This window comes from Pseudomonas sp. AMR01, assembly GCF_041946035.1.
GTDB lineage: Bacteria > Pseudomonadota > Gammaproteobacteria > Pseudomonadales > Pseudomonadaceae > Aquipseudomonas > Aquipseudomonas antarctica_B.
The window spans coordinates 1-56,492 of record NZ_JAUTYR010000017.1; the positions used below are offsets into that span (position 1 = coordinate 1).

Consider the following 56,492-nt stretch of genomic DNA (forward strand, 5'->3'; position numbering starts at 1 on the left):
CTACCAACTCCTTCTGGGCTTCGATGAACTGAAGCAACTCGCTGTCGAATCTCGCATAACTCTTTGTTTACCAAGGAATTTTCCGTTTCGACTGCGCCGGAAGTGGGGCGAATTATAGACTTCCAGAATCTGCCGTCAACTTCTTTTTTCACATTTCTGTCATATCGATCAAAAACACCCCAAAAACGCAAAAGCCGGCCCCAAGGGGCCGGCTTTCAGCTCGCCTTACGACAAGCTGGGGAAAGCAAACTGCGACGCTTCATGGCTGGCACGCTGCGGCCAACGCTGGGTAATCGCCTTGCGACGGGTATAAAAACGCACCCCATCCGGCCCATAGGCATGCAAGTCGCCAAACAGCGACCGCTTCCAGCCACCAAAGCTGTGATACGCCACCGGCACCGGCAGCGGAACGTTAACCCCCACCATGCCCACTTCGATCTCGTCACAGAACAGGCGCGCCGCCTCACCGTCACGGGTAAAGATGCACGTACCGTTGCCGTACTCGTGATCGTTGATCAGTTGCATCGCCGCTTCCAGGCTGTCCACCCGCACCACGCACAGCACCGGTCCAAAGATCTCTTCCTTATAGATACGCATCTCAGGCGTCACGCGATCAAACAGGCTGCCACCCAGGAAGAAACCCTCTTCATGGCCGGCCACGCTCAACCCTCGACCGTCCACTACCAGCTCGGCGCCGGAAGACACACCGTCTTCTATATAGCCACTGACTTTATCCCGCGCCTGCCCAGTGACCAACGGCCCCATGTCCAGACCGCAGGAGGTGCCCGCACCAATCTTCAATGCCTTGATCTGTGGCACCAGCTTGGCGATCAACGCATCAGCCACCTGGTCACCTACGCACACCGCCACCGAAATCGCCATGCAACGCTCACCGCAGGAACCGTACGCCGCGCCCATCAAGGCACTTACCGCGTTATCCAGGTCGGCATCCGGCATCAGCACCGCGTGGTTCTTCGCCCCACCCAGCGCCTGCACACGTTTGCCGCGCTTGGTCGCTTCGGAATAGATGTACTCGGCAATCGGCGTCGAGCCCACAAAGCTCAAGGCTTTCACCTCTGGCGCTTCGATCAAGGCATCCACAGCACCTTTATCGCCATGCACCACGCTCAGCACGCCTTTGGGCAGACCGGCTTCCTGCAGCAATTGCGCAATCAGCAGCGTCGAGCTCGGGTCACGTTCCGAAGGTTTCAGGATGAAACAGTTACCGCAGACAATCGCCAGCGGGTACATCCACAACGGCACCATCGCCGGGAAGTTGAACGGTGTAATACCCGCCACCACGCCCAATGGCTGGAAGTCCGACCACGCATCAATGTTCGGCCCAACGTTGCGGCTGTACTCGCCCTTGAGGATTTCCGGCGCCGAGCACGCATATTCCACGTTCTCGATCCCGCGCTTCAACTCACCCGCGGCGTCTTCAAGGGTCTTGCCATGCTCTTCGCTGATCAACTGCGAGATGCGGGCTTCGTTCTGTTCCAGCAATTGCTTGAAACGAAACATCACTTGGGCACGCTTGGCTGGCGGGGTATTGCGCCAAGCAGGAAAAGCCGCCTTCGCCGCGTCGATTGCGCTTTGAATGGTTTCACGGCTGGCCAGCGGCACCTGGTGAATCACCTTGCCGGTGGATGGGTTGTACACATCGGCACTACGGCCGGTATCGCTGACCATCTGGCCATTGATCAAATGCTGGATGAGGCTCATGCAGGGCTCCTGAAAAATTGTTCTATATAGAAGGCGTCATCAGTCGATCTTGTTCAGCACTTCGCCGACCGCGTCGAACAAACGATCCAAGTCTTGCGGCTTGCTGTTGAAGGTTGGCCCGAACTGCAGAGTGTCACCGCCAAAGCGCACATAGAAACCGGCTTTCCACAGCGCCATGCCGGCCTCGAATGGACGCACGATCGCATCACCGTCACGCGGGGTGATCTGGATCGCACCCGCCAGGCCGTAGTTACGAATGTCGATCACGTTTTTGCTGCCCTTCAAGCCATGCAGCGCATTCTCAAAGTGCGGCGCGACTTCGGCCACGCTCTGCACCAGGTTTTCCTTCTGCAGCAGGTCCAGTGCGGCCAGGCCTGCCGCGCAAGCCACCGGGTGCGCCGAGTAGGTGTAGCCGTGGGGGAATTCCACCGCGTATTCAGGCGTCGCCTGGTTCATGAAGGTTTGATAGATCTCACTGCTGGCAATCACAGCGCCCATCGGAATCGCGCCGTTGGTCACTTGCTTGGCGATGCACATCAGGTCCGGGGTCACGCCGAAGCTGTCGGCACCGAACATCGAACCCGTACGGCCGAAACCGGTGATCACTTCGTCGAACACCAGCAAGATGTTGTACTGGTCGCAGATTTCGCGCAGACGTTTCAGGTAACCCTGCGGTGGCACCAGCACACCCGCAGAACCGGCCATCGGCTCAACGAATACCGCCGCGATATTCGAAGCGTCGTGCAGTTCGACCAGCTTGAGCAGCTCATCGGCCAGCGCGATACCCCCCAACTCCGGCATACCACGGGAGAACGCGTTACTCGCCAGCAAGGTGTGCGGCAGATGGTCAACGTCCATCAAGCCTTGACCAAACAGCTTACGGTTACCGTTCACGCCACCCAGGCTGGTACCGGCAATGTTCACGCCGTGATAGCCCCGGGCGCGGCCGATCATCTTGGTCTTGGTGGCTTGGCCCTTAAGGCGCCAGTACGCACGCACCATCTTCACCGCGGTGTCGGCGCACTCGGAGCCGGAGTCGGTGAAAAACACGTGGTTCAGGTTGCCCGGGGTCAGGTCAGTGATCTTTTCCGCCAGTTGGAACGACAACGGATGACCGTATTGAAAGCCCGGAGAGTAGTCCAACGTGCCCAGTTGCCTGGAGACCGCTTCCTGGATTTCCTTGCGCGTATGCCCGGCGCCGCAGGTCCACAGGCCCGACAACGAGTCATACACCTTGCGCCCCTTGTCATCGGTCAACCAGCTCCCCTCGGCGGCCACGATCAGGCGCGGGTCACGCTGGAAGTTACGGTTGGCGGTGTAAGGCATCCAGTGGGCGTCCAACTTCAGTTGGCTGGCCAGGGACGCAGGGGCGTTTTCGGGCATGTTCATCAGCAAAACCTCGCAGAGCAAAAGGCCGCGTCGGGATTGAAACGCGTTGTTGCAGCTAAATTGCCACGGCGATAAAGTCGGTGAAATTCAACTCTTCTAACCTTCAGTCAGGTCTTCACTAAACTATGAGCAGCCGTCGACCCGATTCCCTCGCCCAAGTCAGCGACTTCGATATTCGCCTGCTGCGCATCTTTCGCAGCGTGGTGGAATGCGGCGGTTTCTCGGCAGCAGAGACGGTGCTCGGCATCGGCCGTTCGGCAATCAGCCAGCAGATGAGCGACCTTGAGCAGCGCCTTGGGTTAAGGCTGTGCCAACGCGGCCGCGCCGGGTTTTCCCTGACCGAAGAAGGCCGCGAGGTTTATCAATCGGCGCTGCAGCTATTAAGTGCGCTGGAAAGCTTTCGCACCGAGGTCAACGGCCTGCACCAGCATTTGCGCGGCGAACTGATCATTGGCCTCACCGACAACCTCGTCACCCTGCCCCACATGCGCATCACCCATGCCCTCGCACAATTGAAGGAACGTGGTCCGGACGTGCAAATCCAGATCCGCATGATCGCCCCCAACGAAGTCGAACAAGGCGTACTCGACGGCCGCCTGCACGTCGGCGTGGTGCCTCAAGCCAGCGCCTTGTCAGGCCTGGAATATCAACCGCTCTACAGCGAACGCTCGCTGCTCTATTGCGCGGTCGGTCACCCGCTGTTTTACGCCGACGACAAACAACTGGACGACCCGCGCATCGACAGCCAGGACGCCATCGCCCCGACCTTCCGCCTGCCCGGCGACATCCAGGCGCATTACCAGGCACTCAACTGCACCGCCAGCGCCTCGGACCGCGAAGGCATGGCGTTTCTGATCCTCACCGGCCGCTATATCGGCTACCTGCCCGATCACTACGCCAGCCTGTGGGTGCAACAAGGCCGACTGCGCGCGCTGAAACCGGCTACACGTTTTTACGACTTAAGCCTCGCATCGGTCACGCGCAAGGGCCGTCGCCCTCATTTGGTGCTGGAGAGTTTTCTGGAAAGTCTGGCCGCAACGCGCTAGCACTGGCCCTCACTAAAACTTGAGCACGTGGACAGCTTTTTGCAAGGAGGCTACCCACCTTGAACTGTCCGCCTCGAGTTTGCCCGCCATGCCACCAGAATCGTCCAGCCCCAGCGAACTGATATACGGCCTCAACGACCGTCCGAAACCCCTGCCCGCTACACTCGCCGCCCTGCAACATGTGCTGGCCGCGTTTGTCGGCATCATCACGCCACCGCTGATCATCGGCTCCACCTTGGGCCTGAACGCCCACCTGCCGTACCTGATCAGCATGGCATTGATGGTTTCCGGTGTAGGCACCTTCATCCAGGCGCGTAGGCCATTCGGCATAGGCGCCGGAATGATCTGCCTGCAAGGCACCAGCTTTGCGTTTCTCGGCGCGGTGCTGTCGGCGGGTTTTCTGGTCAAGCAACGCGGCGGCAGCCCGGAAGACATCATGGCGATGATCTTTGGCGTGTGCTTTTTCGGCGCGGCAGTGCAGATCGTACTGAGCCGGTTTATCGGGCAACTGCGCCGGGTGATCACGCCCCTGGTCACCGGCATTGTGATTACGCTGATCGGCATCAGCCTGATCAAGGTTGGCATCACTGACCTCGGCGGCGGCTTCAACGCGCCCGACTTCGGCGCGCCGATCAACCTGGGGCTGGGTGTATTCGTGGTGCTGACCATCATCCTGCTTAACCGCTCGAACACCCCGTGGGTACGCCTCTCGGCAATCATCATTGGCCTGGCCCTTGGCAGCCTCGCGGCGTGGCTCAGCGGCAAACTGGTGCCCCAAGCCCTGCCCGACTTGCCGTTGATCAGCCTGCCAGTCCCGTTTCGCTTCGGTTTCAACTTCGACTGGAGCGCCTTCCTGCCCATCGCGCTGATTTATCTGATCAGCAGCATCGAAACCGTCGGCGACCTCACCGCCAACTGCATGATCGCCCGCCAACCCATCAGCGGCCCTTCTTATATAAGCCGGCTCAAGGGCGGCGTACTCGGCGATGGCGTGAGTTGCATGATCGCCGCCACCTTCAGCGCCTTCCCCAACACCACCTTTGCGCAGAACAACGGCGTGATCCAGTTAACCGGCGTGGCCAGCCGTTACGTCGGCTTATATATAGGCGTGCTGCTGTTTTTCCTCGGTTTGTTTCCGTTGATTGGCGCGGTGCTGCAGCAAATCCCCAAACCGGTGCTGGGCGGCGCCACATTGGTGATGTTCGGCAGCGTTGCCGCAGCGGGCGTACGCATTCTCGCCCAGGCGCCGCTGGACCGGCGCAGCATGCTGATCATCGCCACCTCATTCGGCGTCGGCCTGGGCATCGCCGCCCAACCCGATTTGCTGCACTTGATGCCAAGTCTGGTGAAAAACCTATTCGATTCAGCCATCACCAGCGGCGGCCTGACCGCCATTGTGTTGTGCCTGTTGTTGCCGGAAGCCAAAGCGCCCCACGTTGCCGCAAACAGCGTGTCGGAAAGCGACACACTGGAACCGCTTTAACGGTTTTATTGCATCAGGACTTGTCTGAGGCTTGAGGGTGGGTTATCTGTGCACACGTCGTCTTTATCGATCAGCACGGAAACCTCCATGAGCCTCGAAGTTCCTGCCCACAGCAACCACGCCGGTAAACCCGCCAGCCGCATTCGGCAAAAGAACGAACAAGCGATTCTCCAGGCTGCTGAAGATGAGTTCGCGCGCCATGGCTACAAAGGCACCAGCATGAACACCATTGCGTCGAGTGCCGGGCTGCCCAAGGCGAATCTGCATTACTACTTCACCAACAAGCTGGGCCTGTATATCGCGGTGCTCAGCAACATCCTCGAACTGTGGGACAGCACCTTCAACGCACTGACCGCCGAGGACGACCCGGCCGTGGCCCTCGCCCGCTACATCCGCACCAAGATGGAATTCTCGCGGCGCCACCCGCAGGCCTCGCGAATCTTCGCCATGGAGATCATCAGCGGCGGCGAATGCCTCACCGAATATTTCAGCCAGGATTACCGTGCCTGGTTCAGCGGCCGGGCGGCCGTATTCCAGGCCTGGATCGACGCTGGCAAGATGGACCCCATCGATCCCGTGCACCTGATTTTCCTGCTGTGGGGCAGCACCCAGCACTACGCCGACTTCGCCACCCAAATCTGCCGCGTCACCGGTCGCACCAGGCTGACCAAGCAAGACATGGAAGACGCCGGCACCAACCTGATCAACATCATCCTCAAAGGCTGTGGCATCAAGCCCGCCTTATAAACGAAGCGACTTATGCCTTTTACGCTTACCGGCCTTTGCGAATTTCGTGAAGAAATACGCAAAAGCCGCTTCATCACCCTCGCCGCGCCCATTACCAGCGCGCAGGACGCCCAGGCGTTTTTCGAGCAACACAGCGACCTGAATGCCACGCACAACTGCTGGGCCTGGAAGCTGGCCGACCAGTACCGCAGCAATGACGATGGCGAACCCGGCGGCACCGCCGGGCGGCCGATTCTGGCGGCGATTGAAGCCCAAGGCTTTGATCAGGTCGCGGTGCTGGTGATCCGCTGGTACGGCGGCATCCAGTTGGGCACCGGCGGCCTGGCCCGAGCTTATGGCGGGGGCGCGAATAAATGCCTGCAAAGCGCTGAACGCATCGAGCTGATCAGCCGCGTGCCGCTGAGTTGCGCCTGTGGGTTTTCCGAACTGAACCTGGTGAAACTGCGCGTTGCCGAACTCAGCGGGCTGGTGGTGGAAGAAGTCTTCACCGCCAACGGCGTGGAGCTGCAACTCGCACTCGGCGAAGCCCACATCGACACCCTGCAAACCCAACTGGCCGACCTCAGCCGTGGGCGCATCCTGCTGCAACGCTGAAACTGTTACTGTTGTTTACTGCACTCCCTGAACCGCGACTCTAAAGGAAGCTATTCATGCCTACGCCAAAAACCGCACTGATCATCGGCGCCTCGCGCGGGCTGGGCCTTGGCCTGGTCAAACAATTGCTCAAGGACGGCTGGGACGTGACCGCCACCGTGCGCGACCCGAACAAGGCTGATGCACTGAAAGCCGTCGGCCCGGTACAGATAGAGAAACTGGACATGGACGATCAGCAAGCCGTGATCGCCCTGAGCCAGCGCCTCAAGGACCGCACCTTCGACCTGCTGTTCGTTAACGCCGGCGTCAAAGGCCCGGCCAACCAGGAACCGGGCCACGCCACCCTGGCGGAAGTCGGCCAGCTGTTTTTCACCAACGCCGTGGCGCCGATCAATCTGGCGCAGCGTTTTGCCGGGCAGATCCGCAAAGACAGCGGCGTGTTGGCGTTCATGAGTTCGGTGCTGGGCAGCGTAACCATCCCGGACGGTTCGGACCTGGCGCTGTACAAGGCCAGCAAGGCCGCGCTCAATTCCATGACCAACAGTTTCATCACCCAACTTGGCGACCACAAACTGACCGTGCTGTCGCTGCACCCGGGCTGGGTAAAGACCGACATGGGCGGTGAAAACGCGCACATCGACGTCGACACCAGCGTGCGCGGCCTTATCGATCAGGTGAATGCCTACACCGGCAAAGGCGGCCACCACTTCATCGACTACAAGGGCGACACCATCGCCTGGTAAACCCTCGGTCCACTGTGAGAGCGGGCTTGCCCGCGATGATCTCAAGAGCACCTCACTCCCACAGCTAGACCCGCCCCCTAACTGCACGTAATCTACCCCCTCGCCCTCACCGGCGACCCTGGATCAGCAGACAGGGCAACACTGAGCTGGCAAACCTGAACCCATCATTCAGAGGAGCCGGCCAATGCCTGCGACCCGTATCTGGTTAAAAAACCCCCTCGCGATTTTCACTGCCAACGGCGCCGATGCCCGTGGCGGTCTGGTGCTGCAAGACGGTGTGATCACCGAACTGCTGGGTTGGGGACGCGAGCCCGCCGTGCCTTGCGGGCAAGTGTTCGACGCCCGCGAACATGTGATCCTTCCCGGCTTGATCAATACCCACCACCACTTCTACCAAACCCTGACCCGCGCCTGGGCGCCGGTGGTCAACCAGCCGTTATTCCCGTGGCTGAAAACCCTGTACCCGGTGTGGGCGCGGCTGACCCCGGAAAAACTCGCGCTGGCCTCCAAAGTTGCCCTGGCCGAATTGCTGCTCTCGGGCTGCACCACAGCAGCAGATCACCACTACCTGTTCCCCGACGGTCTGGAAAACGCCATCGACGTGCAAGTCGAAAGCGTGCGTGAGCTGGGCATGCGCGCCATGCTCACGCGCGGTTCCATGAGCCTGGGCGAAGCAGACGGCGGCCTGCCGCCCCAGCAAACCGTGCAACAGGGCCACGTAATCCTCGAAGACAGCCAGCGCCTGATCCGCGAGTACCACCAACGCGGCGACGGTGCGCAGATCCAGATCGCCCTCGCCCCGTGCTCGCCGTTTTCGGTCACCCCGGAAATCATGGAAGCCAGCGCCGAGCTGGCCAACAGCCTCGACGTGCGCCTGCACACCCATTTGGCAGAAACCCTCGACGAAGAAGACTTCTGCCTGCAGCGCTTCGGCTTGCGCACCGTGGACTATCTCGACAGCGTCGGCTGGCTCGGCCCGCGCACCTGGCTGGCCCATGGCATTCATTTCAACCCGGATGAAATCGCGCGCCTGGGCGCCGCGGGCACCGGTATCTGCCATTGCCCGAGTTCGAATATGCGTTTGGCTTCGGGCATCTGCCCGACACTGGATTTGCTCGCTGCCGGCGCACCTGTTGGCTTGGGCGTGGACGGCTCTGCCTCCAATGACGCGTCGAACATGATCCTCGAAGCGCGCCAGGCGCTCTACATTCAGCGCCTGCGGTACGGCGCGGAAAAGATCACCCCCGAAGGCGTGCTGGGTTGGGCAACCAAGGGGTCGGCGCAGTTACTGGGGCGCACGGACATTGGTGAATTGGCCGTAGGCAAACAGGCCGACCTGGCGCTGTTCAAGCTGGATGAGCTGCGCTTTTCCGGCAGCCATGACCCGATTTCGGCGCTTTTGTTGTGCGGCGCTGATCGTGCGGATCGGGTGATGATTGCAGGCAAATGGCGCGTCATCGACGGCCAGGTGGAAGGTCTGGACCTCAAAGGCCTGATCGCCGATCACACCCAGGCCGCCCGCCAGCTGATCGCCGGAACCTAAGCCAGGCATAGATCCAAATGTGGGAGCGGGCTTGCTCGCGAAGACGGTGTGTCAGTCAGCACATGTATTGACTGATTCACCGCCTTCGCGAGCAAGCCCGCTCCCACACTAGTCTGCGGCGCTCATGAAATCCGGTTACAACCCCAACAGGGACAACATGATAAACGTCGCAAACAACACAAAATGCGTCATCCCTTCAATGGCATTGGTTTCACCATCATTGAGGTTGATCGCACTCACAATCAGCGTGATAAACACCATCACCGTCTGCACTGGCGTCATCGCCATCTGAAAAGGCTGGCCGGTATAAAGCGCCATGGCTTCCATCACCGGCACCGTCAAAATCACCGTCGACAACGACGCGCCCAAGGCAATATTCACCACCGATTGCATGCGGTTAGCTAATGCCGCGCGCAACGCAGTCAGAATTTCCGGCGCCGCCGAAATGGCCGCCACCACAATCGCCGTGATCACCGGCGGCGCGCCCGTGCCTTCCAGGCCCAGGTCCAGGGTTTTCGACATCACCTCGGCCAGCGCACCAATCACCACCACCCCAAACACCAGGGTGCCGATCGAGAACGCCAGGTTGACCGCAGGTTCCTGCGCTTCTTCAGGCTGTTTCTTGCGACGTTTTTCCGGGTAGCTGTAACTGAAGAAATAACTGTGCGGCCCCACCTGCATGCGCAGGAACAGGGTATAGAGCACCACCATCGCGCCAATGGTGAAGGCAGAGTAAATTTTCCAGTCGGCCTCGGGGATAAATTCCGGCACCACCATCGATACGCCCATCGCCGTGAGGATCATCACGCTGTAGGTACGCGCCGAGTCGTCGTTGTAGGACTGTTCGCCGTGCTTGATGCCGCCCATCAGCGCGGCCAGGCCGAGGATGCCGTTGATATCGAGCATCACCGCCGAATAAATCGTGTCGCGCACCAGGGTCGGCGATGGTTCGTTGCTCATCATGATCGCCAGGATCACCACTTCCACCAACACGGCGGCGAGGGTCAGGATCATGGTGCCGTAGGGGTCACCGACTTTTTCCGCGAGTTGCTCGGCGTGGTGCGCCACGCGCATCGAGGCGATGACGATAAAACCAATCAGTGCGACGCCAGCCAGCAGCGCCACCATTTGCCCGCTGTGCAGCATCCAGTGCTCCAACGGATAGGCGGCGATGGCGGCAATCAGCGCCAGCAGCATGAATTTTTCTTGCTTGAGGGATGTGAGCATTACGGGCCTTTTTGTGCAGCAAATCAGTCATTGATGGGGTACAGACTGCACAGCGCCGCTAACGTTTCGTTACACCTTAGTTCACGCCGCCCTTGCGTGAATAAATCGAATACTCTCCTGCTGGTCAGGTTTTGCCGATTATTTCAGCCATGGCCTGTAGAATGCCGCCATTGCACCTGATGAGAATTTAGAAATGTACGATTGGCTCAACGCCCTGCCCAAGGCTGAATTGCACCTGCACCTGGAAGGCTCGCTGGAGCCTGAGCTGCTGTTCGCGCTGGCTGAACGCAACAAAATTGCACTGCCGTGGAACGACGTCGAAACCCTGCGCAAGGCCTACGCCTTCAACAACCTGCAAGAGTTTCTCGACCTGTATTACAAAGGCGCCGACGTGCTGCGCACCTCCCAGGATTTCTACGACCTGACCTGGGCCTACCTGCTGCGCTGCAAAGCACAGAACGTGATTCACACCGAACCGTTCTTCGACCCGCAAACCCACACCGACCGTGGCGTGCCGTTTGAAGTGGTGCTTAACGGCATCGCCGCCGCGCTCAAAGATGGCGAGCAGCAACTGGGCATCACCAGCGGTTTGATCCTGAGCTTCCTGCGCCACCTGAGCGAAGCCGAAGCCGAAAAAACCCTCGACCAGGCGCTGCCGTTTCGTGACGCGTTTGTGGCCGTGGGTCTGGACAGTTCGGAAATGGGTCACCCGCCGAGCAAGTTCCAGCGCGTGTTCGACCGTGCCCGTCACGAAGGCTTCCTCACCGTGGCCCACGCCGGCGAAGAAGGCCCACCGGAATACATCTGGGAAGCCATCGACCTGCTGAAAATCCAGCGCATCGACCATGGCGTGCGCGCCATCGAAGACGAGCGTTTGATGCAGCGCATCATCGACGAGCAAATCCCGTTGACCGTGTGCCCGCTGTCCAACACCAAACTGTGCGTGTTCGACGACATGGCCCAGCACAACATCCTCGACATGTTGGAGCGCGGCGTGAAGGTGACAGTCAACTCGGACGACCCGGCGTACTTTGGCGGTTATGTAACCGAGAACTTCCACGCGCTCTACACCAGCCTGGGCATGACCCAGGACCAGGCCAAACGCCTGGCGCAGAACAGCCTGGATGCGCGGCTTGTAAAACCATAACCCGCACTCACTAAATGAATGCAGTCTGTCAGTTGATGAATATGTGACTGACAGACCGCATTCGCGAGCAAGCCCGCTCCCACACAAGCCAGCTCCCACACTGGTTTGTATTGGCCGTTAAATGTCGGTGAGTTCTTCCAGGGTCTTGCCCTTCGTCTCCATCCCGAACACCCACACCACCACCGCCGCCACGGCAAAACACAGCGCCCCCAGCGCAAACACCCCGCCCTGCCCCGTCATCGGAAACACCAGCCCGGTCACCAGCGGCCCCAGCAACGAGCCAACCCGGCCAATTGCCGATGCGAACCCGGAACCGGTCGCCCGCGCCGAAGTGGGATACAGCTCCGGCGTGTAGGTGTACAGCACCGCCCACATGCCAAACAAAAAGAACTGCATCAGCAAGCCAGACGTAATCAGCAACCCCACGTTGCCGCCAAACACCGCACTTTGCCCATACAAAAACGCCATCACGCCGCCGCCGAGCAAGGTCACGACGCACACCGGTTTACGCCCCCAGCGCTCCACCAGCCACGCCGCCATCAGGAAGCCGGGAATGCCGCCCAGGGAAATAATCACCGTGTAATACACCGACTGGGTCACGGCAAATCCCGACTGTTGCAACAGCGCGCTCAGCCACGACGTCAGCCCGTAGAACCCGAGCAGCGCGAAAAACCACACGCTCCAGATCATCATCGTGCGCTGGCGATACTGCGGCGACCACAGCTGATGAAACGCCGAAAAAAAAGTCCCCGGCGTGCTCTCCACCCGTGGCAAACCGATCGGCTCCGGCAACTCAGTACGCCCCAACGAGTCGCGCACCTTCTGCTCAATCCCCAGCAATACCTTGTCGGCCGCGTCATGCCGCCCGGCCTGTTCCAGCCAGCGCGGCGACTCCGGGATAAAAAATCGGATCGCCAGCACAAACACCGCTGGCACTGCCAACACCAGGAAGATGTCGCGCCAGCCGATCACCGGCAGCAGAAAATACGACAGCACACCGGCCGCCACGAAGCCCAACGGCCAGAAGCCGTCCATCAAGGCGATATAACGCCCGCGCCCTTTCGCCGGGATCAGCTCCGACAACATCGATTGCGCGATGGGAAACTCCATGCCCATGCCGATGCCCAGCAGGATGCGAAACAGCGTCAGCATCTCCACCGTCTGCGCGGTGGAGCACAGGTAGCTGGCGATGCCCCACAACACGATGCTCCACTGAAACACCGGCTTGCGCCCGAAGCGGTCCGCGAGCATCCCCGACAATGAGGCACCCACCACCATGCCGAAAAAACTCGAACTGGCGAGCAAACCGGCCTGGGCCGTGCTCAGGCCGAATTCGGTTTTTATCGAGCCCAACAGGAAGGTCATCATCGCCAGGTCCATGGAGTCGAAAAAAAACGCCAGGGCGATGATGATGAAAATGATTCGGTGGTAGCCGCTGATGGGCAACCGTTCCAGCCGTTCCGCTGCGCTATAGCCTGTCGTACCCATGCCGCATCCCCCTGAGTGAAAAATCCCCAAAGCGAGTGTGCGGCATCGTTTTGCCCTGTAATTGCTGGATGCGACCTGACCGAAACTATGAACGACTCAAAGGGCAGTGATCAGGCGCGGCGAGCCGATTGATTTCCCATAGACCGAGGTCTGTCACCGATAAGGCGCGGGACTCGTTTGTGGCGCTGACCCAGTTCGATTGTAAAAACAGCTGCAACAGCCCGGCGCCCAACGCGCCCCCCAGATGCGGTTGCTGCTGGCTCCAATCGAAACAATCGCAGACCAAAGGCGAGGTCAGTGCCTGGGTAAAAATACCCAGGCCCGCCAGTTTCTGCGCGCCCCTGACGCTGACATCGGTGCGCAGTTCATGACGCTCGATCCATCCCGCCGCCAGCATTCGCTGGTACAGCCCCGCTGCCAGCTCACCGCCCAGGTGCCCCTGGCACAACCGGGCGTGACGCAACGGCTGCGGTGCGATCAAGGCGGGCGGTGCAGCCTGGGGTGTGCGCCGTATTGCACTGGCCACTGTGGTAATGGCCAACGCGTCAATCGCGGCGCTGACATCGGCAGCCGCCACACGAAACAGCCGCTTGCCGCGCCGCGCCTCGGTGCGCAACAAACCGCCACCGGTGAGCCGCGCCAAATGTGCATTGGCCGACGCTGAGGACAACCCGGCGACCGTCGCCAACTCCTCTGAGGACTTTGCCGAACCGTCCATCAAGGCCCAGAGCATGGCGGTGCGCTTGGGCTCGGCGAGCAAGCTGGCGATCTGACTGATGCATGGTGCTGCTTCCATGGTTTCACTCCCTGTTAATCATTGGTCTGTGCGGTCTGCGCCAGAGTATAGGGGCGCAATTCGCCAGTTCCGCGCGGTCTTACAGCGTGGATAGGGACAGGAGCTGAGTGAAATTTCCGGCTTTGGTGGAGGCTATTGCGGCGTGTTCAATCGTTCCGGCCAGAGCGCAGTCAACGTCGCACAACGGGACACGAGCATTTCCCGCAACAGGTTGATGGGTTTGCTTAATTGCGCACGGTGGGCGCAGAGCAAATTCAGCGGCGTACGCTCGCCCCGCAACTCCGGCAGAATGACCCGCAAGCGCCCCGCCAGCACGTCGGCACTCACGTCCAGCCACGACTTGTAGGCAATGCCCACACCCGCCACTGCCCAGCGGCGCACCACGTCCGCGTCATCACTGAACCGGTCGCCGGTCACCGTCAGGCTGACGTCGCGCTTGCCGTCGTGAAACCCCCAATGGTCATGCACGCGGCTGCCGAGCATATACAGCAGGCAATTGTGTTGGGCCAGTTGCTCCAGGTGGCGGGGCTCGCCATGGCAGGCGAGGTAGCTGGGGGCCGCGCACAGCACGCGAACATTCTCCGGGGCGATGGGCAGCGCGATCAGGCTGGAGTCTTCGGGCTCGCCATAGCGCAGGGCGATGTCCACCGGCTGGCGGAAAAGGTCGGCAATGCGGTCGCCCAGCAACAAGCGCACGCTCAGTTGCGGGTGCTCCCGCTGGAACTCATCCAGCCACGGCAACAACTGGTTGCGGCCGAAGTCTGAGGGTGCCGACAGTTGCAGCACGCCGCTGACATTGTCCTGACCGCTGGCCAATAAGCGCCGCCCTTCATCCAGCGAACTCAGGGCGGCGCGGGCATATTCGAGGAACCCCTCGCCTTCGGCAGTCAAGCGCAGGCTGCGGGTGGAACGCGCCAGTAAACGCGCGCCCAATTGCTGTTCGATTCGCTTGAGCGCCGCGCTGGCAACCGCAGGCGACAAGTCCATCACTCGCGCGGCCGCCGACAAACTGCCCAAATCCGCCGCGCGCACAAACAACTGTAAATCGTCAAAACGCAGCACTCTGCACACCCATTATCAAAATTTCATTGAAACAGACCTCTGTTTTAGCCGCTTTTATCTCCACGGGAAATAGCCAATCATCTGCCCATCCCGTTCATCACCTGTCTGGAGTTGAAAATGTCCTCTGCCTTTAACGTCATCGCCACGCTGATCGCCAAACCTGGCCAACAGGCCACCCTGGAAACCCTGCTGCGCGGTCTGCTGGAACCCACTCGCCTTGAAGCCGGTTGCGAACAGTACGACCTGCACCAGGACCTGCAACACCCCGAGACCTTCTACATGCTTGAGCGCTGGAGCGACGACGCGGCGCTGGCCGACCACGACGCAAGCGCACATATCCAGAGCTTCCGCGCCAAAGCCGCCGACGTCCTCGAACACTTCGAACTCAAGCGCCTGCAGTTTCTCGCCTGATCACCGCCTTTTCCGGAGCCCCCATGAAAGCCATTGCTTACTACGCGTCACTGCCGATCAACGATCCAGAATCCCTGCAAGACATTCAACTGCCAGAACCGGTCGCCGGCCCACGCGACCTGCTGGTGGAGGTCAAAGCCATCTCGGTCAACCCGGTCGACACCAAAGTGCGCCAGAACGCCGCCCCGGAAAATGGCGCCGCCAAGGTGTTGGGTTGGGACGTGGCCGGTGTGGTCAAGGCCGTCGGCAGCGAAGTGACGCTGTTCAAGGCCGGTGACAAGGTGTTCTACGCCGGTTCCCTGACTCGCCCTGGCGGCAACAGCGAGCTGCACACCGTGGACGAGCGCATCGTCGGCCACATGCCCAAAAGCCTGGGGTTTGCTGAAGCGGCCGCCTTGCCGCTGACCGCGATCACCGCCTGGGAACTGCTGTTCGAACGCCTGCAAGTGCGTGAGGGCAAGGAAGATCAAGGCCAAAGCCTGCTGATCGTTGGTGCTGCCGGTGGCGTGGGTTCGATCCTGACCCAACTCGCCAGCCAGCTCACCGCGCTGAAAGTCATCGGCACCGCTTCGCGCCCGGAAACCCAGGAATGGACCAAGGCCTTGGGCGCCGACCTGGTGATCGACCACAGCCAGCCGCTGAGCGAAGCGCTGAAAGCCGCCGGCCATGGGCAAGTGACCCACGTCGCCAGCCTGACCCAGACCGACCAGCACCTGGACCAATTGGTCGAAGCCCTGCAGCCGCAAGGCAAGCTGGCGCTGATCGACGACCCCAAGGTGCTGGACGTGAGCAAGCTCAAGCGCAAGAGCCTGTCGCTGCATTGGGAGTTCATGTACACCCGCTCGATGTTCGAAACCCCGGACATGATCGAGCAGCACAACCTGCTCAACCGCGTCGCCGAACTGATCGACGCCGGCACCTTGAAAACCACGGTAGGCGAGCACTTTGGTGTGATCAACGCAGAGAACCTGCGCCGCGCCCACGCCCTGCTCGAAAGTGGCAAGGCCAAGGGCAAGATCGTACTGGAAGGTTTCTAGCGGCCTTGTTGTGGCGAGCGGGCTTGCCCCGCGTTGGGCTGCGCAGCAGCCCCAAAAAGATGACTGCGGTGATTCAGGTACTCCTGAGGGGCCAGTTTTAGGGCTGCTACGCAGCCCAACGCGGGGCAAGCCCGCTCGCCACAACAAGCCCGGTAGCCATAACAAGCCCGCTAGACACAGCAAGCCTGCTAGCCACAGATACCGGGCTCCTCCGTCTGCTGCCATTAGTCAGAGAGTTGATCTTTGTCATATTTGCGAGCGCATTCGGGTTTATATTGGCCGCCTTTGCCACGATTCTTTTACGTGAGGAAGTCAGCAATGAAGATCCTGATAAAAGCGTTAGCAAAATCCCCAGGCCACAAATGGCAGGTCAGCCTCGACGGCGACGCCTTCACCTTTCGCACTGAAGCCGAGGCCCGCGCCTTTGCCGATACCCTGCAAGCGCGCATCCGGGCGCCCCACCGTATCCCCCTGAGCCAGCAACGTTACGCCGCTGGCTAACCCGCCCTTCAGACCTGCGCCTGCGCGGCCCTTGCCCGTTGCAGGCGCTGGGTCAACACTGCCACCGTCACCGCCAGCACACCGCACAAGCTGATGACCATCGCCATCGGCATCGCCGTGCCGTCGTGCAACACGCCGACCAGTGACGCCGCCCCCGCCGCCACACCGAACTGAATGCAACCGAGCAATGCCGATGCACTGCCCGCCCGAGCCCCCTGCCCGGCCATGGCACAGGCCGAGGTGTTCGGCAAAATGCAGCCCAGGCTGGCGATGCAGATAAACAGCGGCACCAGCAATGGCCACAAGGCGTCGGTGCGCAACGCCGTAATACCCAACAGCGTCAGCGCGGCCAGCATGTACAGCCACACCGTGCGCGAGAGCAAAAACGCCGGCCCGCGCTTGGACAGCAACCGCGCATTCACTTGCGCCACCAGAATAAAGCCGGCCGCGTTGGAGCCGAATACCCATCCGTAATGCTCAGGCGGCACGCCATAGAGTTTGATAAAGACGAACGGTGAACCGGCAATGTAGGCAAACATCCCGGCTATCGAGATGCCGCCGGTGAGGGCGTAACCGAGGTAAACCCGGTCCGACAACAGGCTGGCGTATCGACGCAGCGACCCAGATAAAGGTTGACGAGGCTTGTCGGCGGGAAAGGTTTCCGGCAACCCGACGGCTACAGCAATGGCCGCCATCACGCTGAACACCGACAAGACCAGAAAAATCGACTGCCAGCCCCATATCCCGACCATTACGCCGCCTGCCAGCGGCGCAAGAATCGGCGCCAGACCAGTCACCAGCATCAGTTGCGAATAGACCTTGGCCGAGCCGACGGCATCACATTTGTCGCTGACCACCGCGCGGGAAATCACCATGCCCGCGCAGCCGCCGAGGGCCTGCACAAAGCGCGCGCCGATCAGCCATTCCAGGGAGGGCGCATAGGCGCAGGCGAAGGACGCCAGGGTAAACAGGGTTACGCCACTGAGCAGTGGGCCGCGCCGACCGAAGCGGTCTGCCAGCGGGCCATAGATCAATTGGCCGATGGCCAGGCCGCCGAAGTACACCGCCAGGGTCAGCTGGATATGTTTTTCGTCTGTGGCAAAAGCGGTGGCCATTGCCGGAAAGCCCGGCAGGTAAAAGTCGATCGCCAACGGCGCGAAGGCGCTTAGCGCGCCCAGAATCAGGATTATGCGGAGGTTCATCAGGCACCCAAGTGAGTCGGCAGCCCGACAGTCTAGCCGCGCTTGGGGGCCATGAACATAAAGATAGCTCGCTAACTATCAGAAATTTACGCGAGCCTGGCGTTGTAGCCTTCTTCGGTGATCAAGCCGATAACTTGCTCGGCAGACAGCTGGCTTTCCACGCTGACTTCTTTCGCTGCCAGGTTGACCTCCACGCTGGCCGCCGGGTCCTGGCTCTTTACTGCCTGGGTGACTGCCCGGACGCAATGGCCGCAGGTCATCCCTTCAACGCTGAATACTTGCATGACATGACTCCTTTAATGAGGGTGGACGCAGTGTCGACCTTGCCATCGTGGCAAGGTCAAGTTCTGAAAACATCAGCCGGGCTGGTATTCGGCCGCGCCGTCGGCCAAGCTTCACTTAACTTTGATGGGAACCACGGAGCATTCGCCATGCGCTGGTCGTTTTTTGGCCTTATCGGCCTGATGAGCTTGTCTGCCGTTGCCCCCCAGGCCAGCGCCGATCAAGATTACGCGGTGCTGATTATTTCCCGGGAACGCCTGGAAGTGCCGACCAACTGTGAGATCGGCCTGTATATCCAGGACCAGTTGGCCGGGCGCCTGTTCCAGGAACAAGCCACCTCGTTCAACCTGCCAGCGGGCAATGTGTCGCTGCGCCTCAAGCTGCTGCCGGGTCAGGCACCAGGCTGCCTGCCGGGCCTGCTGGCGCCACCGGCGCAGAACATCAGGTTGAACGCCGGAGACATACGCAAACTGCGTATCGCCCAAGGCCCGAATGGCATGTACCTGAAACCGGCGGCCCTGGAATATTGATCCCGAACGATCGCGCTTGACCTTCCCCACAGGTCAAGGTTGATGCTGGGGGCATTGTCTTCTGGAGGACTGCCCCATGAATGGATCAACCACCTTTGACCTGCCCATCAGCGGCATGACCTGCGCCAGCTGTGCTGGCCGCGTCGAGCGCGCGCTCGGCAAAGTGCCGGGGGTGCGCAGCGTCAGCGTCAACCTGGCCAACGAACGCGCGCATGTCGAAGTGTTGGGCCAGATCGACCCCGCCGTGCTGATCGCAGCGGTCGACAAAGCCGGCTACAGCGCCAGCCTGGCGCAAAGCGAAACCGTCACCGATGCCAACCAAGCCCAGCGCCTGCACCGCGAGCGTTGGTCGCTGCTGCTGGCGATTGCTCTGGCCTTGCCGCTGGTGCTGCCGATGCTGGTAGCCCCCTTCGGCCTGCACTGGATGCTCCCGGCCTGGGTGCAGTTCGCCCTGGCCACGCCGGTGCAATTCATCTTGGGCGCGCGTTTCTATAGTGCAGCGTGGAAAGCCGTGCGGGCGGGCGCGGGCAATATGGATTTGCTGGTGGCGATCGGCACCAGCGCCGGGTACGGCTTGAGCCTGTATGAATGGCTGACCGCACCGGCTGGCACCATGCCCCATCTGTACTTCGAAGCCTCGGCGGTGGTGATCGCGCTGGTGCTGCTGGGCAAATACCTGGAAAGCCGCGCCAAACGCCAGACCGCCAGCGCCATCCGCGCCCTCGAAGCGCTGCGTCCGGAGCGGGCGATTCGGGTGGTTGAGGGCCGCGAAGAAGACGTCGCCATCAATGCGCTGAAACTCAATGACCTGGTACTGGTTAAACCCGGCGAGCGTTTCCCGGTGGACGGTGAAGTGGTGGAAGGCCAAAGCCATGCCGACGAAGCCTTGATCAGCGGCGAAAGCCTGCCGGTGCCGAAACAGCCTGGGGATATCGTCACTGGCGGCGCCATCAATGGCGAGGGCCGTTTGTTGGTGCGCACTCTGGCCCTCGGCGCCGAAAGCGTGCTGGCGCGGATTATCCGCTTGGTTGAAGACGCTCAAGCAGCCAAGGCACCGATCCAGAAACTGGTGGATAAAGTCAGCCAGGTGTTCGTCCCGACTGTGCTGGTGGTGGCGTTGATCACGCTGGTGGGCTGGTGGTTGTACGGCGCACCACTGGAAACCGCGATCATCAATGCGGTGGCGGTGCTGGTGATTGCCTGCCCCTGCGCACTGGGCCTGGCCACGCCGACCGCAATCATGGCGGGCACCGGTGTCGCGGCCCGCTACGGCATTCTGATCAAGGACGCCGAAGCCCTGGAGCGCGCCCATGAGGTCAGCGCCGTGGTCTTCGACAAGACCGGCACGCTCACCTCCGGCTCGCCGAAAATTGCGCACCTGGTAGCGGTGGACGGCAATGAAGCCCTGCTCCTACAGCAGGCCGGCGCACTGCAACGTGGCAGCGAACACCCGTTGGCCAAGGCCGTGCTGGACGCGTGCAGCGAACGTGGCTTGACCGTGGCCGACGTGAGCGCCAGCCAATCCCTGACCGGGCGCGGCATTGCCGGCACGCTCGACGGCCGGCAACTGGCCTTGGGCAATCGTCGCATGCTGGAAGAAAGCGGTTTGAGCGCGGGTGATCTGGCAACTTGCGCCAGGGACTGGGAGGCCGAAGGCCGCACGCTGTCGTGGCTGATCGAAACAGGCGCGCAACCGCGCGTGCTGGGGCTGTTCGCTTTTGGCGACACCCTCAAGCCCGGCGCATTGCAAGCGGTGGAGAAACTCAAGGCGCAGCACATCAGCACCCACCTGCTGACGGGCGATAACCGTGGCAGCGCCCGGGTAGTCGCCCAAGCGTTGGGCATCGACGACGTGCACGCCGAAGTGCTGCCCGCCGACAAAGCCGCCACCGTCGCCGAGCTGAAAAAGACCGGCGTAGTGGCCATGGTTGGCGACGGCATCAACGACGCTCCGGCGCTGGCGGCAGCGGACATCGGCATTGCCATGGGCGGCGGCACCGACGTGGCGATGCACGCCGCGGGTATCACGTTAATGCGTGGCGACCCGCGCCTGGTGCCGGCCGCGCTGGAGATCAGCCGCAAGACCTACGCAAAGATCCGCCAGAACCTGTTCTGGGCCTTTGTGTATAACTTGATCGGCATTCCCCTGGCCGCGTTCGGCCTGCTCAACCCGGTACTGGCCGGTGCAGCAATGGCGCTGTCCAGCGTCAGCGTGGTGAGCAATGCGTTACTGTTGAAAACCTGGAAACCAGAGGACTTGGAGGATCAACGCCCATGAACATCGGCCAAGCGGCTCGCGAGAGCGGGCTGAGCGCGAAGATGATTCGCTACTACGAATCCATCGGCCTGCTGAAAGCGGCGCACCGTACCGACAGTGGCTATCGCGTGTATGGCGCTGACGATTTGCACACACTGGCGTTTATCAAGCGCTCGCGGGATTTGGGGTTTTCACTGGAGGAAGTCGGCAAGTTGCTGACGTTGTGGCAAGACCGGCAACGGGCCAGTGCCGATGTGAAAGCGCTGGCGCGCCAACATATCGAGGCGCTGAACCAGAAGATTCGCGAATTGGGGCAGTTGCGGGACACGTTGCAGGATCTGGTGGAACACTGCCAGGGCGATCATCGGCCTGATTGCCCGATTCTCAAGGAATTGGCCTCAGGCAGTTGCTGCGCCTGACAAGACCAACACCAAACAACTGTGGGAGCTGGCTTGCCTGCGATGCAGACACCTCGGTGAGTCAGCCTGACCGGGGTGATGCTATCGCAGGCAAGCCAGCTCCCACAGGGGACCGCACCCGCTTCGCGCTAACGAATCATTGCATCCAGGGCGGCGGCGGTGGCTCGTCCGGCACTTTGCTTTGTGGCGCATCATCCGCCGCGCGAACCGCTTGCCGGCGCTCTTCATCCAGCCGCGCCGCTTCGATTTCGCGGATCACACCGCCCACGTCCGCCAGCTCTTCCGGCTCGTCAAACTCGCCGGTCAACAGACTGGCCGGGTGCAAGGTGCCAGCTTCGTACAGCGCCCACATTTCCTTGGCGTACTTGGTCTTTTTCAACTCCGGGGCAAAGCGCCCGAAGTAGGAAGCCATGTTGCCGACGTCACGCTCCAGCATGCTGAATGCGTGGTTGTTGCCCGCCGCATCCACCGCCTGAGGCAGGTCGATGATCACCGGGCCAGTCGGGGTCAACAGTACGTTGAACTCGGACAAGTCACCGTGCACCAGCCCAGTGCACAGCATCAGGACGATCTGGGAAATCAGGAAGGCGTGGTATTCGCGCGCCTGGTCCGGTTCCAGCGTCACGTCGTTCAGACGCGGCGCGGCATCGCCATACTCATCGGCCACCAGCTCCATCAACAGTACGCCTTCAAGGAAGTCGTACGGCTTGGGCACACGAACGCCCGCACCGGCCAGGCGGAACAACGCCGCCACTTCAGCGTTCTGCCAGGCATCTTCGGTTTCTTTCTTGCCGAACTTGGAGCCTTTAGCCATGGCGCGGGCCTGGCGGCTGTTACGAACTTTGCGGCCTTCCTGGTATTCGGACGCCTGACGAAAACTTCGTTTATTTGCCTCCTTGTAAACCTTGGCGCAACGCAATTCATTGCCGCAGCGCACCACATAAACAGCTGCTTCTTTACCACTCATGAGTGGGCGCAGCACTTCGTCGACCAGACCGTCTTCGATCAGGGGTTCAATGCGTTTAGGAGTCTTCATCAGCTTTTATTGTGGGTCCTGTATTACCAAACACGCGTGTGGCACTCGTTATACGTTAATCGGCTCGCCGGTGGGAGAGGCTACCGACCTCTGACCACCCAAGAATGCATTAGATAGGCCAGTTTGATGCTTAATCAGCGCTCAATGATCGCAGTCACACCTTGCCCGCCAGCGGCACAGATCGAAATAAGCCCTCGGCCCTTGCCCGCCGCATCGAGCAATTTGGCCAGGTTGGCGACGATGCGACCGCCGGTGGCCGCAAACGGATGCCCGGCCGCCAGCGAGCTGCCTTTTACATTCAGCCGGCTGCGGTCTATGGAACCCAGCGGCGCATCCAGCCCGAGGCGGGTCTTGCAGTAGTCGGCGTCTTCCCAGGCCTTGAGGGTGCACAACACCTGGGCGGCAAAGGCTTCATGAATTTCGTAGTAATCAAAATCCTGCAGCGTCAGGCCATTTCTTGCCAGCAAACGCGGCACGGCATACACCGGGGCCATCAACAGGCCTTCGGCACTGTTGACGAAATCTACAGCGGCCGCTTCGCCGTCGCGCAAATAGGCGAGGATCGGCAAGCCGCGCTCCCGCGCCCATTCTTCACTGCCCAGCAGCACCAGCGACGCACCATCGGTGAGCGGCGTGGAGTTGCCGGCGGTGAGCGTGCCCTTTTCGCTGCGTTCGAACGCGGGCTTGAGGCTGGCAAGTTTTTCCAGGGACAGGTCGGGGCGCAGGTTGTTGTCGCGGGTCAGGCCAAGGAACGGCGTGAGCAAATCGTTATGCCAGCCTTCAGCGTAGGCCGCGGCCATTTTCTGATGGCTTTCAAGGGCCAGTTGGTCTTGCTCGGCGCGAGGAATCTGCCAGGTTTGCGCCATCAGCTCGCAATGCTGGCCCATGGACAAACCGGTTCGCGGCTCGCCGTTGCGCGGCAGTTCGGGCTTGAGGTGATGGGGACGAAGTTGTAACAAGACTTTTAATTTGTCCGCCATGGACTTGCTGCGGTTGGCTTGCAACAAAATCTTGCGCAGCCCTTCATTGACCCCGATCGGCGCATCGGACGTGGTGTCGACCCCGCCAGCAATGCCACAGTCGATCTGGCCAAGCGCAATTTTGTTGGCCACCAGCAATGCCGCCTCAAGCCCGGTGCCGCACGCCTGCTGAATGTCATAGGCCGGGGTTTGCGGCGACAAGCGCGAGCCCAGCACGCATTCGCGGGTCAGGTTGAAGTCGCGGGAGTGCTTAAGCACCGCGCCAGCGGCCACTTCACCCAAGCGCAGGCCGTGCAGGTTGTAGCGTTCGATCAAGCCCTCCAGGGCAGCGCTCAGCATGTCCTGGTTGCTCGCCGTGGCGTAAGGGCCATTGGAGCGGGCGAAAGGAATGCGGTTACCGCCAATGATCGCTACACGGCGCAATTGAGTCATGGAAAGCTCCCTGTCGGTTGTGGGGTGAGTCTCTCAGACTAGCCTAGGCTGATCGAACGACTACCGCCCCGGGGTGGTCAACCCTTTGAACCCCAGCCTTCGGAGACCGTTCCATGTCTGACCGTTATATCGACTTCGCCAACTCAAGCCTCGGCCATCGCTTGGTCGCCGCCATTGGCCTGCCGTCACCGGTACGCCTGGAACGCTGGCAAGCCGGGCGCCTGCGCCCGGTCGAAGGTGCATTGCTGCTCGGCGGCGGTGCGCTGGCCGCCAAGGTGCAGCTGTTTGCGCCCAAACTCACCGATGCGATTTATACCTACGGCAGTGAAGCGTCGACGTGGATTCCCGGCCACGGCCCCAAGCTCAAGGCGGTGGTGTTCGATGCCAGTGACTTGCAGCACACCGACCAGCTCAAGCAATTGCGCGAGTTCTTTCAGCCTCTGCTCAAGAACCTCGATAACAGCGCGCACCTGGTGATTCTCGGCCGCGCGCCGGAAACCCTCGGCGACCCGTTCGCCGCCAGCGCGCAGCGTGCGTTGGAAGGTTTCAGCCGCTCGCTGGCCAAAGAACTGCGCAATGGCGGCGTGTTGCAGTTGCTCTACGTCGGCGACGGTGCCGAAGACCAACTGGAAGGCGCGCTGCGGTTTTTCCTGTCGCCAAAAAGTGCCTATATCTCCGGCCAGGTGATTCGCCTTGAGGCCTGCGCCACGCCGGTAGAGGACTGGACTCGCCCACTGGCCGGGCGCAAGGCACTGGTCACCGGCGCTGCGCGGGGCATTGGTGCATCCATCGCCGAAACCCTGGCACGTGACGGTGCCGAAGTGATTTTGCTCGACGTGCCCCAAGCCAAGGCCGACCTCGAAGCCCTCGCCGCGCGCCTGGGTGCACGCACCGTGGTGCTGGATATCTGCGCCGAAGACGCCGCCACGCAGTTGGTCGAACACCTGCCGGACGGCCTCGACATTCTGGTGCACAACGCCGGTATCACGCGCGACAAGACCTTGGCCAACATGACCCCGGAATACTGGGACGCGGTGCTGGCGGTCAACCTCAATGCGCCGCAAGTGCTGACCAAAACCCTGCTCGACAACGGCACCCTGCACGACAATGCCCGCGTGGTGTTGCTGGCCTCCATCAGCGGCATCGCCGGCAACCGCGGGCAAACCAACTATGCCGCCAGCAAAGCCGGCTTGATCGGCCTGGCCCAGGCATGGGCGCCGCTGTTGAAAGAGCGCGGTATCAGCATCAATGCTGTGGCCCCCGGTTTTATCGAAACCCAGATGACCGCGCATATCCCGTTTGCCCTGCGTGAAGCCGGGCGGCGCATGAGCTCACTGGGCCAGGGCGGTTTGCCGCAGGACGTCGCCGAAGCGGTGGCGTGGCTGGGCCAACCGGGCTCCGGCGCCGTCAGCGGCCAAGCGTTGCGTGTGTGTGGGCAAAGTCTATTGGGAGCGTAAGCATGGAATGGCAGACGTTAGGCGCTACGCCGTTTTTACCGCCGCTGTACTGGCGCGCAGCGGTCAAGCGCAAAATCACCGGTAACACCTTACCCGAGCAGGGGCTGCGCTGCCGAGTGAGCGTGAACCCCAAGCAGGTGGCGGCCTACCGCAAGGTATGCGGTTTTGCCGACAGCCCGATCCTGCCGGCGACGTATCCACACATCCTGGCGTTCGGCTTACAGATGCAGTTGCTCACCGCGAACAATTTTCCATTCCCGCTGCTGGGGCTGATTCACCTGAGCAACCGTATTCGCATCCACCGCCCACTGGGCGCCGTGAACGACCTGACAGTGGCGGTGCACACACATAACCTGAGGCCCCACGCCAAAGGCGCAACCTTTGACGTGGTGACCACCGTCGAAGATTCCCTCGGCGTGCTGTGGGAGGCCGAGAGCCAAATGCTGTGCCGGGGCGTAAAACTCGAAGGCGAGCCTGCGGACGACAGAGCGCCCAGCCCCGCCCAGGTCAGTGAACTGACACGCTGGAAGGCGCCCGCCGATATCGGCCGCCGCTACGCCCGAGTATCCGGCGATTACAACCCGATCCACCTGAGCGCACTCACGGCCAAACTCTTCGGCTTCCCACAGGCCATCGCCCACGGATTGTGGAACAAGGCGCACACCCTCGCCGCGCTGGGCGAACACCTGCCTGCCGCAAATATTGAAATCATCGTCGAATTTAAAAAACCGGTACGCCTGCCAAGTGAAGTCATCCTATTGGCCAGCGCTCCCGGCTCCAGCGGCGAGTTGCTGTTAAAGGGCGCGGATAACATTGAACACATGATAGGCAAGTGGCGACCTATTGCCTGAGGACCGAGGTCGGCGCGCCGCCTGTGGGTGGAAGTATTGAAGCCTTACTCGGTCGGAAATGTGGGAGCGGGCTTGCTCGCGAAGGCGGTGAGTCAGTTGATGAATTTGGTGGCTGATACACAGCATTCGCGAGCAAGCCCGCTCCCACAGTTGGATCTCCATTTGGTCCGGAGAATCGCGATCTGCTTCAAAAAAAACAGAGCCGTTGATTCAACCACTCAAGCCGTTACCGCAGCAACGGATCTACACCCACCCTAAACCTGCGAATTGGGCAGCGGAAAAAGACTGTTAAGCGTATTAATCAACCGCACCAAATAAATCGGCTTGCGAAACAGATCCAACACCTGCAGCCGCAGCATGTCACTCACATCCTCCATATCCGCATGCCCCGACATCACAATCACTGGCAAATGCTGGCGATCCGTATGCTCACGCAACCGCTTGATCAAAGAAATGCCACTCTCCTCAGGCATCCGCAGATCAGTAATCACCAACGCAATGTCAGGGTTCAACGTCAACTCCTGCAACGCAAAGGTCACAGAAGAAGCGGTAAAACAAACGAAGCCCTCGTTCTCCAACGATTCCGCCAGCTCAACAAGGACATCTTCTTCGTCATCCACCAACAGAATTTGCTGGCGAAAAGGAGCAGTCGCAGCATTCATGAGTACTACCTGGAATTACCATTCAATGAGGTCTTCACTCACAAACAACCGCTGAACACTCAACCTCATGCAGCGGGTGTGAGGGCATCGCCGATCCTTTCAAAGAAAGCGCTGATCTGCGGCCCCAACGCGGGCCACACTGGTGAGCCTTGCAACTTGCGTTTTTCCAGGGAGAGGCGACCACTGTCGACGATCAACAAGGTGAACACCAATACAAACGCCAACACACCGACGGCCATCAGGCCAATGGCGCCGCGCTGCTTGTGACGAGGCTGGGGAGACATCGAGCACTCCTGTGCCGGCGAATTGCCGAGCGCTTACTCTCCTGTTGTGTAGATGAGTGTAGACAAGGGTTGGGCCCGGTAAAGACCGAATGTCGCGAAAGCGCCGGCTCCCACAGGGGTTCAGCGGTTGAGTCAGTGCGGTGGGTAACTGGTGAGGATTTTAGTCACGGTGGTACGGATTGCGTTATCGCGATCCTGAGGGCTGGGCGAGTCGGCCATCATCTGTTCGTCACTGCCTCGCCACACCAGCTTGCCGTCCTTGCCGTCGAGCAGGTCGATCTGGATGGTCGCCACTTTGTAAGTGATGTTGCGCGTCTCGTTGTACATCGGCGCGCCCCAGTAGCCATTCCACGGTCCGCCCCAGGCGCCGCCATAGTTGGTGGTGACTTGTTGCTGGCGGTCTTCGACGATCAGGTAGGCCTGCACATTCAGGTCAGCCTTGGAACCCGCCGCTGCCGGGCGCAGGCCGCGCTGGTCGAGCTGTTCGCCGACGGCCTGGCGGATGCGCTGTTCGGTGAGATCACTCTTGATCCGCGGATCATCGGGGCGGTATTGCAGCGCAGGGTCTTTCCAGGCCCAGTTGCGATAGGCGCCGAAGTCGCGGCTGGCGTCAAAGTCATGGTTGACCTGATTGCTCTGGCAACCCGCCAGCAACCCAACGACAGCCAGTGCAGCAATGCGACGAAGCATGGTATTTCTCCAAAAAGGACGAACCGTTCTTGAGATGAGAATAGCGATTAACTGGGCGGATAGGCCGTCATAGCTTTCTGCATCGCCTCGCGCAAGGCGTCCGCCCGTTCACTCAGGCTGCCCTGGCTGGTGGTTTCGGCACTGGTACTCCAGACCGGCTGGCCGGTGCGGCCGTCGAACAGGCTGATCCGCGCCACGGCAACTGTTACTTCATAGGTGCGTACCACCGGCACCGTGTTGTACATGCCGTAGCCGTTGCCGTAACGGTTATAGCCACCGTACCCGTAGCCGTAATCGTCCTGGACCTGACGCAGGCGCTTTTCCAGGCGCACGTCGGCGCTGACCAGCAGGTCGGGCGGGCGCGCATCATGCCGCGGGCGCAAGCCGCGCTGGTCAAGGGCGCCGCTGACCGCCTCGGCAATCTGCGCCGAGTCGGCCCAGGCCGAACCCGCCGGCAGTTGGCCGTTGAGCCAGCCCCAGCTGCGGTAGGCGCCGTAATCACGCACGGGCGCCGGGTAAGCGCTGGCATCAAAGGTGTTGGCCGCATGGGCCGGAGCCGGCGGGATAGGGGCCGAGGCGGCCACGTAAGGATTGGGGCTGGAACAGGCGCCCAACCCCAGGGACAACAGGATCAAACAGAGACGACGCATTTCGACCTCCGCAGACTGGGCCGCTTAAACCGGACGGCAAATCCAGTGCAAATAACGCCCAAGTCCGGCAAAGCTTGGGTGACGACGGTGAGCGAGCTCCATCTCCAAAAGGTCCTGTAAATCGGCGCGGGCCTGAAATTCCACCGGCATATAGTCGTGGAATACCCGCACGCCACTTTGGCTTTCGACCTGCCAAAGCCCTTCGAGTTGCGCCGCCAACTCCCGTGGGTCGAGCGGCTGTTGCGGCGTGAGGCTTTGCTTTTCGCCGGCCATGTCATTCTTGCGCATTTTGCGGAAGTGGCCTTTGAGCAGGTTGCGGTAAATCAGCGCATCACGGTTGTAGAACGCCAGCGATAGCCAGCCGCCGGGCACCGTGAGTTGGTGCAGCACCGGCAGGATCGCGTGGGGTTCGGCCAGCCATTCCAGCACAGCGTGGCACAGCACCAGGTCGTAGGGTTCGGTGAGCTGGCCGAGCAATTCCTGCCACGGCGCGTGGATGAAGGTGGCGGTCTGGCCAGCATCGGCGAAACGTTGGCACGCGCCATTGAGCATTGGCTCGGCGGGTTCGGCCAGAGTCACCTGATGGCCGTGTTCGGCCAGCCACAACGACATATGGCCCAGGCCCGCGCCGATATCCAGTACGCGCAAGGGGCGCTTCGGCAGGGCTTCGGTCAAGTCGGCCTGCAAAACGGCCAGGCGAATCGCGCCCTTGGCGCCCCCGTAGATTTTCTCGGCGAAGCGCGTGGCCAGTTGGTCGAAATGACGGTCACTCATGGGAAAACCGCCGCTCGCTGTCGGCCAGTTTGGCGCGCACCACCTCGTTCATGTCCAAACCCAGCTCACTGCACAGCAACAGCAGGTACAACACGATATCGCCAACTTCCTGCCCGGCATGGGCAAGCTTATCGGCGGGCAACTGACGCGATTGGTCTTCGGTCAGCCACTGGAAGATTTCCACCAGCTCAGACATTTCCACGCTGGCGGCCATGGCCAGGTTTTTCGGGCTGTGGAACTGCTTCCAGTCATTGGTATCGCGGATGCGGTGCAGGCGTTCGGTGAGGTGTTCGAGGTTCATGCGGGGGCTCCTGAAGGTGTGTAGCTTCGGGTGGATCCGCCGTGAAGGCAAGTTAACCTTTGGGGCGCTTTCACGGGCAAGCCCGCTCCCACGGGTGACCGGGTACATCGATCCAGCCGGCGCCGCAGGATTAATCGCAAATTCAAACCGGCAAACCTCTATGCTAGCGGGGAACTAGCCCGCGTAATCAGCAACCAAAGGCACAGACACGCCCCACCCTCTCATCAGGACACACACATGCAGGTAGAAAGCTTTTTCGAATGGTTGGGCCAGGCGCTCGGTTCCATCATCCGTTTTATCGTCGATGGGCTCAGCGGGCTGTTCGGTGCCCTGACCCACGCCGGCGGCAACTTCGTCGAAGGCCTGTCGCGCACCCTGGGTATGGACACCTCAATCGTCAGCATCATCACCCTGATCATCGGCCTGATGCTGCTGTACTCCGCCGTACGCGCTTTCATGCGGGCGTCGATCATCATGGGCATTATCTGGCTGATGCTGGGCCTGTGGCTGCTGAGCTGGGTCGTCCACTAATCCCCGAAACACCTCCATTACCCTGTGGGAGCGGGCTTGCCCGCGAAGGCGGTGGGTCAGTGACTGATGTGTTGACTGACACACCGCCTTCGCGAGCAAGCCCGCTCCCACATTGGATCTCCTCTGTTGCTGACGGCCAGTTACAATGCCGCCCCCAAAGGCCCCCCATGCTCACCCTGCTCACCGACTGGCGCCATCGCCCTACCCACCGCCGCGTTTGGGCCTTGGCCGCGCCCATGATCCTGTCCAACATCTCGGTGCCGCTGGTGGCCCTGGTCGACAGCATGGTCATCGGCCACCTGCCCCACGCCCATCAACTGGGCGCCGTGGCCGTGGGCGCCAGCCTTTACACCTTCCTCGCCTGGGCCATGGGTTTTCTGCGCATGGGCTCCACCGGTTTCGCCGCCCAGGCCGCCGGGCGCAATGACGGCGCTGCACTGCGGCAAATCCTGCTGCAAGGTTTGTTGCTGGCATTGGGGCTGGCAATGCTGCTCGGCACGGTCGGCATCCCCCTGAGCCATTTGGCGCTGGAATGGATGCAGCCCTCTCCCGAACTGAACCAACTGACCCAGGCATTTTTCCACACCCGATTGTTGGGCTTACCCGCCGCACTCGCCAGTTATGCCCTGGTCGGCTGGTTCCTGGGGACGCAAAACGCGCGCGCGCCATTGGCCATTTTGCTCACCACCAACCTGGTGAATATCGCCCTGAACCTGTGGTTTGTGCTTGGCCTGGATTGGGGCGTGGTCGGCTCGGCCCGTGCGTCGGTGGTCGCGGAATGGACCGGCGCGCTGCTCGGCCTGGCGCTCACGCAAAAAGCCCTGCGCGCCTACCCTGGCCGCATCGCCTGGGCCGCGTTGAAAGTGTGGGAAAGCTGGCGCCCGCTGCTGGCGGTCAACCGCGATATCTTCATCCGCAGCCTCGCCCTGCAATCGGTGTTTTTCATGATCACGGTGCAAGGCGCGCGCTTGGGCGACGCCACCGTGGCGGCCAACGCGCTGCTGCTCAACGGCTTGTTGCTGACCGCCCACGCGCTGGACGGCCTAGCCCATGCGGTCGAAGCCCTGTGCGGCCACGCCATCGGCGCCCATGACCGTCAATCGCTGCGCCGCTCATTAGTGGTGGCGGGCGGTTGGTCGCTGATCGCCAGTGTCGGCTTCGCCCTGCTGTTCTCCGTTGCCGGGCATTTGTTCATCGCCATGCAGACCGACATCCCCAGCGTGCGCGCAACCGCTGACCTCTACCTGCCTTATCTGGCAGTGCTGCCATTGATCGCGGTGTGGAGCTACCTGTTGGACGGCCTGTTCATCGGCGCCACCCGCGCGCGGGAAATGCGCAACGGCATGCTGTTGACCGTGCTGCTCACACTGCCGTTTGCCTGGGCGCTGCAAAGCCTGGGCAACCACGGCCTATGGCTGACCTTTCTGCTATTCATGGCCTTGCGCAGCCTCACGCTGTGGGCAATCGCCTGGCGGTTGAACAAAAAAGATCAGTGGCTGGGGTGATCCGACCTGTCAACTCTGACAGGTTACAACGGCGCATTTGCAGCGTTGAATAGAGGTCGGTCCTGAAGCGCTGCCCGTTTCAGGCGTACGACCTTCTCTCCACTCAGGGACGAGCCCACATGAGCGACACCACCTACATCATCATTGGCGCAGTGATCGTTGTTGCCTTGTTAGCCCTGGCCTTGTCCCGCAAGTCCAAGAAGAAAAAAACCGAGCCGCCAAGCGTGCCCGTTGTCACGCCTGCCGCCGAAGTACCGCAACCCACACCGGACATCGCCGAGTCGCCGTTCATACTGGAGCCATCAACAAGCCCGTTGGAGCCCGACAGTTCGACCAGCGTGGAGGTCTGGAATCAGACAGATTTCCAGGTAGTCGTGGCTCAACAAGACATGCGCATCACCCTGCCCGCTCAAGGCCGCGCGCACATGGACAGCCGCTTTCCGCTGACAGCCACGCCCAAGACAGCGGGCGACGCGTTGCACGGTGTATCGCTGCACGCCGGCGACACACCAGACCTCCTGATTATTCGGGCTAACCCCACCCCCTGAACAGCCTGGGCACCTGGGTTACCGAGCGGAATCAGTGGCCTGGATAAACGCGGTGACCCGGTCCAGCACCGGCGCGAGCCAGCGCAGCGGTTTGGCGATAGACGCCACCAGCGTCGCGTGGTTGGTCCGGTTGAAATAAAACTCCTCAACGGGTACGCCCGCAGCGCGTAACTTGTTCGCCAGCCCGCCGGTGTTGCGCGTGGGGTTGACCAGAGTGTCGTCCGTCGAAGCAATTAACAGGCTCGGCGGTGCAGCGGCGCTGACGTGATTGATGGGTTGGGAATCAGGCGGCGAATCCGGAAAGAAAAACACCGGTCGCACGTCCCGGTTTTCAATCGGCAGGAAGTCATACGGCCCGGCCAGGCCAATCCAGCCTTTGAAGAGTGAAGGCGACAAACCCACCTCGCGCAGCCAGCGCGGATCCAGCGCCAGCATCGACGCGTTGTAGGCGCCGGAACTGTGGCCCATCACGTACATCTGCGCGGGGTCAGCGCCGTATTCGGCGACGTGCTGGTGTGTCCAGGCCACTGCTTTGGCGCCGTCCTGCAGAAATGCGGGGTAACGCACTTGGGGGTACAGCCGGTAATCGGCGATCACCACCACAATGCCGCGCGAGGCCAGGGCTTCGCCGACAAAACCGTAGTCATCCTTGGAGCCACTGTTCCAGCTGCCGCCGTAGAAAAACACCACCACCGGGGCGTTGGATACCGCAGGGACGGGGCGGTAGATATCCAGCGTTTGCCGTGGGTCATCGCCGTAAGCGATGGCCGAGGTTTTGCTGAAGGTACTGGAAGGGGTGAGTGCGTTGAGCACTTTGATCGGGGAGCACGCCGCCAGAAGGGCAGCCATGGCCAGGGTGAACACTTGCAGGAGCTTTTTCGACATTATTCAGGCCCTATAAAAACTGCAGGACTTGCGGCGATCCAAATGTGGGAGCGGGCTTGCTCGCGAAGGCGGTGTATCAGTCCGAACATGTATTGACTGACGCACCGCCTTCGCGAGCAAGCCCGCTCCCACACTGTATCTTTGTCAGCCTGGGAGCGGTGTATTTACGAGGACAAGTAAGACGACCGCGTCAAACCAAGGCGCAACGCATCCAGGAACTGGGTACGCTCCGCCACGGTGATCTTCGCGCTCGCACACTTGTCACGGTAGTGCGTCATCAACTCTTCCGGCGACAAGTGCACATAGCGCAGCATGTCTTCGATGGTGTCGTGGGTCTCGATGCCGGCGCTGTACACCGAACCGTCGTCGCGCTGGTAGATGTTCACCGAGTCGGTGTCACCGAACAGGTTGTGCATGTCACCGAGGATTTCCTGGTAAGCGCCCACCAGGAAGATACCCAGCAGGTAGTCTTCGCCGTCTTTCAAGGCGTGCACCGGCAGGCTGGTCTCGATGCTCTGCTCGTCGACGTACTGCTTGATCTTGCCGTCGGAGTCGCAGGTCAAATCCTGCAGCACGGCACGGCGCAGCGGCTCTTCGTCGAGACGGTGCAGCGGCAAAATCGGCAGCACCTGGCCGATGGCCCAGGTGTCCGGCAGGCTCTGGAACACCGAGAAGTTGCAGATGTACTTGTCGGCCAGCTTGTCGTTGAGTTCGTCGAGCACTTGGCGGTGCGAACGCTGACGGGCTTTGAGCGAGTCGTGCAAACGACGGCATACCGCGAAGTAGCACTGCTCGGCCAGGGCTTTTTCGGCCAGGGTGATCTTGCCGTCGGCGTACTGGGTGGCCACGTCGCTCATGTAGTGCGTGGCGCGCCAGTAGGTTTCGGTGACCATTTCAATGTCGGTCGGGCCCAGCAGGTCCACCAGCCATTGCACGGTTTCCGGCAGGCTTTCCTTGTTTTCGATCTGCGGGATTTCGTCGTTGTGCTTCTCGACGTCAGTAACCTGCACCACCAGCATGGCGTGGTGGGCGGTCAGGGAACGGCCGCTTTCGGAGAAAATGTTCGGGTGCGGCAGGCTCTGCGCGTCGCAGAATTCCTTGAGCATGCCCACGACCACACCCGCGTAGTCGTCCATGTCGTAGTTGATCGAGCTGGCGTTACGCGAGTGCGTACCGTCGTAGTCCACGCCCAGGCCACCGCCGACGTCGATGTGGTCCACCGGCAGGCCGAGGTTGCGCAGTTCGCCGTAATAACGAATGGCTTCCTTGAACCCGTGCTGGTAGTCGGCCAGGTTGGCGATCTGCGAGCCCATGTGAAAGTGCAGCAGGCGAATGCCCTGGTCCAGGCCAGCATCGCGGAAGCGCTCAACCACCGACAGCAACTGCGCCGCCGACAAACCGAACTTGGATTTCTCGCCGCCGGTGTCCGCCCACTTGCTCGACGCCAGGGAGGACAAACGCACGCGCAAGCCGACCTGAGGCTTGACCTTGAGGTTGGCCGCCTCTTCGATCACCAGCGCCACTTCGGATTCTTTCTCGATCACGATGAACACGTTATGGCCAAGTTTCTGACCTATCAGCGCGAGGCGGATGAACTCACGGTCCTTGTAACCGTTGCAAACAATGGTGCCGCCCTTCGGCGCCAGGGCCAGCACGGCCAGCAGCTCAGGCTTGGAACCGGCCTCCAGGCCAATGGACACGTCCTGGGTGGCGATGATGTTCTCGATCACCGCTTCCTGCTGGTTCACCTTGATCGGGTACAGCGCGGTGTACTTGCTCTGGTATTCCAGGCGTTCGATGTTCGAATCGAAAGCGCCGGTCAGCTGGCGTACACGGTCTTGCAGAATATCGGGGAAGCGCACCAGCAACGGCAAGGACAGGCCGCTTTTGCGCAGCTCATCGACTTGCTCGAAGAGGTCGACAGGCGTGCTGTTCGGGCCGTTCGGACGGACTTCAACGCGACCGGCTTCATTGATCGCGAAATACCCGGCCCCCCAATGGCGGATCCCGTAAACACTGCGGCTGTCCGCAACTGTCCATTGGCTGCCATCGTCTTTGCGTGTGCGTCGTACGGACATCGAAGTCCCCTATAAATGAAGGCGAAGGCGCCGCCCCTATCAGAGGCTGGCGCAGTCTAAAGAATGAAAATGACGATTTGCCTGCAAGGGAGGTAGACCTCACTTGCAGGACAGAGTTTAGACACAGGTCTGGAAGAGGCTTTCAGCCGCCGGACTTCTTGGCCTTGTACCCGAGCCTGATCAGCTCGGCCAACAGCAATTCGACGTGCTCGCCCTGAATCTCGATGACCCCGTCTTTCAACGCGCCACCGGTGCCACAGCGCTTTTTCAGCGTGGTGGCCAGTTCCTTCAGGGCGTCCTCGGCCAGGGGCACGCCGGTGATGGTGGTCACCGTCTTGCCGCCACGGCCCTTGCTTTCGCGTCGCACGCGGGCAATACCGTCGCCTTCAGGGATCAGGGTGTTTTTACAGGTACACGCGTCCACGGGCTGACGACAGTCCGGGCAGTGTCGACCTGCATCGGTGGAAAATACCAGGCCACCAAGGGCGGCGAAGGATGCGGCTTTTTTGGCCACCGGCAATCCTCTTGGGAGGACAAAGACTGATCGGCACCCGGCTCTCGTAAAAGAAGGCGGGTTACCAACCGCGAAGCCCCACTCAGGCAGGGGCAGCGCTACCGAACCGCCAAGGGTGGTTCGGGTGAAAAGTCGCGCAGTGTAACGGCAAACAGCCGACTTGCTAAGGCCCAAATGGCGCCAATTTATGCAACTTTAGCGACGTGAGGCCAGATAGCGCCGCAAGCCCTCCTGAGCGTCCGGGCAGTAAGGCTTTTGTTCGGCTTCCTGCAGGACAACTTCAAGGGGTAAAAAGCGCGCTTCCATGACTTCTTCCGGCTGTAGGCGCAAGGGGCCGTCCCAGATTGCCGAGTAGGATTTGCACCACAGCTTGCTGTCGCCGTCTTCAAAGAAGAAATGGTCGTGTTCGGTCAGTTCCACGCCGGCCACGCCCAGCTCTTCTTCCAGCTCCCGGGCCGCTGATACGGCGTAGGACTCCCCCTCTGCCACCATCCCGCCCGCCGCCGTGTCCCAAAAACCCGGATACATGGCTTTGCTCAAGGTGCGGCGATGCACGCAGAGTTCACCGGCGGAGTTGAACAGGAAGATAAAGGTGCAACGGCCGATCAGGCCGCGCTGGCGAAGGTCGGACCTGACAAGGGCGCCGAGCAGGTTGTCCTGTTCGTCGACCCAGCAGATCAGTTCAGCGTCAGAGGCCGCGCGGTGCGCGGCCTCATTGTGAGTAGCGGCCATCATCAACCCTGGTTGAGGAGCTGACGCAGATCGATGACTGCAGCGTTGGCCCGGGAAATGTAATTGGCCATGACCAGCGAGTGGTTGGCAAGGATGCCAAAGCCGCTGCCATTCAGAATCATGGGGCTCCACACCGGTTCCTGCGAGGCTTCCAGCTCACGAATGATCTGGCGCACGCTCACGGTGGCGTTTTTCTTGGCCAGCACATCGGCAAAGTCGACTTCGATGGCGCGCAGCAGGTGGGACAAGGCCCAGGCCTGACCACGAGCCTCGTAGAACACGTTGTCGATCTGCATCCACGGGGTTTCGACGATTTCTTCGTCCAGCTGTGGCACTTCACCCGGCGCGAGGGCTTCGGTTTTCAGTGCGGTATTCAGCTTGACCCGGCCAACGCTGGCCGACAGGCGCTGCGACAACGAACCCAAACGAGTGGCGACATCACCCAGCCAGTTGTTCAGGTTGTCGGCACGCGCATAGAACAGCGCGCCGCGTTGATTAGGGTCGGAGAGACGCGCTTCGTAGCGGGTCAGGGAATTGATGCCTTCCTGATATTCCGACTCGCTGGACGGCAGCACCCAGCTCTTGTTGTCGAAGTTGAAGCGCGGCTCGGCCTTGGCCAAATCTGCGTCTTCCGCCGATTGCGACTGCGAACGGGCGAAATCCTTGCGCAGGGCGCGGGTCAGGTCACGCACCTGCACCAGCACGCCGTATTCCCAGCTCGGCATGTTGTCCATCCACAGGCCTGGCGGGAAACGGTCGTTGGAAATGTAACCGCCTGGCTTGCTGAGCAAGGTGCCAGCCACGGTTTTGAGGGTTTCTACGGTGGTGAAGCCCACCACCATCTGCTTGCCGTCCTTTTCAGCGGCCAGCTGGGCGTTTTGCTGAACCGGGAACAGTGCGGGCTCTTCGCTCCAGTACCAACCCAGGCCACCGGTGACCAACAGGTACAAGACCAGCACGCTGAGCACGGCTTTGCTCATCAGCAGGTTGCGAAAATAGCCGCGGTTGGCCGATTTGGGCTCAGGGGCGGGGCCTTTGGCAGCTCCTTCACGGTTTTTCCAGTCCAGCATGGCGATATCCTTTCAATCACTTGAGTTCATGCACGTCAATGGTCCGGGTGCGTTCAAACATTCCGACCACAACCCTACCCCATCGTGCCCATCGGTGCGGGGCTTTTCACGAAACTGGCGCGCGACACCGCATGGACTATAAAGGATGCACGCTATTTACGCTGCGCGACCATCAGGTCGAAAACTGAATAGCACCGAGCTGTACTTAATTGACGTATGACACTCATGGAGCGTGACAAGAGGTGCTAGCATAGAGCCATCAGTCGACCTCAGCATGCACCCTAACTAGTAGTCAGGATATGACCGAGCCAGAAGACCCCAACCGTGAGCGTCTCAAGCACCATTTTGCCCAGCGGGTAATTCATCAGGCACGTCAAATTCTTGAGATCTGGCAACGCCTGCAACGCAGCGAATGGTCGAACGCCGATTTTTCCGAACTCAGCGAAGCCAACCTGCGCCTGCTGCGCTTTGCCGAGCGCTTCGAACAGCCGGAGCACGGCCAGTTGGCGCGGCACATCGGCGAATCCCTCAAGGCCGTGGACGACAATCGCGGCCGCTTGAGCAGCCAACTGATCACTGAACTCAATCGCCTGATGCAGCGCCTGTCCCGCACGGGCCTGCGCCAGGGTGACAGGCTGGAACAGACCTTACTGCCGCCGATGCGCAAGCCGATCTACGTGATGCTGGCCGATCACGATCGCGCCGAGCGCCTGGCCAAGCAGCTGGAATTCTTTGGCATGAGCGCCCAATCCCTGGACAGCGTGGCAGCGTTTCAGTCCTCCATGGCCGAGCGCCTGCCGTCAGCCCTTGTGATGGACGTGGATTTCTGCGGCACCGGCCTGGGCCTCAAGCTCGCCGCCCAAGCTCAGGAAGGCCTGGAGCAAAAGCTGCCACTGTTGTTTTTCAGCCTGCATGAAACCGACACCCCGACTCGCCTCGCCGCCGTGCGCGCCGGTGGCCAGGAATTCCTCACCGGTACGCTGGAAGCCTCAAGCCTGCTGGAAAAGATCGAAGTGCTGACCTGCGTCGCCCAGTATGAGCCGTATAAAGTGCTGATCATCGACGACTCGCGGGCCCAGGCGTTGCACACCGAGCGCCTGCTCAACAGCGCCGGCATTGTCACGCGCACCTTGATCGAGCCGATACAGGCCATGGCCGAGCTGGCGGATTTTCAGCCCGACCTGATCATCCTCGACATGTACATGCCCGCTTGCACCGGCACCGAACTGGCCAAGGTAATTCGCCACAACGACCGCTATGTGAGTGTGCCGATCATCTACCTGTCGGCCGAAGACGACCTGGACAAACAGCTGGACGCCATGAGCGAAGGCGGCGACGACTTCCTCACCAAGCCCATCAAGCCGCGCCACTTGATCACCACCGTGCGCAACCGCGCGGCGCGTGCACGCCATTTGAAGGCGCGGATGGTGCGTGACAGCCTGACCGGTCTGTACAACCACACCCACATTCTGCAATTGCTCGAAGACTGTAGCTTCCGCGCGCGACGCGAGAACAAGCCGCTGAGCTTTGCGATGCTCGACATCGACCATTTCAAGCGCGTCAATGACAGCCACGGCCACCCCATGGGCGACCGCGTGATCAAGAGCCTGGCGCTGTTTCTCAAGCAGCGCTTGCGCAAGACCGACTACATCGGCCGCTACGGCGGTGAAGAATTCGCCATCGTGATGCCCGACACCGACCTGGATTCGGCCTGCAAGGTGCTCGACGAAATTCGCGGGCGCTTTGCCGAAATCCACTACCCCGCCCAACCCCAGGATTTGTGGTGCACGTTCAGCGCCGGGCTGGTGGAGCTGTGCGACGGCTCCGACAGTTTGATGATGGCGGCCCAGGCCGACGAAGCGCTGTACCGCGCCAAGCATGCGGGGCGCAACCGGGTGCTGGCCGCGCGCGCATCAAAGCAAAGTGCCATCTTTTCACCGGAATCTACTGATTCCGTCATAACTTTGTAACGGAAACGCAATAACTTCAGGCACTTACCTTTTGCTGTCGGTTGAAACCACGCATGCGCCTGAAGTTGCTGACCAATCTCAATACCTTCCTGCTGGTGGCCGTGTGCCTGGCACTTGGGGCCACGCTGTGGTGGTCGCAACAGGCGCTCGAACGTCCTTACCTGTTGATGGAACGTTACCTCGGGCTGTCCCAGAGCTTCCAGAATCAGGCCGCGCGCAATATCGACGACTACCTGGCCAGTGGCGATGCCTTGCGCTTGAGCAGTGCCAGCCAAAGCCTGGAAAACCTGCTGCAACACCTGGATGACCTGCCTGTCGACCTCGCGCAAAACCTGCGCCCCAGCCTGGTGGAGCTGGACGCCTTCAGCAAAACCGACCTGCTCGCCGCCGGCAAACTGGCGGGCGACCCGCAAGCGCTGCTGCTGCAAGCCGAGCGCGAATTGGGCGCGAACCTGGAGCAACTGAGTCAGTACGCCACGGGCGTCAATTCGCCCGAGGCGGCGCGGTACTTGCCGCCACTGCTGGCGGCGTCCCAGCACTTGGGCAAATTGTCCCTGGCCCGCGACAAGCTGGTGAGCAGCGGGCGCGCGGAATTGGCCGATGATGTGGAGCGCGAAATCGCCAGCATCCGCACTCAGGCCGAACTGTTGGCGCAGTTGCCCTTGCTCGGCGTAAAGGCCAGCAGTGAATCCGGCAGCGATGACTTTTCCGCGATGATGGGCCTGGAAAACAGCGAAAAAGCCGAAGTGCAGGACACCGGCGTCGACCTCAAGCGCGAACTCAACAGCCTGCTGACCCGCTACCCCGCCGAACTCAAGCGCACCCGCGAGCAAATTCAGAAACGCGCCGACCTCGCCACCAGTACCCACCTCAAGATCGCCGCCGTGCAACAGGCCATTGCCGGTCTGGAACCGGTGGTGCGCGCGCAACACGGCAAAATCCAGGGCGAAGTGCGCCTGATGCAGGGCGTGGTGATCGGCCTGATTTTGCTGATCGCTTTGTTGATCGACACCCTGCAACGGCGCCTGGCGCGGGTGCTGACAGACCTGGCACCGGCGTTGTCGAAATGGGCCGAGGGCGATTTCGGCCAGCCGATTGCCCTGGGCAAGACCAACCGCGAACTGCACGATATCGAAGCCTCGCTGAACCGCCTGCGCGCCTATCTGGTGGACCTGGTGGGGACTATTCGCGGCAATGCCGAAGAAGTCGCCGGCACCAGCCGTGCCCTCGCCGAACTGAGCAGCGGGCTGCATGACGGCGCCGAACGCCAGGCCGGGGATACCGCGCAGATACGCGACTCGTTGGGCGAACTGGAAGCGACTATCCAGCAAGTGGCCGGTGACGCCAGCCAGGCCGCCGGGGCGAGTCGCAGCGCGGGCCAGGCCGTGGAACAGGGCCAACGGGTCATCGGCCTGAGCCTCACCGGTTTGCATGCGCTGGTGGGTGAGGTGCAGCAAAACGCGCAGATGATCGAAAAACTCGCCGAAGAGTCCGCAACCATTGGCGGCGTGCTCACCGTGATTCGCTCGATTGCCGACCAGACCAACTTGCTGGCGCTCAACGCCGCTATCGAAGCGGCGCGCGCCGGTGAAGCCGGGCGTGGGTTTGCCGTGGTCGCCGACGAAGTGCGCTCGCTGGCCCAGCGCACTGCCGGCGCCACCGCCGAAATCCAGGGCCTGATCGCCAGCCTGCAAGCGGCCGCCCGCCAGTCGGTGGAAGGCATGCGTGCGCAGGTCGAGCACGCCGAAGCCACTGCCCAGCAGGCCCAGGCGGCGGATGGCGCGCTGGATGAGATCGTCGGCGCTATCCAGACCATCTCCGACACCGCCGTGCGCATCGCCGATGTGACGGCGCAGCAAAGTGGCGCGGTCAGTGAGATTCGCGATAACAGCGAACGGATTCACCAGCTGGGCGAGGATAATCTGCTGCGCATTGGCCAGGGGCGTCGTCAGGGTGAACACTTGTTGGTGCTGGGTGGGCAGCTCAATACGGCGGTGCAGGCGTTTCGCGTATGAGCCGATCTCTTGCGATATGAAGATCATCAGTCATGTGGAGATCGGAAATGTGGGAGCGGGCTTGCTCGCGAATGCGGTGCATCAGTCGACCCCTTCATTACTGACCCACCGCATTCGCGAGCAAGCCCGCTCCCACATTTGATCTGTTGCGCACTCGGAACGGTATTACCAATGACCAGATTTTGAACTCCGGTCACAAATTTTGCGCAATCCTCGCTAATCGTGCCGCCTACTGCATAGAACTGGACAGTCACAAAGGCTTTGCGGCATAGTCGCCGGGTTCTGCCGTACTCACATCAATAACAAGGAACAGCCGATGGCGACCTTTTTGGTTCTTCACGGACCCAACCTGAACCTGCTCGGCACCCGTGAACCGGGCGTCTACGGGGCAGTGACCCTGGATCAGATCAACCTCGATCTCGAACGCAGGGCACGTGAAGCCGGCCACCATCTGCTCTACCTGCAAAGCAACGCCGAGTACGAATTGATTGATCGCATCCATGCCGCGCGTGGCGAAGGCGTGGACTTTATCCTGATCAATCCCGCCGCTTTTACGCACACGAGTGTTGCATTACGTGACGCGCTGCTGGCGGTGAGCATCCCATTCATCGAAGTGCATTTGTCGAACGTGCACAAACGCGAAGCTTTCCGCCATCACTCCTACTTCTCCGATGTAGCAGTGGGTGTGATCTGCGGCCTCGGCGCCAGCGGGTACCGACTGGCCCTGGAGGCCGCCCTGGAACACATTGAACAACCGGCCAAGCGCCCCTGACCGACCCTTGGGAGTTGATGATTCATGGATATCCGTAAAGTTAAGAAACTGATCGAACTGCTGGAAGAATCCGGTATCGACGAGCTGGAAATCAAGGAAGGCGAAGAGTCCGTACGGATCAGCCGTCACAGCAAGACGCCAGCACAACAGTTCTACGCACCGCAGATGCAAGCACCGGCTCCGGCCGCTGCTGCTCCGGCCGCAGCACCTGCTGCCGCTGCCGCACCTGCTGCGCCAGCCGAACCTGCGCTGAACGGCTTCGTGGTCAAGTCGCCAATGGTCGGTACGTTCTACCGCACCCCGGCACCGACTTCGCCAGCCTTCGTTGAAGTCGGCAAAACCGTGAAAGTGGGCGACACCATCTGCATCGTTGAAGCGATGAAGATGATGAACCACATCACCGCTGAAAAAGCCGGCGTCATTGAATCCATCCTGGTAGAAAACGGTCAGCCGGTTGAGTACGACCAGCCGCTGTTCACCATCGTTTGAACCGCGGAGCGCCTTCGATGTTGAAACCTGCGAAGAAACTGCAAAAAGTCCTGATCGCCAACCGCGGCGAGATCGCGCTGCGTATCCTGCGCGCCTGTAAGGAAGAGGGCATCAAGACCGTCGCTGTTTACTCAACGGCCGATACCGAATTGATGCATGTGAAACTGGCGGACGAAAGCATCTGCATCGGCCCGCCACTGGCCACGAACTCGTACCTGAAAGTCTCGAACATCATCGCGGCCGCAGAAGTGACCGGCGCTGATGCGATTCACCCGGGTTACGGCTTCCTCGCGGAAAACGCCGACTTCGCCGAACAGGTGGAGAAATCCGGGTTTGCCTTCATCGGCCCGAAAGCCGAAACCATTCGCCTGATGGGCGACAAGGTTTCTGCCAAGGACGCCATGATCGCCGCTGGCGTGCCAACCGTTCCCGGCTCCGACGGCCCGCTGCCTGAAGACGAAGAAACCGCGCTGCGCATTGGTCGCGAAGTCGGCTACCCGGTGATCATCAAGGCCGCCGGTGGCGGTGGTGGTCGCGGCATGCGTGTGGTGCACAAGGAAGAAGACCTGATCGAAGCTGCCAAGCAGACTCGCTCCGAAGCGGGCGCCTGGTTCGGCAACCCGATGGTCTACCTGGAAAAGTACCTGACCAACCCACGCCACGTGGAAGTGCAAGTACTGTCCGACGGTCAAGGCCAGGCCATCCACCTGGGCGACCGCGATTGCTCGCTGCAACGTCGTCACCAGAAAGTCCTGGAAGAAGCTCCGGCTCCGGGCCTGGATGAAAAAGCGCGTCAGGAAGTTCTGGCTCGTTGCGTCAAGGCGTGCATCGACATCAACTACCGTGGCGCGGGGACGTTCGAGTTCCTGTACGAGGACGGCCGTTTCTACTTCATCGAGATGAACACTCGTGTGCAGGTAGAGCATCCGGTTTCGGAGATGGTCACGGGTATCGACATCGTCAAGGAGATGCTGAGCATCGCCGCTGGCAACGTGTTGTCGTACACCCAGGACGACGTGAAGATTCACGGCCACTCCCTGGAGTGCCGGATCAACGCCGAAGACCCGAAAACCTTTATCCCAAGCCCTGGTCTGGTCAAGCATTTCCATGCGCCGGGCGGCAACGGTGTACGGGTGGATTCGCACCTGTACAGCGGCTACAAGGTTCCGTCGAACTATGACTCGTTGATCGGCAAGCTGATCACTTGGGGTGCTACGCGTGACGAGGCCATGGCCCGTATGCGTAACGCGCTGGACGAGATCGTGGTGGATGGCATCAAGACCAACATTCCGCTGCATCGGGATCTGGTTCGTGATGAAGGCTTCTGCGAAGGTGGTGTGAACATTCACTACCTGGAACACAAGCTGGCCAATCAGTAAGTGCTCCACCAGACAAAGCCGCCTTCGGGCGGCTTTGTTGTTTCTGACCCCGGGATTTTGCTGGATGGATACATTCCCCTGTGGGAGCGGGCTTGCTCGCGAATGCGGTGCATCAGCCAAGATATTATTCACTGACCCACCGCATTCGCGAGCAAGCCCGCTCCCACATTTGTTATGTGTACACCCCTCCCGCCGCTCGCGTAAACTTGCGCGCTTTCGCGGCCCCCCGCTGCACATTCAATTTTTTCAAAGGTGCCCGCCATGCCTTGGCTGCAAGTCCGTCTCGCCATCAGCCCAGAACAAGCCGAAACCTACGAAGACGCTTTCCTCGAAGTCGGCGCCGTCTCGGTCACGTTCATGGACGCCGAAGACCAACCGATCTTCGAACCCGAACTCAATACCACGCCGCTGTGGTCCCACACCCACTTGCTGGCCCTGTTCGAAGACGGCACCGACGGCGCCGCCGTTCTGGCCCATATGGAACTGCTCACCGGCAGCCCACTGCCCGAGCACCACAGCGAAATCATCGAAGACCAGGACTGGGAACGCAGCTGGATGGACAACTTCCAGCCGATGCGTTTCGGTCAGCGCTTGTGGATCGTGCCAAGCTGGCACGCCGCGCCTGAGCCAGAGGCGGTCAACCTGCTGCTAGACCCCGGCTTGGCGTTCGGCACCGGCACCCACCCCACCACCGCGCTTTGCCTGGAGTGGCTTGACGGCCAGGACCTGACCGACTGCAACGTGCTCGACTTCGGCTGCGGCTCGGGGATTTTGGCGATTGCCGCCCTGCTGCTGGGCGCCAAGGAAGCCGTCGGCACCGACATCGACGTGCAGGCCCTTGAAGCCAGCCGCGATAACGCCGGGCGCAACAACATCCCTGAAGCGAAATTCCCGCTCTACCTGCCGGAGCAACTGCCCCAGGTACAGGCCGATGTGCTGGTCGCCAACATCCTCGCCGGGCCGCTGGTGTCGCTGGCGCCACAGCTGTCGAGTCTGGTCAAGCCGGGTGGCCGTCTGGCGCTGTCGGGCATCCTCGCCGAACAAGGTGAAGACGTCGCCGCCGCCTATGCCAGGGATTTCGAGCTGGATCCGATCGCTAACCGTGATGGCTGGGTACGCATCAGTGGTCGTCGGCGCTAGAATGAGCGCTTGCCTGAATCGGATGGCCGCATGACCGACAGTTTCGTCACCCAATGCCCGCATTGCCAAGCGCGCTTTCGCGTCAACCACGCCCAATTGAGCGTGGCCCGCGGCGTGGTTCGCTGCGGCTCGTGCCTGCAAGTGTTCAACGCAGCGCGCCAGTTGCTGGAGCAGCGCACTAAAGCGTCTGCACCGGAACCCGAGCTGCAGGTCGTCGTTGAGAAAGCGCTCGAGCCCGCTCCCGAGGCGCCACGGGCCATCAGCCAGAAACAGTGGACTGCCGAAGAGCTGGACCTGGACAACCTGGACCTGGACGAAGAACTGGCCAAGCTGGAACGCCGCGATATTCAGCACGCGCAGCCGCTGGGTGCGGAGCGCCGCCAGGCAAACACCGACCGTCGGCAGAAGGAAGACGCCCTCAGCGCCAGCCGTCACACCGTCAAGGCCGAAGAAGAAAAGTGGGCTGCCAGCCTGTTCAGTGAACCGCCTGAGGAGCGCTCCCCAACGCCCGAAGACGAACCCGCGCCAGCCAAGGCGCCGGCGACCCGGCAGCGCACCGAACCGTCGATGTCGTTTCACGTCGACGATGTCGATGAAGCGCCGCCGTTGCGCGCACACGATGACGATGATGATCTCGACCCGCCGTTCAGCCCCGTCCTGCACGATGTGGACGAGCCGGAACCCGCAGAGCGGCCGCAACCGCGTGGCAAGCGCCCGCGCCCGGTAACCAGCGCTCACGACGACGTACTCCAGGACCTGGAAGACGACCCGCTGCACCTTTATGGGCACAAACGCCCGTCAGGCTGGGGCCGTCGCCTGATCTGGATCATCCTGGTGCTGCTGGCCGCCGCCGGCCTGGCAGCCCAGTACGTCGCTTACCAATTCGACGACCTGGCCCGTCAGGACGCCTACCGCCCGTGGTTCCAGCAACTGTGCCCGACACTCGGCTGCACAGTGCCATCGCGGGTTGATATCGCCCACGTCAAGAGCAGCAACCTGGTGGTGCGCAGCAACCCGGAGTTCGCCGGGGCGCTGGTGGTGGATGCGATCATCTATAACCGTGCCACGTTCTCCCAGCCCTTCCCGCTGCTGGAGCTGCGCTTTGCCGACTTGAATGGCGGCCTGATTGCCAGTCGTCGCTTCAAGCCTGCCGAATACCTGAGCGGTGAACTGGCCGGGGTGAGCGAAATGCCATCACAGACACCGATCCATATCTCCCTCGACATCCTTGATCCGGGCAACAAAGCGGTGAATTACAGCCTGAGTTTCCATTCGCCCGAGTGAACAGGCGCATACACCGAGGTTTGACGGCGGATTCTTGACTGGTCCCCTCGCAACCAAACCGGTAGCGATAAAGAAATAACTGTTCAGATTTTATCCAATTCAGCCTTTATCCAGTCATCGAGAGCGGGTATCATGCCAACCCTTTTTCGAACTCTAATGATCCGGCCCCACAACAGGGAAGTCCTATGTCGGCGGTACGCATCGGCCCATACACATTGCCCAACGGCTTGATCCTCGCCCCGATGGCGGGCGTCACCGATCAGCCCTTTCGTCAGCTGTGCAAGCGTTTGGGCGCGGGTCTAGTAGTCTCGGAAATGGTCACCAGCGACATGAGCTTGTGGAACACCCGCAAATCGCGGATGCGCATGATCCACGAAGGTGATCCCGAGCCCCGCTCGGTACAGATCGCCGGTGGAGATGCACAGATGCTGGCGGATGCGGCCCGAGCCAACGTGGAGCTGGGCGCACAGATCATCGACATCAACATGGGCTGCCCGGCCAAGAAGGTCTGCAACAAGGCCGCCGGTTCCGCGTTGTTGAAAGATGAGCAATTGGTCGCCGAGATCCTGCAGGCCGTGGTGGCCGCAGTGGATGTACCGGTCACCCTGAAGATTCGTACCGGCTGGGACCGGGACAACAAGAACGGCCTGACGGTGGCGAAGATCGCCGAACAGGCAGGCATTACAGCGCTGGCGGTGCATGGCCGCACCCGCGCCGACCTTTACACCGGTGAAGCCGAGTACGACACGATCGCCGCAATCAAGCAGGCAGTGTCGATGCCGGTGTTTGCCAATGGCGACATCGACTCTGCCGAGAAAGCCCGTCGCGTGCTGCACGCTACCGGCGCCGATGGCTTGTTGATTGGCCGGGCTGCACAGGGGCGGCCGTGGATTTTTCGTGAGATCGAGCATTTTCTGCGTACTGGCGAAGTGTTGCCGGCACCGGAGTTGGTCGAGGTGGAACGTATTCTGCTAGAGCATTTGGCCGCCCTGCACGCCTTCTATGGAGACGTGATGGGAGTACGCATTGCTCGCAAGCATGTCGGCTGGTATCTCGCAACCTTGCCGGGCGCCAAGGAGTTTCGCGCCCGCTTCAATCGTTTGGATGGAACGCAAATACAGGTCGCCACCGTTCGAGAGTTTTTCAGCGAGCGCGAAAAGAGCCTGGGGACAGGGGACGCAAAAGGGGTGGCCGCATGACGATGATGACCGAGACTTTAGTGAGTGGAACAACACCCGTGAGCGACAACGTCAATTTGAAACAGCACCTCAACACGCCGAGCGAAGAAGGCCAGACCCTTCGCGGGAGTGTCGAGAAGGCGCTGCACAATTATTTCGCCCACCTTGAGGGCGCTTCCGTCACGGACGTGTACAACCTGGTGCTCTCCGAAGTGGAAGCGCCGTTGCTTGAGAGCGTGATGAACTACGTCAAGGGCAACCAGACCAAAGCCAGTGAGCTGCTGGGCCTGAACCGTGGGACCTTGCGCAAAAAGCTCAAGCAGTACGATTTGCTGTAAGCATTCAATCAAACCAGAAAGGCGCCCGCGTAAAAAACGGTCGCCTTTTTTGCTGACTCCTTTGCTTTTGATGGAAATTGAAATGACCGACCAGACCACCCGCCTGCCGATCCGCCGCGCCTTGATCAGTGTCTCCGACAAGACCGGGATCCTCGAATTTGCCCGGGAGCTGGAAGCCCTGGGTGTGGAAATCCTCTCCACGGGCGGGACCTTCAAACTGCTGCAGGACAACGGCGTGGCCGCAGTAGAAGTGGCGGACTACACCGGTTTCGCAGAAATGATGGACGGTCGGGTCAAGACCCTGCACCCGAAGATCCACGGCGGCATCCTCGGCCGTCGCGGCATCGACGACGCCATCATGACCGAGCACGGCATCAAGCCGATCGACCTGGTGGCCGTTAACCTGTACCCGTTCGAAGCCACCATCAACAAGCCAGGCTGCGACCTTCCTACCGCCATCGAAAACATCGATATCGGCGGCCCGACCATGGTTCGCTCCGCTGCCAAGAACCACAAAGACGTGGCCATCGTGGTTAACGCCAGCGATTACGCCAACGTGCTGGAAAGCCTGAAAGCCGGTGGCCTGACCTACGCCCAGCGTTTCGACCTGATGCTCAAGGCTTTCGAACACACCGCGGCCTACGACGGCATGATCGCCAACTACATGGGCACCGTGAACCAGGCGGCTGAAACCCTCAGCACCGAAGGTCGCAGCCAGTTCCCGCGCACCTTCAACAGCCAGTTCATCAAGGCCCAGGAAATGCGCTACGGCGAGAACCCGCACCAGAGCGCGGCGTTCTACGTGGAAGCCAAACCGGCCGAAGTCGGCATCGCCACTGCGACCCAGCTGCAAGGCAAAGAGCTGTCCTACAACAACGTGGCCGACACCGACGCCGCGCTGGAATGTGTGAAGAGCTTCGTCAAGCCGGCCTGTGTGATCGTCAAGCACGCCAACCCGTGCGGCGTGGCCGTCAGCCCCGACGCCGAAGGCGGTATCCGCCAGGCGTACGAACTGGCCTACGCCACCGACACTGAATCTGCGTTCGGCGGCATCATCGCCTTCAACCGCGAGCTGGATGCCGAGACCGCCAAGGCCATCGTCGAGCGCCAGTTCGTTGAAGTGATCATTGCTCCAAGCATCAGCGAAGAGGCCCGTGCCATCGTTGCAGCCAAAGCCAACGTGCGCCTGCTGGCCTGCGGCGAGTGGTCGGCAGACCGCGCCGCTGCCTGGGACTACAAGCGCGTCAATGGCGGCTTGCTGGTTCAGAGCCGCGACATCGGCATGATCGGCAGCGAAGACTTGAAAGTCGTGACCCAGCGCGCGCCGACCGAGCAAGAGATCAACGACCTGATCTTCGCCTGGAAAGTCGCCAAGTACGTTAAGTCCAACGCCATCGTCTACGCCAAGAATCGCCAGACCGTCGGCGTCGGCGCCGGCCAGATGAGCCGCGTGAACTCGGCGCGTATTGCCGCGATCAAGGCTGAGCATGCTGGTTTGCAGGTGCAGGGCTCGGTGATGGCGTCTGACGCGTTCTTCCCGTTCCGCGATGGTTTGGATAACGCTGCCAAGGCCGGTGTGACCGCCGTGATCCAGCCAGGCGGCTCGATGCGTGATGCTGAAGTGATTGCTGCTGCGGACGAAGCCGGCATCGCCATGGTCTTCACCGGCATGCGCCACTTCCGCCACTGATACAACTCGATCGAAATGTGGGAGCGGGCACTTTGTGGCAAGCGGGCTTGCCCCGCGTTGGGCTTCGCAGCAGCCCCAATCAAGCAGAACGCTCTGGATCAGGTAATCTGCGGTGTCTGGTTTTGGGGCCGCTTCGCAGCCCAACGCGGAGCAAGCCCGCTCGCCACGTGAGTTCGGCTCCACATTGAAGCGCGCCCTGAGCGCCTACAGAATTTGAGGTTTTTGAAATGAATGTTTTGATCATTGGCAGCGGTGGCCGTGAACACGCCCTGGCCTGGAAAGTTGCCCAGGACCCACGCGTCCAAAAGGTTTTCGTCGCCCCCGGCAACGCCGGTACCGCCATTGAAGCCAAGTGCGAAAACGTCGCCATCGACGTGCTTGCCCTTGAGCAGCTTGCCGATTTTGCCGAGAAAAACGTCTCCCTGACCATCGTCGGCCCCGAAGTGCCTTTGGTGGCAGGCGTCGTCGACCTGTTCCGCAGCCGTGGCCTGGATTGCTTCGGCCCAACCGCCGGCGCGGCCCAGCTGGAAGGCTCCAAAGCGTTCACCAAGGATTTCCTGGCACGCCACAAGATCCCGACTGCCGACTACCAGAACTTCACCGAGATCGAGCCGGCCCTGGCTTACCTGCGTGAAAAAGGTGCGCCAATCGTGATCAAGGCCGATGGCCTGGCCGCCGGTAAAGGCGTGATCGTGGCGATGACCCTGCAAGAAGCCGAAGACGCCGTACGCGACATGCTCGCCGGCAACGCATTTGGTGAAGCCGGTTCGCGCGTCGTCATCGAGGAATTCCTCGACGGCGAAGAAGCCAGCTTCATCGTGATGGTCGACGGCAAGAACGTACTGCCAATGGCCACCAGCCAGGACCACAAACGCGTCGGCGATGCCGACACTGGCCCGAACACCGGCGGCATGGGTGCTTACTCCCCAGCCCCGGTGGTCACCAGCGAAGTGCACCAGCGTGTGATGGACCTGGTGATCTGGCCGACCGTGCGCGGAATGGCCGACGAAGGCAATGTTTACACCGGTTTCCTGTACGCGGGCCTGATGATCGACAAAGCCGGTAACCCGAAAGTCATCGAGTTCAACTGCCGCTTCGGCGACCCGGAAACCCAGCCGATAATGCTGCGTCTGCAATCGAGCCTGGTGCTGCTGGTAGAAGCGGCCCTCGCCCAGGCGCTGGACAAAGTAGAAGCCCAGTGGGACCCGCGCCCAAGCGTTGGCATCGTACTGGCGGCTGGCGGCTACCCTGCCGACTACGCCAAGGGCGATGTGATTGAAGGTCTGGACGCGGCTGCTACGCTGGAAGGCAAGGTGTTCCATGCGGGCACCGCGCTCAAGGACGGCAAAGTTGTAACCGCCGGTGGCCGTGTATTGTGTGCCACCGCAATGGGTGCCAGTGTCGACGCCGCGCAACAACAGGCGTACAAGCTGGCGGCGAAAATCGACTGGAAAGGCCTGTTCTACCGCACAGACATCGGCTATCGCGCGATTGCCCGTGAACGCGGCGAGAACAGCTGAACAGCTACACTTGCGTAGCTATCCGTTCGGTTAGGCAAGGGCCTCTGGCTCTTGCCGTACCCATGTCGCCCCGCGCATAGTTAACCCGTGCATCAACCTACGAAGGGATTTCGCCGTGCGCTGGCTCAGGATCGCCATAGGTTTTACAGTCAGCCTGCTGACACTGCTCTGCTTGTTCCCGGCCCAAGCCGCCGCGCAAGGCAGTGGGTGGGCAGTATTGCTTGATGAACAGGCCGACCTGCAGCTGAGCGACATCCGTTCCTCCCGCTACACCAATCAATTCAGCCCCATCGAACTCGACCGGATTACCGCTGCGCAACCGGACGGCGCGTTGTGGGTACGCTTCAAGCTGCAACCCGGCAAGCACGAGCAAGTGCTGCGGGTGTTCGCCCCCGACCTCTCCCACTTGAGCCTCTATGTACTGGACGGCGACACGCTGGTGGAGCAACAAAGCACCGGCACCCGCCAGCCTCAGGCGGAACGCCCGCTGCCCAGCAGCGACTTCATGCTGCCGATGCCGCAAAGCCAGAAGCCGCTTGAGGTGTACCTGCGCCTGGTCTCGGAACACGAACTGCGCCCCTACATAACGCTGGAACCCGCAGTGCTCGCCGCTGCCGACCAGAACCAGACGCTGATCTACGGCCTGCTGTTCGGCTGCCTGGTGATGCTGATCCTGCACAACCTCACGCGCTTCGCCTATCACCGCTCACGCAGCAGTTTATGGCTGGCTGCCTGCGAAGTGCTGTTGATGCTGAGCCTTGCACTGCTGCTCAACCTGGTGGGGCCGTTGCTGCCAAACTGGCACGCCGTGCAGACTCCGGGCGCCTACCTCGCCCTGCTGCTGACTGCGCCGTGCGGGCTGATGTATGCCTACCGTTTCTTCATGCCACTGGGCCCGCACCCGCTGAACAAGCTGCTGATGGCCGACATTCTGCTGATCGTGTTGTGTGGCCTGCTGCTGTTGTTCGTCAACACCTTGCCGCTGAACATCATCACTTATGCATTGGTGGCCCTGGCCGGCTTGAGCATGCTGTTTGTCTCGGCGTATCACTGGCAAAAAGGCTACCGGCCCGCGCGTTTGTTCGTGGCGGCGATGGTGGTGTTCAACATCGGCACGCTGATCATCCTCCCGGCCCTGCTCGGCCTGACACTGGTAGCGCCGCAAGGCTTGATCGTGACCCTGCTCGGCTTTATCTGCCTCAGTGGCCTGCTGATGAGCCTGGCCCTGGGCGAGCGCCAGCGCGCAATCGTTGAGGCGCGCTTCAGCCTCAGCCGCGACCTGGCCGCCAGCAATGCCGAGATCGCCGCCAAAGCCGAGTTCCTGGCGAAGATCAGCCACGAAATCCGCACCCCCATGAACGGCGTGCTGGGCATGACCGAGTTGCTCCTGGGCACGCCGCTGTCGGTCAAGCAGCGCGACTACGTGCAAACCATCCACAGCGCCGGCAACGAACTGCTGACGCTGATCAACGAGATTCTCGACATCTCCAAGCTGGAGTCCGGGCAGATCGAGCTGGACGATGTGCAGTTCGACCTCAACGCGCTGATTGAAGACTGCCTGAGTATCTTCCGCGCCAAGGCCGAACAGCAGAACGTCGAACTGATCAGTTTTATCCAGCCGCAGGTGCCGCGCGTGATCAGCGGCGACCCGACGCGCCTGCGCCAGGCGATGTTGAGCTTGCTGGAAAACGCCCTGCAAAAAACCGACGAAGGTGAAGTGCTGATCGTCGTCGCCCTCGACGAGCGCAGCACCAAACCGCGCCTGCGCATTGCCGTGCAAGACAGCGGCCTGCCGATGGAAGCAGCCGAGCGCGACGCGTTGCTGCACAGCGAATTGCACAGCAAGAATTTCCTCTCGGCCACCCGTTTGAGCGGCCACCTCGGCTTGGTGATTGCCCGCCAGCTGATCCTGTTGATGAACGGCGAGTTCGGCATCAAGAGCGGCAGCCATCAAGGCAGCACGCTGTGGCTGACCTTGCCGCTGGACCCGGAGCGCCTGGAACACCCGACTTCCGACCTCGACGGCCCGCTCAAAGGCGCCCGCGTGTTGGTGGTGGACGACAACGACACCTGCCGCAAAGTGCTGGTGCAGCAATGCACGGCCTGGGGCCTGAACGTCAGCGCCGTGCCGTCGGGCAAGGAAGCCCTGGCGTTGCTGCGCACCAAGGCGCACTTGCGCGATTACTTCGACGTGGTGCTGCTGGACCAGAACATGCCCGGCATGACCGGCATGCAACTGGCGGCGAAGATCAAGGAAGACCCGAGCCTGAACCACGACATCCTGTTGATCATGCTCACTGGCATCAGCAATGCGCCGAGCAAGATCATCGCGCGCAACTGCGGGATCAAACGCATCCTCGCCAAACCGGTGGCCGGCTATACGCTGAAGACCACCTTGGCCGACGAGCTGACCCAACGCAGCAAGGGCGTCGTGCAACCGCGCCAAGCCCTCGCCGCGCCGGCGGCGGTGACCGTGCCAGGCGACTTCCGCATTTTGGTGGCCGAAGACAACAGCATCTCCACCAAAGTAATTCGCGGCATGCTCGGCAAGCTCAACCTCAACCCGGACACCGCCAGCAACGGCGAAGAAGCGCTGGAGGCGATGAAAGCCCAGCGATACGACCTGGTGCTGATGGACTGCGAAATGCCGATCCTCGATGGTTTCTCCGCCACCCAGCAACTGCGGGCGTGGGAAGTCAGTCACCAGCGCATCCGCACACCGGTGGTGGCGCTGACGGCGCACATTCTCTCGGAACACAAAGAGCGCGCCCGCCAGGCCGGGATGGACGGGCACATGGCCAAGCCGGTTGAGTTGTCGCAATTGCGCGAGCTGGTGGAGTTCTGGGTGGCGCAGCGTCAACAGCGCCCGGAACACGCCCCGTCCTGACCTGAAATTCAATCCCCTGTGGAAGCTGGCTTGTGTGGGAGCTGGCTTGCCTGCGATGCAGACACCTCGGTATCTCAGGCGGACCCGGTTGATGCCATCGCAGGCAAGCCAGCTCCCACATTTGATCTTTGTCGCCTGATAGACTCTGCACACTTTCCCCGCCCGCGAGCCGCCCCTCATGCTCCACGTGTTATTCAGCGTCTACCTGAAAATGCTGGTGCTCTACAGCCCGTTTTTCGTGCTGTCCTGCTTTATCAGCCTGACTCGTGGTTACTCCAGCAAGGAACGACGGCGCCTGGCCTGGAAAGTCGCGCTGGCGACCCTGGTGTCGAGCGTGTTGCTCTACCTGTTCGGTCGGGTGATTTTCAGCGTGTTCGGCATTACCGTGGATGCCTTCCGCATTGGCGCCGGCAGCGTGCTGTTCATTTCCGCGCTGGGCATGGCCCAGGGCAAGTCGGCGGTGCAAACCGACAACGTGCAGCAGGACGTCACCATCGTGCCGCTGACCATTCCCCTTACGGTCGGCCCCGGCACCATCGGCGCCCTGCTGGTGATGGGCGTCAGCCAGCCGCATTGGGATGACAAGATCATGGCGATTCTCAGCATCGCCCTGGCCAGCCTCACGGTGGGCGTGGTGCTGTACTTGTCCAACCGTATCGAACGGATTCTCGGCGACCAGGGCTTGCAGATTGTCAGTCGGTTGATGGGGTTGTTCGTGTGCGCCCTGGCCGCGCAAATTATCTTTACCGGGGTGCGCGGCTACCTGGTGCCCTAGATGCGGTACTTGGCGATTGCCAGTTGCACCTTGTCGCCCGCGCTTTCGCGCATCATCTGAAGGGTTTTCTGGTTGACCACCGAGGTATTCAGCACCAGGCACGTCTGCCCGCTGAAGGCCTCGAACGAGGCGCTGTCCCACTCCAAAAAGGGCAGCCCCAGTTGTTTGTTCACACCGCGGCTGCTGTAAGTCACCAGCACCATGGTGACTTCGCCATTGGTTTGGGCGCAGGACGCCAAACCAAAATCACCGCCCTCATGCACCGTGCAATTGCGCTTGAACAACTCGAACGACGCCGGTTGCCGCTTCAGCGCCTCCAGGGCATCAGCGGCCAGCTTGGGCAGCGCATTCAGCAGCGGCCCGGCCAACGACGTTGTCGCCAACATCGCCGCAATCATGTTCAGCGCGGCGCATTGCACGGTCAGCCCCTTGCCGACGCTTGAGACCCGCTCAAAGCTGCTGCGCACCGGTAGCCAGCCCAGGCTGACCATCACCGCAATAAATTCGTTGTACCACCCCTCGGTGCCGCGCTGGGCCTTCAGCACATCGCTCACATAGCTGCTGGCCAGCAGGTAGCTTTTGCGGATGTACTCGCGGTTCAACGCCGACATGCCCTCGACAAACGAGATCACCCCGTTGTTGACCACCGCCGCGTTGCTGTCATCTTCAGTGTCCATTGGCGCCAAACCCGGTGCGCCCGGCAGCTTATAAGCGGCAATCAACTTGCGCCGTTTCACGCGGTTGATTCGTCCGTGATATCGCTCCATTTTCAGTTCTCCACAAGCACCCCACATAGGGCGTGTGTCCACACTAGTCCAGGCACAGGCGAGCTTGCCAGACGACAAACAACGCTTGCCCACACCCTCGGAAAAACGCTGCCCAGCAACTGCGGGACTCGCGCAGCAGCCTTCCGGTTTTCGTCGGCAAAAAAAGAAAAAGCCCCGAGTCACAGAGGGTAATCACCCAGTGTCACTCGGAGCTTTCTGTCGGGCGCAGAGGCGTTTTCAGGAGGCGGGTTTTTCGCCATACCAGCGCGGCGTGTACACCCACTCCCCGCCACCCGCACGCGGGAACACGCAGGTGGTGGACGAACCGATCAACACCATGGTGCGCATGTCGACCTGCTCCGGCGTCAATTGCCCCAGCGTGGTGACGCGCAGCGTCTGGCCCGGGCGACCGATGTCGCGCCCCAGCACTACCGGCGTTTCTGGTGTGCGATGCACCGCGACGATTTCCAGCGCGCGCCCCAATTGCCAAGGCCGCGACCGCGAGATCGGGTTGTAGAACGCCAGCGCCAGGTCAGCCTGGGAAGCAAGGTCCAGGCGTTTTTCAATGATCGACCAGGGCTTGAGGTTGTCCGACAGCGACATCACGCAAAAATCATGGCCCAGTGGCGCGCCCGCTTGAGCGGCGGTCGCCAAAGAGGCTGAAACGCCCGGCAGGATTTCC

General features: G+C 61.2%; 52 protein-coding genes and 2 pseudogenes (1 of these 54 running past the window's edge). 31 read left to right on the top strand and 23 right to left on the bottom strand.

Annotation, left to right across the window (positions count from 1 at the left end; all coding sequences use genetic code 11):
• Positions 1–225: 225 nt before the first annotated feature.
• Together Q7C20_RS16220 and Q7C20_RS16225 are read right to left on the bottom strand one after the other, a co-directional pair.
• Positions 226–1,722: a CoA-acylating methylmalonate-semialdehyde dehydrogenase gene (locus Q7C20_RS16220; protein ID WP_375068697.1), complete on the bottom strand. Its 1,497-nt coding sequence runs from the start codon at positions 1,720–1,722 to the stop codon at positions 226–228.
• Positions 1,723–1,761: 39 nt separating this feature from the next.
• On the bottom strand, positions 1,762–3,111 hold the full coding sequence (locus tag Q7C20_RS16225) for an aspartate aminotransferase family protein (RefSeq protein WP_375068699.1): 1,350 nt from the start codon (positions 3,109–3,111) through the stop codon (positions 1,762–1,764).
• 125 nt (positions 3,112–3,236) lie between these two features.
• On the opposite strand from Q7C20_RS16225, the gene Q7C20_RS16230 reads away from it, so the two are divergent.
• The 6 genes from Q7C20_RS16230 to Q7C20_RS16255 all read left to right on the top strand — a co-directional run bounded on the left by Q7C20_RS16230 (position 3,237) and on the right by Q7C20_RS16255 (position 9,267).
• Complete coding sequence (locus Q7C20_RS16230) at positions 3,237–4,157, top strand: LysR family transcriptional regulator (protein WP_375068701.1); 921 nt, start codon at positions 3,237–3,239, stop codon at positions 4,155–4,157.
• 88 nt (positions 4,158–4,245) lie between these two features.
• Entirely contained in the window at positions 4,246–5,640 is a 1,395-nt protein-coding gene (locus Q7C20_RS16235) for a uracil-xanthine permease family protein (protein WP_375068703.1), read from the top strand.
• 87 nt (positions 5,641–5,727) lie between these two features.
• Complete coding sequence (locus Q7C20_RS16240; RefSeq protein WP_348061757.1) at positions 5,728–6,387, top strand: TetR/AcrR family transcriptional regulator; 660 nt, start codon at positions 5,728–5,730, stop codon at positions 6,385–6,387.
• Between the two features lie 12 nt (positions 6,388–6,399).
• Complete coding sequence (locus tag Q7C20_RS16245) at positions 6,400–6,981, top strand: IMPACT family protein (protein WP_375068705.1); 582 nt, start codon at positions 6,400–6,402, stop codon at positions 6,979–6,981.
• A gap of 56 nt (positions 6,982–7,037) precedes the next feature.
• Positions 7,038–7,724 (top strand): SDR family oxidoreductase, encoded by a 687-nt coding sequence (locus Q7C20_RS16250; RefSeq protein WP_348061759.1) that lies wholly within the window; start codon positions 7,038–7,040, stop codon positions 7,722–7,724.
• A 184-nt stretch (positions 7,725–7,908) separates the two neighbouring features.
• Positions 7,909–9,267 carry an 8-oxoguanine deaminase gene (locus Q7C20_RS16255; protein WP_375068708.1) on the top strand — a complete coding sequence of 453 codons (1,359 nt, stop codon included), beginning with the start codon at positions 7,909–7,911 and terminating at the stop codon, positions 9,265–9,267.
• Positions 9,268–9,402: 135 nt separating this feature from the next.
• Here the strand turns inward: Q7C20_RS16255 and Q7C20_RS16260 are convergent, their stop codons facing one another.
• The gene (locus Q7C20_RS16260) at positions 9,403–10,494 is read right to left on the bottom strand and encodes a calcium:proton antiporter (protein ID WP_375068710.1); all 1,092 of its coding nucleotides are present in this window, start codon (positions 10,492–10,494) and stop codon (positions 9,403–9,405) included.
• A 193-nt stretch (positions 10,495–10,687) separates the two neighbouring features.
• On the opposite strand from Q7C20_RS16260, the gene Q7C20_RS16265 reads away from it, so the two are divergent.
• Positions 10,688–11,641 carry an adenosine deaminase gene (locus Q7C20_RS16265; RefSeq protein ID WP_043051475.1) on the top strand — a complete coding sequence of 318 codons (954 nt, stop codon included), beginning with the start codon at positions 10,688–10,690 and terminating at the stop codon, positions 11,639–11,641.
• Positions 11,642–11,758: 117 nt separating this feature from the next.
• Here Q7C20_RS16265 and Q7C20_RS16270 read toward each other — a convergent pair whose 3' ends face one another.
• From Q7C20_RS16270 to Q7C20_RS16280, 3 genes are all read right to left on the bottom strand, one after another.
• Positions 11,759–13,129 (bottom strand): MFS transporter, encoded by a 1,371-nt coding sequence (locus tag Q7C20_RS16270; protein ID WP_375068713.1) that lies wholly within the window; start codon positions 13,127–13,129, stop codon positions 11,759–11,761.
• Positions 13,130–13,214: 85 nt separating this feature from the next.
• Positions 13,215–13,925 carry an ArsR/SmtB family transcription factor gene (locus Q7C20_RS16275; protein WP_375068714.1) on the bottom strand — a complete coding sequence of 237 codons (711 nt, stop codon included), beginning with the start codon at positions 13,923–13,925 and terminating at the stop codon, positions 13,215–13,217.
• Between the two features lie 132 nt (positions 13,926–14,057).
• Complete coding sequence (locus Q7C20_RS16280) at positions 14,058–14,987, bottom strand: LysR family transcriptional regulator (RefSeq protein WP_375068716.1); 930 nt, start codon at positions 14,985–14,987, stop codon at positions 14,058–14,060.
• A gap of 117 nt (positions 14,988–15,104) precedes the next feature.
• Between Q7C20_RS16280 and Q7C20_RS16285 the strand changes: the two genes are divergently transcribed.
• From Q7C20_RS16285 to Q7C20_RS16295, 3 genes are all read left to right on the top strand, one after another.
• Entirely contained in the window at positions 15,105–15,398 is a 294-nt protein-coding gene (locus Q7C20_RS16285) for an antibiotic biosynthesis monooxygenase (protein WP_348059034.1), read from the top strand.
• A gap of 23 nt (positions 15,399–15,421) precedes the next feature.
• On the top strand, positions 15,422–16,435 hold the full coding sequence (locus tag Q7C20_RS16290) for a zinc-binding alcohol dehydrogenase family protein (RefSeq protein WP_375068717.1): 1,014 nt from the start codon (positions 15,422–15,424) through the stop codon (positions 16,433–16,435).
• 318 nt (positions 16,436–16,753) lie between these two features.
• Positions 16,754–16,936, top strand: coding sequence for a hypothetical protein (locus tag Q7C20_RS16295; RefSeq protein WP_348059038.1), 183 nt, complete (start codon positions 16,754–16,756; stop codon positions 16,934–16,936).
• Positions 16,937–16,944: 8 nt separating this feature from the next.
• Here the strand turns inward: Q7C20_RS16295 and Q7C20_RS16300 are convergent, their stop codons facing one another.
• Together Q7C20_RS16300 and Q7C20_RS16305 are read right to left on the bottom strand one after the other, a co-directional pair.
• Complete coding sequence (locus Q7C20_RS16300; RefSeq protein ID WP_348059040.1) at positions 16,945–18,138, bottom strand: multidrug effflux MFS transporter; 1,194 nt, start codon at positions 18,136–18,138, stop codon at positions 16,945–16,947.
• A gap of 86 nt (positions 18,139–18,224) precedes the next feature.
• A complete protein-coding gene (locus Q7C20_RS16305) occupies positions 18,225–18,422 on the bottom strand; it encodes a heavy-metal-associated domain-containing protein (protein WP_375068718.1) in 198 nt (65 codons plus the stop codon).
• Between the two features lie 147 nt (positions 18,423–18,569).
• Between Q7C20_RS16305 and Q7C20_RS16310 the strand changes: the two genes are divergently transcribed.
• From Q7C20_RS16310 to cueR, 3 genes are all read left to right on the top strand, one after another.
• The gene (locus Q7C20_RS16310) at positions 18,570–18,950 is read left to right on the top strand and encodes a hypothetical protein (RefSeq protein ID WP_375068720.1); all 381 of its coding nucleotides are present in this window, start codon (positions 18,570–18,572) and stop codon (positions 18,948–18,950) included.
• Between the two features lie 76 nt (positions 18,951–19,026).
• Positions 19,027–21,228 (top strand): heavy metal translocating P-type ATPase, encoded by a 2,202-nt coding sequence (locus tag Q7C20_RS16315; protein ID WP_375068722.1) that lies wholly within the window; start codon positions 19,027–19,029, stop codon positions 21,226–21,228.
• The gene (gene cueR, locus Q7C20_RS16320) at positions 21,225–21,626 is read left to right on the top strand and encodes a Cu(I)-responsive transcriptional regulator (RefSeq protein WP_348059048.1); all 402 of its coding nucleotides are present in this window, start codon (positions 21,225–21,227) and stop codon (positions 21,624–21,626) included. Before Q7C20_RS16315 ends, cueR begins: the two co-directional genes overlap by 4 nt.
• 136 nt (positions 21,627–21,762) lie before the next feature.
• Here the strand turns inward: cueR and Q7C20_RS16325 are convergent, their stop codons facing one another.
• Positions 21,763–22,662 carry a PA4780 family RIO1-like protein kinase gene (locus Q7C20_RS16325; RefSeq protein ID WP_348059050.1) on the bottom strand — a complete coding sequence of 300 codons (900 nt, stop codon included), beginning with the start codon at positions 22,660–22,662 and terminating at the stop codon, positions 21,763–21,765.
• Between the two features lie 134 nt (positions 22,663–22,796).
• Positions 22,797–24,074, bottom strand: a complete 1,278-nt coding sequence (locus tag Q7C20_RS16330; RefSeq protein WP_375068724.1) for an acetyl-CoA C-acetyltransferase — start codon at positions 24,072–24,074, stop codon at positions 22,797–22,799.
• Between the two features lie 113 nt (positions 24,075–24,187).
• Between Q7C20_RS16330 and Q7C20_RS16335 the strand changes: the two genes are divergently transcribed.
• Together Q7C20_RS16335 and Q7C20_RS16340 are read left to right on the top strand one after the other, a co-directional pair.
• A complete protein-coding gene (locus tag Q7C20_RS16335; RefSeq protein WP_375068726.1) occupies positions 24,188–25,531 on the top strand; it encodes a 3-oxoacyl-ACP reductase in 1,344 nt (447 codons plus the stop codon).
• Between the two features lie 2 nt (positions 25,532–25,533).
• Positions 25,534–26,382: a MaoC family dehydratase gene (locus Q7C20_RS16340; RefSeq protein WP_375068727.1), complete on the top strand. Its 849-nt coding sequence runs from the start codon at positions 25,534–25,536 to the stop codon at positions 26,380–26,382.
• A 254-nt stretch (positions 26,383–26,636) separates the two neighbouring features.
• On the opposite strand, the gene Q7C20_RS16345 is transcribed toward Q7C20_RS16340, so the two are convergent.
• The 6 genes and pseudogenes from Q7C20_RS16345 to Q7C20_RS16370 all read right to left on the bottom strand — a co-directional run bounded on the left by Q7C20_RS16345 (position 26,637) and on the right by Q7C20_RS16370 (position 29,743).
• Positions 26,637–27,044: a response regulator gene (locus Q7C20_RS16345; protein ID WP_375068728.1), complete on the bottom strand. Its 408-nt coding sequence runs from the start codon at positions 27,042–27,044 to the stop codon at positions 26,637–26,639.
• 149 nt (positions 27,045–27,193) lie between these two features.
• Positions 27,194–27,328: pseudogene (locus Q7C20_RS16350) on the bottom strand (pilus assembly protein TadG-related protein); the annotation flags it as partial.
• 132 nt (positions 27,329–27,460) lie between these two features.
• A complete protein-coding gene (locus Q7C20_RS16355) occupies positions 27,461–28,018 on the bottom strand; it encodes a DUF4136 domain-containing protein (protein ID WP_375068729.1) in 558 nt (185 codons plus the stop codon).
• Positions 28,019–28,065: 47 nt separating this feature from the next.
• Positions 28,066–28,668 (bottom strand): DUF4136 domain-containing protein, encoded by a 603-nt coding sequence (locus Q7C20_RS16360; RefSeq protein WP_375068731.1) that lies wholly within the window; start codon positions 28,666–28,668, stop codon positions 28,066–28,068.
• A 24-nt stretch (positions 28,669–28,692) separates the two neighbouring features.
• Positions 28,693–29,442 carry a methyltransferase domain-containing protein gene (locus Q7C20_RS16365; RefSeq protein WP_375068733.1) on the bottom strand — a complete coding sequence of 250 codons (750 nt, stop codon included), beginning with the start codon at positions 29,440–29,442 and terminating at the stop codon, positions 28,693–28,695.
• On the bottom strand, positions 29,435–29,743 hold the full coding sequence (locus tag Q7C20_RS16370; RefSeq protein ID WP_348059066.1) for a MazG-like family protein: 309 nt from the start codon (positions 29,741–29,743) through the stop codon (positions 29,435–29,437). Before Q7C20_RS16370 ends, Q7C20_RS16365 begins: the two co-directional genes overlap by 8 nt.
• Before the next feature lie 237 nt (positions 29,744–29,980).
• On the opposite strand from Q7C20_RS16370, the gene Q7C20_RS16375 reads away from it, so the two are divergent.
• From Q7C20_RS16375 to Q7C20_RS16385, 3 genes are all read left to right on the top strand, one after another.
• Positions 29,981–30,274, top strand: a complete 294-nt coding sequence (locus Q7C20_RS16375; protein WP_348059068.1) for a hypothetical protein — start codon at positions 29,981–29,983, stop codon at positions 30,272–30,274.
• Between the two features lie 167 nt (positions 30,275–30,441).
• The gene (locus Q7C20_RS16380; RefSeq protein WP_375068736.1) at positions 30,442–31,779 is read left to right on the top strand and encodes an MATE family efflux transporter; all 1,338 of its coding nucleotides are present in this window, start codon (positions 30,442–30,444) and stop codon (positions 31,777–31,779) included.
• Positions 31,780–31,898: 119 nt separating this feature from the next.
• Entirely contained in the window at positions 31,899–32,327 is a 429-nt protein-coding gene (locus tag Q7C20_RS16385; protein WP_348059072.1) for a hypothetical protein, read from the top strand.
• 18 nt (positions 32,328–32,345) lie between these two features.
• Here the strand turns inward: Q7C20_RS16385 and Q7C20_RS16390 are convergent, their stop codons facing one another.
• From Q7C20_RS16390 to Q7C20_RS16410, 5 genes are all read right to left on the bottom strand, one after another.
• Positions 32,346–33,212, bottom strand: coding sequence for an alpha/beta hydrolase (locus tag Q7C20_RS16390; protein WP_375068738.1), 867 nt, complete (start codon positions 33,210–33,212; stop codon positions 32,346–32,348).
• A gap of 164 nt (positions 33,213–33,376) precedes the next feature.
• Positions 33,377–35,290 (bottom strand): arginine decarboxylase, encoded by a 1,914-nt coding sequence (speA, locus tag Q7C20_RS16395; protein ID WP_375068740.1) that lies wholly within the window; start codon positions 35,288–35,290, stop codon positions 33,377–33,379.
• A gap of 142 nt (positions 35,291–35,432) precedes the next feature.
• Positions 35,433–35,804 (bottom strand): translation initiation factor Sui1, encoded by a 372-nt coding sequence (locus Q7C20_RS16400; RefSeq protein ID WP_375068741.1) that lies wholly within the window; start codon positions 35,802–35,804, stop codon positions 35,433–35,435.
• A gap of 195 nt (positions 35,805–35,999) precedes the next feature.
• On the bottom strand, positions 36,000–36,539 hold the full coding sequence (locus tag Q7C20_RS16405) for an NUDIX hydrolase (RefSeq protein WP_375068742.1): 540 nt from the start codon (positions 36,537–36,539) through the stop codon (positions 36,000–36,002).
• Positions 36,539–37,516, bottom strand: coding sequence for a DUF2333 family protein (locus Q7C20_RS16410; RefSeq protein WP_375068832.1), 978 nt, complete (start codon positions 37,514–37,516; stop codon positions 36,539–36,541). Before Q7C20_RS16410 ends, Q7C20_RS16405 begins: the two co-directional genes overlap by 1 nt.
• Positions 37,517–37,905: 389 nt before the next feature.
• On the opposite strand from Q7C20_RS16410, the gene Q7C20_RS16415 reads away from it, so the two are divergent.
• The 13 genes and pseudogenes from Q7C20_RS16415 to Q7C20_RS16475 all read left to right on the top strand — a co-directional run bounded on the left by Q7C20_RS16415 (position 37,906) and on the right by Q7C20_RS16475 (position 55,043).
• A complete protein-coding gene (locus Q7C20_RS16415) occupies positions 37,906–39,576 on the top strand; it encodes a diguanylate cyclase (RefSeq protein ID WP_375068744.1) in 1,671 nt (556 codons plus the stop codon).
• A 1,499-nt stretch (positions 39,577–41,075) separates the two neighbouring features.
• Positions 41,076–41,591, top strand: a pseudogene (locus Q7C20_RS16420) (methyl-accepting chemotaxis protein); the annotation flags it as partial.
• 316 nt (positions 41,592–41,907) lie between these two features.
• A complete protein-coding gene (gene aroQ / locus Q7C20_RS16425) occupies positions 41,908–42,363 on the top strand; it encodes a type II 3-dehydroquinate dehydratase (protein ID WP_375068746.1) in 456 nt (151 codons plus the stop codon).
• Positions 42,364–42,387: 24 nt separating this feature from the next.
• A complete protein-coding gene (gene accB / locus Q7C20_RS16430; RefSeq protein ID WP_348061726.1) occupies positions 42,388–42,852 on the top strand; it encodes an acetyl-CoA carboxylase biotin carboxyl carrier protein in 465 nt (154 codons plus the stop codon).
• Positions 42,853–42,869: 17 nt separating this feature from the next.
• Positions 42,870–44,231, top strand: coding sequence for an acetyl-CoA carboxylase biotin carboxylase subunit (accC, locus tag Q7C20_RS16435; RefSeq protein ID WP_375068748.1), 1,362 nt, complete (start codon positions 42,870–42,872; stop codon positions 44,229–44,231).
• Positions 44,232–44,492: 261 nt separating this feature from the next.
• Positions 44,493–45,371 carry a 50S ribosomal protein L11 methyltransferase gene (prmA, locus tag Q7C20_RS16440; RefSeq protein ID WP_375068750.1) on the top strand — a complete coding sequence of 293 codons (879 nt, stop codon included), beginning with the start codon at positions 44,493–44,495 and terminating at the stop codon, positions 45,369–45,371.
• 30 nt (positions 45,372–45,401) lie between these two features.
• The gene (locus Q7C20_RS16445; protein WP_375068752.1) at positions 45,402–46,655 is read left to right on the top strand and encodes a DUF3426 domain-containing protein; all 1,254 of its coding nucleotides are present in this window, start codon (positions 45,402–45,404) and stop codon (positions 46,653–46,655) included.
• A 185-nt stretch (positions 46,656–46,840) separates the two neighbouring features.
• Complete coding sequence (gene dusB, locus Q7C20_RS16450) at positions 46,841–47,854, top strand: tRNA dihydrouridine synthase DusB (protein WP_375068754.1); 1,014 nt, start codon at positions 46,841–46,843, stop codon at positions 47,852–47,854.
• A complete protein-coding gene (fis, locus tag Q7C20_RS16455; protein WP_002555375.1) occupies positions 47,851–48,171 on the top strand; it encodes a DNA-binding transcriptional regulator Fis in 321 nt (106 codons plus the stop codon). Before dusB ends, fis begins: the two co-directional genes overlap by 4 nt.
• 82 nt (positions 48,172–48,253) lie before the next feature.
• The gene (gene purH, locus Q7C20_RS16460; RefSeq protein ID WP_375068764.1) at positions 48,254–49,861 is read left to right on the top strand and encodes a bifunctional phosphoribosylaminoimidazolecarboxamide formyltransferase/IMP cyclohydrolase; all 1,608 of its coding nucleotides are present in this window, start codon (positions 48,254–48,256) and stop codon (positions 49,859–49,861) included.
• A gap of 227 nt (positions 49,862–50,088) precedes the next feature.
• On the top strand, positions 50,089–51,381 hold the full coding sequence (gene purD / locus Q7C20_RS16465; RefSeq protein WP_375068766.1) for a phosphoribosylamine--glycine ligase: 1,293 nt from the start codon (positions 50,089–50,091) through the stop codon (positions 51,379–51,381).
• A 115-nt stretch (positions 51,382–51,496) separates the two neighbouring features.
• Positions 51,497–54,268: a response regulator gene (locus Q7C20_RS16470; protein WP_375068768.1), complete on the top strand. Its 2,772-nt coding sequence runs from the start codon at positions 51,497–51,499 to the stop codon at positions 54,266–54,268.
• Positions 54,269–54,446: 178 nt separating this feature from the next.
• Positions 54,447–55,043 carry a MarC family protein gene (locus tag Q7C20_RS16475; protein WP_017253590.1) on the top strand — a complete coding sequence of 199 codons (597 nt, stop codon included), beginning with the start codon at positions 54,447–54,449 and terminating at the stop codon, positions 55,041–55,043.
• Here the strand turns inward: Q7C20_RS16475 and Q7C20_RS16480 are convergent.
• A complete protein-coding gene (locus Q7C20_RS16480; RefSeq protein WP_348061026.1) occupies positions 55,040–55,810 on the bottom strand; it encodes a hypothetical protein in 771 nt (256 codons plus the stop codon). The genes Q7C20_RS16475 and Q7C20_RS16480 overlap by 4 nt on opposite strands.
• A gap of 237 nt (positions 55,811–56,047) precedes the next feature.
• Positions 56,048–56,492, bottom strand: partial view of a precorrin-3B C(17)-methyltransferase gene (gene cobJ / locus Q7C20_RS16485; protein ID WP_375068771.1) — the end only. The gene runs 1,193 nt beyond the window's last position; the window shows 445 of its 1,638 coding nt (coding positions 1,194–1,638); its start codon lies off the right edge, out of view; the stop codon is at positions 56,048–56,050.

What these genes read in the sequence shown, in the direction of transcription:
- Q7C20_RS16220 (WP_375068697.1), bottom strand. Translation starts at nt 1,722, where the DNA reads ATGAGCCTCATCCAGCATTTGATCAATGGCCAGATGGTCAGCGATACC.
- Q7C20_RS16225 (WP_375068699.1), bottom strand. Translation starts at nt 3,111, where the DNA reads ATGAACATGCCCGAAAACGCCCCTGCGTCCCTGGCCAGCCAACTGAAG.
- Q7C20_RS16230 (WP_375068701.1), top strand. Translation starts at nt 3,237, where the DNA reads ATGAGCAGCCGTCGACCCGATTCCCTCGCCCAAGTCAGCGACTTCGAT.
- Q7C20_RS16235 (WP_375068703.1), top strand. Translation starts at nt 4,246, where the DNA reads ATGCCACCAGAATCGTCCAGCCCCAGCGAACTGATATACGGCCTCAAC.
- Q7C20_RS16240 (WP_348061757.1), top strand. Translation starts at nt 5,728, where the DNA reads ATGAGCCTCGAAGTTCCTGCCCACAGCAACCACGCCGGTAAACCCGCC.
- Q7C20_RS16245 (WP_375068705.1), top strand. Translation starts at nt 6,400, where the DNA reads ATGCCTTTTACGCTTACCGGCCTTTGCGAATTTCGTGAAGAAATACGC.
- Q7C20_RS16250 (WP_348061759.1), top strand. Translation starts at nt 7,038, where the DNA reads ATGCCTACGCCAAAAACCGCACTGATCATCGGCGCCTCGCGCGGGCTG.
- Q7C20_RS16255 (WP_375068708.1), top strand. Translation starts at nt 7,909, where the DNA reads ATGCCTGCGACCCGTATCTGGTTAAAAAACCCCCTCGCGATTTTCACT.
- Q7C20_RS16260 (WP_375068710.1), bottom strand. Translation starts at nt 10,494, where the DNA reads ATGCTCACATCCCTCAAGCAAGAAAAATTCATGCTGCTGGCGCTGATT.
- Q7C20_RS16265 (WP_043051475.1), top strand. Translation starts at nt 10,688, where the DNA reads ATGTACGATTGGCTCAACGCCCTGCCCAAGGCTGAATTGCACCTGCAC.
- Q7C20_RS16270 (WP_375068713.1), bottom strand. Translation starts at nt 13,129, where the DNA reads ATGGGTACGACAGGCTATAGCGCAGCGGAACGGCTGGAACGGTTGCCC.
- Q7C20_RS16275 (WP_375068714.1), bottom strand. Translation starts at nt 13,925, where the DNA reads ATGGAAGCAGCACCATGCATCAGTCAGATCGCCAGCTTGCTCGCCGAG.
- Q7C20_RS16285 (WP_348059034.1), top strand. Translation starts at nt 15,105, where the DNA reads ATGTCCTCTGCCTTTAACGTCATCGCCACGCTGATCGCCAAACCTGGC.
- Q7C20_RS16290 (WP_375068717.1), top strand. Translation starts at nt 15,422, where the DNA reads ATGAAAGCCATTGCTTACTACGCGTCACTGCCGATCAACGATCCAGAA.
- Q7C20_RS16295 (WP_348059038.1), top strand. Translation starts at nt 16,754, where the DNA reads ATGAAGATCCTGATAAAAGCGTTAGCAAAATCCCCAGGCCACAAATGG.
- Q7C20_RS16300 (WP_348059040.1), bottom strand. Translation starts at nt 18,138, where the DNA reads ATGAACCTCCGCATAATCCTGATTCTGGGCGCGCTAAGCGCCTTCGCG.
- Q7C20_RS16305 (WP_375068718.1), bottom strand. Translation starts at nt 18,422, where the DNA reads ATGCAAGTATTCAGCGTTGAAGGGATGACCTGCGGCCATTGCGTCCGG.
- Q7C20_RS16310 (WP_375068720.1), top strand. Translation starts at nt 18,570, where the DNA reads ATGCGCTGGTCGTTTTTTGGCCTTATCGGCCTGATGAGCTTGTCTGCC.
- Q7C20_RS16315 (WP_375068722.1), top strand. Translation starts at nt 19,027, where the DNA reads ATGAATGGATCAACCACCTTTGACCTGCCCATCAGCGGCATGACCTGC.
- cueR (WP_348059048.1), top strand. Translation starts at nt 21,225, where the DNA reads ATGAACATCGGCCAAGCGGCTCGCGAGAGCGGGCTGAGCGCGAAGATG.
- Q7C20_RS16325 (WP_348059050.1), bottom strand. Translation starts at nt 22,662, where the DNA reads ATGAAGACTCCTAAACGCATTGAACCCCTGATCGAAGACGGTCTGGTC.
- Q7C20_RS16330 (WP_375068724.1), bottom strand. Translation starts at nt 24,074, where the DNA reads ATGACTCAATTGCGCCGTGTAGCGATCATTGGCGGTAACCGCATTCCT.
- Q7C20_RS16335 (WP_375068726.1), top strand. Translation starts at nt 24,188, where the DNA reads ATGTCTGACCGTTATATCGACTTCGCCAACTCAAGCCTCGGCCATCGC.
- Q7C20_RS16340 (WP_375068727.1), top strand. Translation starts at nt 25,534, where the DNA reads ATGGAATGGCAGACGTTAGGCGCTACGCCGTTTTTACCGCCGCTGTAC.
- Q7C20_RS16345 (WP_375068728.1), bottom strand. Translation starts at nt 27,044, where the DNA reads ATGAATGCTGCGACTGCTCCTTTTCGCCAGCAAATTCTGTTGGTGGAT.
- Q7C20_RS16355 (WP_375068729.1), bottom strand. Translation starts at nt 28,018, where the DNA reads ATGCTTCGTCGCATTGCTGCACTGGCTGTCGTTGGGTTGCTGGCGGGT.
- Q7C20_RS16360 (WP_375068731.1), bottom strand. Translation starts at nt 28,668, where the DNA reads ATGCGTCGTCTCTGTTTGATCCTGTTGTCCCTGGGGTTGGGCGCCTGT.
- Q7C20_RS16365 (WP_375068733.1), bottom strand. Translation starts at nt 29,442, where the DNA reads ATGAGTGACCGTCATTTCGACCAACTGGCCACGCGCTTCGCCGAGAAA.
- Q7C20_RS16370 (WP_348059066.1), bottom strand. Translation starts at nt 29,743, where the DNA reads ATGAACCTCGAACACCTCACCGAACGCCTGCACCGCATCCGCGATACC.
- Q7C20_RS16375 (WP_348059068.1), top strand. Translation starts at nt 29,981, where the DNA reads ATGCAGGTAGAAAGCTTTTTCGAATGGTTGGGCCAGGCGCTCGGTTCC.
- Q7C20_RS16380 (WP_375068736.1), top strand. Translation starts at nt 30,442, where the DNA reads ATGCTCACCCTGCTCACCGACTGGCGCCATCGCCCTACCCACCGCCGC.
- Q7C20_RS16385 (WP_348059072.1), top strand. Translation starts at nt 31,899, where the DNA reads ATGAGCGACACCACCTACATCATCATTGGCGCAGTGATCGTTGTTGCC.
- Q7C20_RS16390 (WP_375068738.1), bottom strand. Translation starts at nt 33,212, where the DNA reads ATGTCGAAAAAGCTCCTGCAAGTGTTCACCCTGGCCATGGCTGCCCTT.
- speA (WP_375068740.1), bottom strand. Translation starts at nt 35,290, where the DNA reads ATGTCCGTACGACGCACACGCAAAGACGATGGCAGCCAATGGACAGTT.
- Q7C20_RS16405 (WP_375068742.1), bottom strand. Translation starts at nt 36,539, where the DNA reads ATGATGGCCGCTACTCACAATGAGGCCGCGCACCGCGCGGCCTCTGAC.
- Q7C20_RS16410 (WP_375068832.1), bottom strand. Translation starts at nt 37,516, where the DNA reads ATGAGCAAAGCCGTGCTCAGCGTGCTGGTCTTGTACCTGTTGGTCACC.
- Q7C20_RS16415 (WP_375068744.1), top strand. Translation starts at nt 37,906, where the DNA reads ATGACCGAGCCAGAAGACCCCAACCGTGAGCGTCTCAAGCACCATTTT.
- aroQ (WP_375068746.1), top strand. Translation starts at nt 41,908, where the DNA reads ATGGCGACCTTTTTGGTTCTTCACGGACCCAACCTGAACCTGCTCGGC.
- accB (WP_348061726.1), top strand. Translation starts at nt 42,388, where the DNA reads ATGGATATCCGTAAAGTTAAGAAACTGATCGAACTGCTGGAAGAATCC.
- accC (WP_375068748.1), top strand. Translation starts at nt 42,870, where the DNA reads ATGTTGAAACCTGCGAAGAAACTGCAAAAAGTCCTGATCGCCAACCGC.
- prmA (WP_375068750.1), top strand. Translation starts at nt 44,493, where the DNA reads ATGCCTTGGCTGCAAGTCCGTCTCGCCATCAGCCCAGAACAAGCCGAA.
- Q7C20_RS16445 (WP_375068752.1), top strand. Translation starts at nt 45,402, where the DNA reads ATGACCGACAGTTTCGTCACCCAATGCCCGCATTGCCAAGCGCGCTTT.
- dusB (WP_375068754.1), top strand. Translation starts at nt 46,841, where the DNA reads ATGTCGGCGGTACGCATCGGCCCATACACATTGCCCAACGGCTTGATC.
- fis (WP_002555375.1), top strand. Translation starts at nt 47,851, where the DNA reads ATGACGATGATGACCGAGACTTTAGTGAGTGGAACAACACCCGTGAGC.
- purH (WP_375068764.1), top strand. Translation starts at nt 48,254, where the DNA reads ATGACCGACCAGACCACCCGCCTGCCGATCCGCCGCGCCTTGATCAGT.
- purD (WP_375068766.1), top strand. Translation starts at nt 50,089, where the DNA reads ATGAATGTTTTGATCATTGGCAGCGGTGGCCGTGAACACGCCCTGGCC.
- Q7C20_RS16475 (WP_017253590.1), top strand. Translation starts at nt 54,447, where the DNA reads ATGCTCCACGTGTTATTCAGCGTCTACCTGAAAATGCTGGTGCTCTAC.
- Q7C20_RS16480 (WP_348061026.1), bottom strand. Translation starts at nt 55,810, where the DNA reads ATGGAGCGATATCACGGACGAATCAACCGCGTGAAACGGCGCAAGTTG.